Source organism: Vibrio sp. TH_r3 (assembly GCF_033101115.1).
GTDB lineage: Bacteria > Pseudomonadota > Gammaproteobacteria > Enterobacterales > Vibrionaceae > Vibrio.
In genome coordinates this window covers 1-57671 of record NZ_JAWMPW010000015.1, presented here as the reverse complement: position 1 = coordinate 57671, position 57671 = coordinate 1, and the positions used below count along the sequence as shown (strand labels likewise).

The window sequence follows — 57671 nt, the reverse complement described above, 5'->3', positions numbered from 1 at the left end:
CTAGAAGCACAAATGCACGGCGGAGGTCACGAGCGTGGTTTTCGTTCAGGGACGCTTCCTACACACCAAATCGTTGGTATGGGTGAAGCATTCCGTATTGCTAAGCTAGAAATGCAACAAGATTTTGACCATGCATTAGCGATGAGAGAGCGATTACTTAAAGCACTTGACGGTATGGATGCATTGACAATCAATGGCGATCTAGAACAACGTGTACCACATAACCTAAACATTAGTTTTGCCTTTGTTGAAGGTGAATCACTGTTAATGGCACTGAAAGATCTTGCTGTATCATCCGGTTCTGCTTGTACATCGGCCAGTTTAGAGCCTTCGTACGTATTACGCGCTCTTGGTCTGGACGATGAATTAGCACACAGTTCTGTACGTTTCTCTTTTGGTCGTTTTACTACCGAAGAAGAAATTGATTACGCGGCTGAACAAATTCGCGTAGCAGTAAGTAAATTACGAGACATGTCTCCTCTATGGGATATGTATAAAGAAGGGGTGGATTTGAGCTCAGTTGAGTGGGCCCATCACTAATCTCCATTAAATAGAGGATTCGAGGTAAAAATTATGGCTTATAGCGAAAAAGTAATCGATCATTATGAAAATCCACGTAACGTAGGTTCTTTCGATAAAGAAGATCCTAATGTTGGTAGTGGTATGGTAGGCGCACCAGCGTGTGGCGATGTGATGAAATTGCAAATTAAAGTAACGCCTGAAGGCATTATTGAAGATGCAAAATTTAAAACTTATGGTTGTGGCTCTGCGATAGCTTCTAGCTCATTAGTAACAGAGTGGGTTAAAGGCAAAAGCATTGACGAAGCCGCGGCTATTAAAAATTCAGAAATTGCCGAGGAATTAGAACTTCCCCCAGTAAAAGTTCACTGCTCTATTCTTGCTGAAGATGCTATTAAAGCAGCGGTTTCTGATTATAAGAAAAAGCACGACGCATAAGTAACATTAAGGATAACTCTTTATTTGACAGTAAAGAGTTTCTGTTAGAAATAAGGGAGGACGAGTCCTCCCCGAATTAAGAATGAAAATTTTAAGGTTTAAGTATGGCCATCTCCATGACAGAAGCGGCATCAAGCCGAGTAAAAGCATTTCTAGATAACCGAGGTAAAGGTATCGGGTTACGTCTCGGAGTGAAAACAACTGGCTGTTCAGGTATGGCATATGTATTGGAATTTGTTGACCAGTTGAATGAAGAAGACAGCGTATTTGAGATGAATGACGTCAAAATTATCATTGATCCCAAAAGCTTAGTTTATTTAGATGGTACTGAATTAGATTTTGTCAAAGAAGGCCTTAACGAAGGTTTTCAATTTAACAACCCGAATGTCAAAGATGAATGTGGTTGTGGTGAAAGTTTTACCGTGTAATTATTCTTACTAAGACATACCTTCCTAAGTATATGGAACCTAATTCAATGAATCATTTTGAACTATTCGGGCTACCAATCCAATATGATCTGGATGGTAGCCTTCTTTCTTCTCAATTTAGAGATCTTCAACGTCAGTTTCATCCAGACAAATTTGCCAATGGCTCCGAAAGAGATAAACTTTTGGCAGTGCAAAAAGCGGCGCAAATTAATGATGCCTATCAAATACTCAAACAACCCATTGCTCGGGCTGAATACATATTATTGTTGAATGGTATTGATATAAAAGACGAGCAAACAACACTGCAAGATCTTGACTTTTTGATGGAGCAAATGCAACTCCGTGAAGAACTTGAAGAAATAACGTCAGAAGACGCTTTATTTGACTTCGATAGCAAGGTCAGCAAAATGTACAAAAAAAACTTACTCGATGTTAAAAAAGAATTGGATGACTCTCTATGGGAACAAGCTACCGATCGAGTTCGTAAACTGAAATTTATAGCCAAACTTAAGAATGAAATTGAGCGTGTCGAAGACAAGTTACTTGGTTAACGACTCGTTCAAATAAGGAAAGCTCCATGTTATTGCAAATTGCGGAACCAGGACAAAGTCCAGCGCCACATGAAAGTAAGCTTGCCGTCGGTATTGATTTAGGGACCACTAATTCACTTGTTGCTTCAGTTCGAAGTGGCAATGCTGCTCCATTACCAGATGAAAATGGCAATAATATTTTGCCATCAGTGGTTTATTATCATGGCCAAGGACATCAAGTTGGCAGCGAAGCGAGAAAGAATGCGCAAACTGATCCCACCAATACGATTATTTCGATTAAACGTCTTATTGGTCGTTCATTAGATGATATACAACAACGCTACCCGTCATTACCATATGACTTCCAAGCAAGTGATAACGGTTTGCCACAGATTAAAACCGAGGCTGGTGTTAAAAATCCAATTCAAGTATCTGCTGATATTTTGCAAGCCTTAAAAGCCAGAGCAGAACAAAGCTTAGGTGGTGAATTGGAAGGTGTTGTGATTACGGTCCCTGCTTATTTTGATGATGCTCAACGTGCAGGAACAAAAGATGCAGCTCAATTAGCTGGGATGAATGTATTAAGGTTATTAAATGAACCTACTGCGGCCGCCATTGCTTACGGGTTAGACTCTGAACAGGAAGGGGTTATTGCGGTTTATGATCTCGGTGGCGGTACCTTTGATATCTCTATTTTACGTTTATCTAAAGGTGTTTTTGAAGTGCTGGCTACCGGTGGCGATTCTGCCTTAGGTGGTGATGATTTTGACCATTTAGTCGCTGATTACTTGCAACAATCACTTGGATTAGAATCGCCATTATCAGCTGAACAGAATCGAACCTTACTTGATGCTGCGACAGAAGCAAAAATTGCCTTATCCGAGGTTGAATCTGTCGAATTGACCGTTTTCAATCAACAATGCCGGTTAACTCGAGAAAAATTTAACTCTCTAATACAACCGCTTGTTAAAAAAACTTTACTCTCTTGTCGCCGAGCACTCAAAGATGCTCAAGTAGACCAAGATGAAGTGCTACAAGTGGTTATGGTTGGAGGGTCTACTCGTACTTTATTCGTCCGAGAAATGGTAGGTGAGTTTTTTGCTCGCCCCCCCCTCACCAGCATTAATCCGGATGAAGTTGTGGCCATTGGTGCAGCGATTCAAGCCGATATTTTAGTTGGCAATAAACCTGATTCAGAAATGTTGTTACTGGACGTAATTCCTCTTTCGTTAGGTATAGAAACGATGGGGGGATTAGTTGAAAAAATCATTTCACGTAATACCACAATTCCGGTAGCAAAAGCTCAAGAGTTTACCACTTTTAAAGATGGCCAAACGGGCATGATTGTTCATGTTACACAAGGCGAACGCGAATTGATTGATGACTGCCGCTCTTTAGCTAAGTTTTCTCTGAAAGGTATTCCACCGATGGCCGCTGGTGCTGCTCACATTCGAGTTACTTATCAAGTCGACGCTGATGGTTTGTTATCCGTTACTGCAATGGAAAAGAGCACCGGAGTACAAGCAGAAATACAGGTTAAGCCATCTTACGGGTTAAGCGATGATGAAATTGCTAACATGTTGCGAGATTCTATGACGCATGCTCGCGATGATATGCAAGCGAGATCATTAGCAGAGCAAAAGGTTGAAGCCGACCGAGTAATAGAAGGTTTAGTTGCAGCGATGCAAGCTGATGGTGACGAACTTTTAACCGATGAAGAAAGTAAAGCACTAATCAAAGCTATTGAAGCTCTAATTGAGCTTCGAAATGGTGATAATGCAGATGCAATTGAGCAAGGCATCAAGGATACAGATAAAGCAAGTCAGGACTTTGCATCTCGTCGAATGGACATCTCAATTCGTCGAGCATTAGCTGGCCAGTCTGTTGAAAATCTCTAACCCTAGACGGTTGTATTGTTTTAAAAGTAGGAAAATTTATGCCTAAGATAGTTGTGTTACCACATAAAGACCTTTGCCCTGATGGCGCGGTACTTGAAGCAAACCCTGGAGACAGTGTTTTAGACGTCGCTCTAAAAAATGGCATTGCTATTGAGCATGCTTGTGAAAAATCTTGCGCTTGTACAACGTGTCATATTGTTATTCGTGAAGGCTTTGATTCGCTTGAAGAGAGTGATGAACTGGAAGATGATATGCTTGATAAAGCTTGGGGATTAGAACCTGAGTCACGCTTAGGTTGTCAAGCTAAAATGGCAGATGAAGATTTAGTGGTTGAGATACCTAAATATACTCTTAATCATGCTTCAGAAGATCATTAGATTCTCTAATATTGCAACCAGAAGGACATTGTTATGAAATGGACAGACTCCCGTGATATTGCTATAGAGCTTTGCGATTTATATCCTGATGTAGACCCCAAAACAGTACGTTTTACAGATTTACATCAGTGGATAACGAATTTAGAAGAGTTTGATGATGAACCACTGCGATCAAATGAAAAGATCTTAGAAGCCGTGATTTTATGCTGGATGGATGAGATGGATTAATCGTATCATTTATAATTATTTGATTATTTATGGTAAATTTACTATCTGTAAGCATTTTATTATTGATAGTTACCACATATGAAATTTTCATTAATAGAAGGGCTTTGCCCTTCTATTTCGTTTTTAATAGTGTCAAATTCACTTTGATTTGTTGCCGTTTAATTATTCGTTAGCAGTCTTTTACGAATTGCTAAAGTAGAGAAGACTTGTCATAGTCGTTCAAAAATCTAGTCGTAATTGTTTAGAAGTCATGACAAATTTAGATAAAGTGCAAGCAATCAAGGTAATGCAGCAAAAATTTAAACAAAGCTGCAATTAAGAAAAGCTAGGAGAAATTATGTCTACCCAGATGCAAGTTCAGATATCAAAGCAACAAGCGGCTGCCCAATGGGGTGAAAAAGCGCTTGTATCATATAATGAAAATAGCGCATTTATTCATCTTGATGGTTCGCATGATGTAGGGGTTATTCAAAAAGCAGCAAGAAAGCTTGAAGGTAATGGTATTAAATCAGTTGTCTTGGCCGGTGAAGGTTGGGGATTAGAAGAAATTTGGTCTTTTTATCAAGGGTTTCGTTCTGCAAAAAATAAAGCTGACATCGAATGGCAAGCACTAGAGCAACAAGCCGAAAATGAACTAGCGGCTCGAATCAAAACCACTGATTGGGTGCGAGATATTATTAACAAACCAGCAGAAGAGGTTGCCCCAAGACAACTCGCTTCTATGGCGGGTGAATTTATCAAATCTTTAGCGCCCGAACATGTCACCTACCGTATTGTAAAAGATAAAGATCTACTTACAGAAGGGTGGACTGGTATTTTTGCTGTTGGTCGAGGGTCAGAAAGAACATCGGCAATGTTGCAACTTGATTACAACCCAACAGGTGATGATAATGCGCCAGTATTTGCTTGCTTAGTTGGTAAAGGTATTACGTTTGACTCTGGAGGCTATAGTTTAAAACCCTCTAACTTTATGACGTCAATGAAAGCCGATATGGGGGGAGCAGGTACCATTACTGGTGGATTAGGCTTAGCAATGCTTCGTGGTTTAAACAAACGCGTTAAGTTAATTCTCTGTTGTGCTGAAAATATGGTTTCCGGTCGAGCATTAAAATTAGGCGATGTTATTACTTATAAAAACGGTACAACCGTTGAGATAATGAATACCGATGCCGAAGGTCGTTTAGTTTTGGCCGATGGTCTTATTTATGCTAGCGAGCAGCAACCAGAAGTGATTATTGATTGTGCTACATTGACTGGTGCAGCAAAGAATGCACTTGGTAATGATTTCCATGCACTATTGTCATTTGATGATGAGTTAGCTGAAAAAGCGCTAATAAGTGCCAAGCAAGAAAAAGAAGGCTTATGGCCATTACCTTTAGCTGATTTCCATAGAACGATGTTGCCGTCTAATTTTGCCGACCTATCCAATATTAGCAGTGGTGATTATTCTCCTGGAGCAAGTACAGCGGCTGCATTTTTATCTTATTTTGTGAAAGATCACAAAAAAGGATGGTTGCACTTTGATTGCGCAGGCACATACCGTAAAACTGCTAGTGACAAATGGTCTGCAGGTGCAACCGGTATGGGGGTTCGTACTCTTGCTGGATTGCTTGTTGAACAAAGCAACTAAAATAGTAAGTAATTCACAATAGCACGTACTTTTGAATAGTAAGTAGCTATGAAGAGTACGTAACTATAAATAGCAAGTAACATGAAATAAGCATGGATAATAAGGTAACTTATTATACTCAATATAATGTTATCCAATAATCCACATTGCCCCTTTAAAATAATGAGCAATGTAATATAGAAATAAAGGAATTTTTATGGCTCTAGAAAGAACATTCTCCATTGTTAAGCCTGATGCAGTGAAGCGTAATTTAATTGGTGAAATTTATAATCGTATCGAAAAAGCGGGATTAAACATCATTGCAGCCAAAATGCTCCATTTAACCGATGAACAAGCAAGTGGCTTTTACGCGGAACATGAAGGGAAAGAATTCTTTTCTGGTTTAAAAGAATTCATGACTTCTGGCCCAGTAATGGTTCAAGTGTTAGAAGGTGAAAATGCCATAGAGCGTTATAGGGAACTCATGGGAACAACTAACCCAGAAAATGCGGCCTGTGGAACTTTGCGTAACGATTATGCGTTAAGTATGCGTTTCAACTCTGTTCATGGTTCAGATAGCCCTACATCCGCGGCTCGTGAAATTGAATTTTTCTTTCCAGAATCGGAAATTTGCCCTCGCAGTGAGCCATAGGGTATCACTTGTAATTCAAATTTAACTCGAAGTATTAAGAGGTATTGACTGTTCTGTATACTGACAATCAATACCTTACTTATCTAGTCACTATCTTCCCTTGTTGTACCTGATTAAACGCTGTACAATTCGCGCCCTTATTTATTTTGTTTACTCCCTATCTTGTTGAGAGGTCACATGACTACTGCAAAAGTCAATTTAATGGATTTTGATCGTAAAGGACTGCGTCGATATTTTGTCGAAGAACTTGGCGAAAAAGCCTTCAGAGCAGAGCAGGTGATGAAATGGATCTACCATTTTGGCATCGATGACTTTGAACAAATGAACAATATAAATAAAAAGTTACGTGAAAAACTACAGCGCGTAGCAGAAGTTCGAGCACCTGAAGTTGCTGAAGCGCAACACTCTTCTGATGGCACAATAAAATGGGCCATGCGAGTTGGGGATCAAGATGTAGAAACCGTTTATATCCCAGAGGATGACCGTGCAACATTGTGTGTATCCTCACAAGTCGGTTGTGCACTCGATTGTAAATTTTGCTCAACTGCGCAGCAAGGTTTTAATCGTAATTTAAAAGTATCTGAAATTATTGGTCAGATATGGAGAGCCGCTCGAGAAGTCGGTCTGCAAAAAGATACGGGACGGCGTCCAATAACCAATGTGGTTATGATGGGAATGGGTGAGCCGTTATTGAATATGAAAAACTTAATACCAGCGTTGGAAATAATGTTGGATGATTTAGGTTTTGGTCTTTCTAAGCGTCGAGTGACAGTCTCTACCTCTGGCGTTGTTTCTGGTCTGGATCAAATGACAGGTGTAATAGATGTTGCTTTGGCTATCTCCTTGCACGCGCCAACCGACGAATTGCGAAGTCAAATAATGCCAATTAATGATCGTTGGAGCATTGAAGACTTACTTGCTTCTGTTCATCGTTATATCGCCTCGTCGAATGCCAATAGAGGTAAGGTAACCATCGAATATGTTTTGTTAGATCATGTTAATGACGACATGCAACATGCAAGACAACTCGCAGAATTAATGAAAGGTACGCCATGTAAGATTAATTTGATTCCATTTAACCCTTATCCTGGTTCACCATATAAAAAACCAAGTAACTCACGTATTGACCGTTTCCAAAAAACGTTAATGGAGTATGAACATACAGTTACAGTACGTAAGACTCGCGGTGATGACATTGACGCAGCATGTGGTCAGTTAGTTGGTGATGTGATAGATAGAACAAAAAGAACAAAACTAGCTCAGTTAGGGGAACCAATCTCGGTAAAATCAATCTGATAGCAGTATAAGCTTTAAATCGGATATGACCCGAGGTGTTTTAAGGGGAATATCCATTGATTAATTGGATAGTAGTAACTTTTCTTGCCTGCATAGTGATGGGGTGTGTTACAGTTAGTGAGCATGATTCACTTAGCACGTTTGATAATATCAAGGCAGCAGATGCCAGAATTGCTCTTGGATTGAATTATTTACAGGCGAATAATAGGCTTAAGGCAAGAGAAAATCTTGAGTTAGCGATTAAGTTTGCACCAAATTATTATCGTTCATTAAATTCAATTGCTTATTATTATCAATTGGTTGGTGAAAACGAACTAGCCGATAAAGCTTATAATCATGCAATGTGGGAGTCTCCAAATAACGGTGAATTGCTCAATAATTACGGTGCATTCTTATGTCGTCTTGGTCAATATGTACAAGCCGATAAGTTTTTTAACCGAGCAATTGAGCAACCATTAAACTATCAAATTGTGGATAGTTTAGAAAATGCAGCGATATGTTCACTTAAAAGTGGTAATAAAACAGACGCTGAATTTTATTTCAAACGTTGTTTGGATTATGACCCAGCGCGTTATTTTTCTTTGATTCAATTGTCAAAACTGTTGGTAGAAAGAGAAGAATACGATGAAGCTCGGGTCCGACTAGTTGAATTTCACGAGAAGTTTGGTTTTCAATCAAGTAGCTTACACCTGCTTATCAAGATCGAGAATAAAGTAGGCAATAAAGAACAAGCACAACAGTATGCTTTAGCACTTGAGTTAAGTTATCCGAACTCTACAAAATTAGATTAAATATTACTGATGACTACTGAAAAAGATCTCAATGTAACTGAAGAGTTAACAGAAAAGCCTCAGGCTATACAAGCCGGTGACATGCTGCGTTCTAAGCGTGAAAAATTGGGCATATCGCAAGAAGAAATTGCCGACCGTTTACGTTTAAGATTATCAATTATACAAAGTATTGATAACAACAATTACGAATTCGACCAAGTAGCAACTTTTACCCGAGGTTACCTACGCTCTTATGCCAAAGCAGTTCAATTAGATGAAAAAGAGGTTCTTGCCTCACTAAATGATTTGAAAGAAGCTCAACATTCTGAGCAAAAAATGCAAAGCTTTTCTCGTCAAACAAAAAAAGCCAAACATGATAGCCGTATCATGAAATTAACGTGGATTATTTTTGTTATTATTGTTGGGATTTCATCGGTTTGGTGGTACCAGAATCAACAGGATACTTTGACAGAAATGTCGCAAAGTGATAGCACAGATAATGCAGAGCTTATCGTAGAGGAAAATACACCTACTTTAGACCTCAACAGCAATACTAACGAACCCGCTTCACCAGATCGCTCTCAATTTGAATCAATAACGCCTGCACTTGACGCTGATAATACCCATATGCAAGACGATTCCGTCGTACCTACTCAAGATCAAAGTTCACTCGAAACAGAGCAATCAGATATAAACATAGCCGATAGCCAGCAAGTGAATTCAGTCGAAACTGACATGGTCACTACAGAAGAGGTTTCTGAACCAGTAGAAAACAATGACAATGCGTTATTTTTATCATTTTCATCTGATTGCTGGGTCGAAATAAAAGACGTCGCTGGTAAAACTCTTGCTACAGGCGTGAAAAAAGCAGGAAGTACGATCAATTTAGCAGGACAAGCGCCTTACAAAATTATTTTAGGTGCGCCAGAAGGCGTATCGATGACATTTGAAAATGAACCCGTCGACCTTTCTGAGTATAATACCGGTCGAGTAGCAAAATTCACTTTACCTAGAAGCTAATATGCAACACGAATCTCCTATTAAACGTCGCTCATCGACAAGAATATACGTGGGCAATGTCCCAATTGGTGACGGTGCACCTATTGCTGTACAGTCGATGACAAACACCCGCACAACCGATATCGAGGCAACTGTCGCTCAGATTAATGCACTAAAAACAGTCGGTGCTGATATTGTTCGAGTCTCTGTACCAACAATGGATGCGGCTGAAGCGTTTAGACAAATAAAACAGCAAGTCTCAATCCCTCTCGTCGCCGACATTCATTTTGACTATCGGATTGCCCTTAAAGTCGCTGAATACGGTGTCGATTGTTTACGTATCAATCCCGGCAATATAGGCAATGAAAATCGAATCCGTTCAGTGGTGGATTGTGCACGAGATAAAAATATCCCAATTCGTATCGGTGTGAATGGCGGTTCGCTTGAAAAAGATATTCAAGAGAAATACCGAGAACCAACACCAGAAGCATTAGTCGAATCGGCAATGCGTCACGTTGATATTCTCGATAGGCTCAATTTTGATCAGTTTAAAGTAAGTGTAAAAGCATCGGATGTTTTTTTAGCGGTCGATTCATATCGTTTGTTAGCGAAAAAAATTGATCAGCCATTACATCTCGGCATTACAGAAGCTGGCGGAGCCAGAGCTGGATCGGTGAAATCTGCAGTTGGATTAGGTTTACTACTTTCAGAAGGCATTGGTGACACGTTACGCATATCGCTAGCGGCCGATCCAATAGAAGAAATCAAAGTTGGTTTCGATATTCTTAAATCTTTGCGAATTCGTTCCAGAGGAATCAACTTTATTGCTTGTCCTACATGCTCTAGGCAAGAGTTTGACGTTATAGCAACGGTTAATGCTCTTGAACAAAGATTAGAAGATGTGACCACCGCAATGGATGTTTCTCTTATCGGTTGTGTGGTAAATGGACCGGGTGAAGCTGAAGTGTCTCATTTAGGTTTGGCTGGTGGCTCAAGAAAAAGTGCTTTCTATGAAGATGGCAAACGAACTAAAGAGCGTATAGATAATAATGATCTTATCGATAATTTAGAAGCGAAGATCCGTGCTAAAGCCTCTATATTGGACACAGATAAGCGCATTGATGTACAACATATTGATAGCAATTAATCTCAACGATTTACGGTAATAAACAGTGGCTAAAACAATTCAAGCAATTAGAGGCATGAACGACTGCCTCCCAACTGACTCTCCACTTTGGCAAAAAGTGGAAGGGACAGTGAAACAAGTTATCAGCGCGTACGGTTATAACGAAGTAAGAATGCCTATCGTTGAGCAAACACATCTGTTTAGCCGAGCGATTGGTGAAGTAACCGATGTGGTCGAAAAAGAGATGTATACCTTCGAAGACAGAAATGGAGATAGTTTAACCTTACGTCCAGAAGGGACCGCTGGTTGTGTGAGAGCCGGTATTGAAAATGGATTGCTATATAACCAAGAGCAACGCCTTTGGTATATGGGACCTATGTTCAGGCATGAACGTCCACAGAAAGGTCGCTATCGTCAATTTCATCAAGTAGGCGTTGAAGTATTTGGTCTCAACGGGCCAGACGTGGATGCCGAATTGATCATGATGACCGCACGTCTCTGGCGAGAGTTAGGGATTGCAGAACATGTTAGATTGGAATTGAATTCAATTGGTTCTCTTGATGCTAGAGCGAATTATCGAGATGCATTGGTTGCTTACCTACAACAACACGAAGATGTATTGGATGCAGATTGTAAGCGTCGTATGTACACCAACCCATTGCGTGTTTTAGATACAAAAAATCCAGAAGTACAAGCTATATTAGGTGATGCACCTAAACTATCTGCATTCTTAGATGATGATTCTGTGCAACATTTTTCTGGCTTATGTGAACTTCTCGATGCTGCGGGAATCGAATACCAAGTTAATGAACGTTTAGTTCGAGGTTTAGATTATTATAACCGCACCGTGTTTGAATGGGTGACGGAGAGCTTAGGTTCTCAAGGGACAGTTTGTGGTGGGGGGCGATACGATGGTCTAGTTGAACAATTAGGCGGAAAACCGACACCTGCAGTGGGCTTTGCGATGGGGTTAGAGCGTCTTGTTTTGCTTATTGATACGTTAAAGTTGACTGATGTTCGCCGTAGTGTCGACGTTTACCTAGTAACCGCAGGTGAAGGTACTATGGTGGCTGGAATAAATTTAGCTGAACAGTTACGAGAAATTGTCCCTGGTTTACGTATTATGACTCACTTCGGTGGGGGTAATTTTAAGAAACAGTTTAAGCGTGCAGACAAAGTTGGTGCAGCTATTGCGTTGGTTCTAGGTGAAAATGAAGTTGCAGAAAATACCGTAGTGGTAAAAAATCTCTCGGGTGGAGAGCAAGTCACCGTTTCCCAGTCAGATGTCGCGTCTCAACTAAAAGATTTGGTTTAAGAGGATAAAAAGTGGAATTGTACGATAGTGAAGAAGATCAAGTTCTAGCCATTAAAGACTGGTGGAAGGAGAACGGAAAAGCCGTTATTTTAGGCGGCGTTTTAGGCCTTGGCGGATTGTTTGGCTGGCGTTTTTATCAAGACTCAGTTATTGAAGCAAAAGAAGCAGTATCCAATGATTATGCTCAAGTGATTGAGCGTTTATCAACTGAAGGTGTTGCTGTAAAACAGCAAGCTGAGCAATTCATTCAATCGAATGCCGATACAGAATATGCCGTTTTAGCTGCGTTGCAATTGGCCAAAGTACAAGTTGATGCTGGTGAGTTCGAGCAAGCATTACAGCAGTTACAGTGGGCGAAAGCGAATACAAAAGACAACGTTATCGCACCTCTAATTAACTTCCGAATTGCTCGTATTCAGGCACAAAATGAACAATTTGATGATGCGATTTCTACATTGGATTCGTTAGATTCTAATGCATGGGCAGGAAGAGTAGCCGAATTAAAAGGAGATATTCTCCTTCGTAAAGGTGATAAAGAAGGTGCTTATAGTGCGTATACGCAAGCGCAACAGGCCAGTGATGCTAGTCAAGATATTCAATTTAAATTGGATGATCTTGCCAAATAAGGGCTGAAGCTATGAAGAAAATGCTTAGCCGAGTCGTCTTCAGTTCACTTATTCTTGCTGGTCTTGCTGCATGTTCTAGTGAAGAAGATACCGTCATAATGGCACCGGTTCCAGTCATTACTAGCCAGTTTGTGCCGACTTCAGATTGGTCGGCTAGTATTGGCAGTGGCGCAGGGCAATTTTTCTCTAAACTGCAACCTGTGTTTGCTTACGATAAGGTTTTCGTTGCAAGCCGTGATGGTGAAGTCAAAGCTCTTGACCCACAAACTGGCGACACGATTTGGAAAATCGATCTTGAAAATGATGTCATTGCTCGTTTGTCTGGTGGATTAACCGCTTCTTATGGTCAGCTTTTTATTGGTTCAGAGAACGGTGAAGTTATTGCACTCGATGAAGAAACGGGTGAAGTAAAATGGCGCCGAGAAGTTGTTGGGGAAGTACTCTCGAAACCAACCACAGAAGATAATATGGTTCTTGTTCATACCAGTCGAGGTATGTTGGATGCTTTAGATGCTGAAACTGGTAAACAGGTTTGGACTATTAGTACCGAAGTTCCGAACCTAACGCTAAGAGGGAGTAGCTCTCCATCAACGGTTTCTGGAGGGGTATTCTGGGGAACTGCAAATGGTCGTTTGGCTGCTGCTATAGTTGCTAATGGGCAGCTTATTTGGCAGCAACCTATTGGAATTCCGAAAGGCGCAACCGAGATAGATAGGTTAGTCGATGTTGATTCGTCACCTATCATCCTTGGCGGTATGTTATATACCGTTGGATTTAATGGTCAGCTTGTTGCTATTGATTTACGTTCGGGATCCGCCACTTGGAAGAGAAACTATTCGTCATCTTTAGATATGGCTACCGATGGACTTCGTCTGTTTTTAGTGACTGAAAATGATCATATTGCCGCAGTGGATGCTCGTAGTGGCACGGAAATCTGGACTAATAAGCTATTGGAAAACCGATTGCTGACTGCACCAGCGATAATTGATGGGTATTTGGTTTTTGGTGACTCTGAAGGTTATTTACATTGGTTAGATCCTGATTCAGGTGAGTTTATTTCGCAGCAATTGGTTGATGATAGTGGTTTTGCGGTTGGCCCTATTGAGGTTGAAGATGGTTATTTGATTACTACCCGAGACGGTAAAGTAAGCAAGTTAAAGATCGACTAGTTCTTAACTCAATTTATAAAAAGTGTGATAGAATTCACAGTCGGCTCCTGACTTTGCGGTTAGGAGCCGTTTTGTTGAAGTAAATAGTGTATTTAATGAAATAGTTGAATGTATTTCTATAAATACTTTTTGTTTTATTATGTGTAGTTATAGGTAAGTGATGAAATATTTACCTATAACTACATAATAAAATGTTTTTCTAGAGGTTGTTATGATTCCTGTTGTTGCTCTTGTTGGGCGTCCAAATGTAGGCAAGTCTACCTTGTTTAACCGATTAACACGTACACGAGATGCGCTTGTTGCCGACTTTCCTGGGCTTACTCGTGATAGAAAATATGGACAAGCTAAACTTGGAGAGCATGAATTCATTGTTATTGATACCGGCGGTATCGACGGCACTGAAGAAGGTGTTGAAACCAAAATGGCAGAACAATCTCTGGCGGCAATTGATGAAGCTGATGTAGTGCTATTCATGGTCGACGGTCGTGCAGGGCTAACGGTTTCAGACGAAGCTATTGCACATCATCTACGTAAAATAGAGAAACCAGCAATGCTGGTTGTAAACAAAGTGGATGGAGTTGATGCTGACGCTGCCAGTGCAGAATTTTGGCAACTTGGTATGGAGCATATGTATCAAATCGCTGCTTCGCATGGTCGAGGTGTAACGAGCTTAATCGAGCGCGCATTAAATCCTTTTGCCGAAGCACTGATAGAAACACAAAAAGGTGAAATAGAAGATTTAACAGACGTTGTTGATGGCGACGAAGATAAACTCGAATACACCGAAGAAGAAGCAGAACAAGAATTTAAGCGTTTACAAGATCAACCCATAAAATTAGCGATTATCGGTCGTCCTAATGTCGGTAAGTCTACCTTAACCAACCGAATTTTGGGTGAAGAGCGCGTTGTCGTTTATGATATGCCGGGTACGACTCGTGATTCTATTTACATTCCTATGAAGCGTGATGAGCGAGAGTACGTATTGATTGATACGGCTGGTGTTCGTCGTCGCAAACGTATTAATGAAACAGTAGAAAAATTTTCTGTCGTTAAAACATTAAAAGCAGTCGAAGATGCTAATGTTGTTTTACTAATTATAGACGCACGTGAAAATATATCCGATCAAGATTTGAGTTTACTCGGTTTTGCTCTTAATGCTGGGCGTTCTATTGTTATCGCAGTCAATAAATGGGATGGCCTTGACTCTGATATAAAAGAACATGTGAAGAAAGAGTTAGATCGCCGCTTGGGTTTTGTTGATTTTGCCCGTATTCACTTTATTTCGGCGTTGCATGGTACAGGTGTTGGTCACCTGTTTGAATCCGTTCAAGAAGCATATAAGTCAGCCACAACGCGAGTAGGCACATCGGTTTTAACTCGTGTTATGAAAATGGCAACGGATGATCACCAACCACCTTTAGTTCGTGGGCGTCGGGTTAAGTTAAAATATGCCCATGCTGGTGGCTACAACCCACCTATTGTCGTAATTCACGGCAACCAAGTTAAAGAGTTACCAGATTCTTACAAACGTTATTTAATGAATTACTACCGTCGTTCATTAGAGATCATGGGGACACCAATTCGTATCCAGTTCCAAAATAGTGATAACCCGTTTGAAGGCAAAACAAATAAAATGACATTGTCACAAGAGCGTAAAAGAAGTCGCGTTGTTGGAATGATGAAAAATAGAAAGAGATAAGAAAAAGCGCCCAAGTTAGGCGCTTTTTTATTATTAAATATACATTTTTATTACTAACTCTATGCGGAACAATGCAAAATGTTTTGTTTTATATTAAGTTACTGTTTAATGAATTTGGATTTAGCTTTGAAATCGATCTATTTTTTAAAGCTCTAAGATCTTAGCATTATCCCCGTGGAGGTAGAATATTAATCTGCATTAAATCCAAAAACAGGATATGTAACTTATGCTTTCGGGTTGTGTGTATATTTATGTTCTTAATTAGGTAGATCGCTGATCAAATTTGATTAAGCGGAAGATCTGATGATCATCTTTGGCCTGAGAGAGTGAAGTACCGGTACTGTTATTAGTAGAATTGGAGTAGACAAGATGACGTTTAAAAATTCATGTCCAACGTGTAATAGCGAATTACAATGGGATGCAGGATCTTATCAATGTACAGAATGCAATATTACCTATAGTAAACTCGCATTCTGCCCTACCTGTGAGGCTGAGTTGGAAAAATTACAAGCTTGTGGTTCAGTGAGTTACTTTTGTAATACCTGTAATGAAATGAAATCTAAGTCTGCGGTTCGAATTGAATTTCATCAGCAAAATTAGTTGCCATTATAAGACCGTTAAGTAAATTCGATATTTAATTAACGGTAGACGTAATAGTACCGTCAGCCACTTGAGTAATCATTTGATCACCTTTTTTAATCGCTGAAGTATGGTTGATTATTTTTCCTGATGCATCTTTACTAATTGAATACCCACGTTTAAGTGTAGCAAGAGGGCTAACCGTATCCAGTTTTTCGGCATAAAGAGCTAAATTATGCTTAGAGATCATCATCTTTTTATTAATGGCATCAATAAGTTTTTGCTCGGCTTGAGCTAACGAGTGGCGTTGCTTGTTCAACTGCATATCCGGAGAATTCAGTTGCAATCGATAATTTAAGTTATCAACCTGATATCGTTTAGCGCTAATTTGCTGCTGCGTTATTTTTATCAATCGAGATTCAAGATCATCTAATCGCTGACTCTGTAGCTGAAGATGGTAGCTAGGATGCTTTTTTTCTAGCTTATGTGTTAACTGTTGTAATTGGTATTGTCTTTTAGACAATGCTGTTTCCATTGTGTGTATTAGGCGATTAGTCCGAGATAAAATCGCCTGTTGTTTATGATTTTGATCTCTGCTAACTAATTCAGCCGCTGCGGAAGGTGTTGGCGCGCGAACATCTGCAACAAAGTCGGCAATGGTAACGTCCACTTCATGTCCCACCGCACTAATAATAGGAATGTTACTCGCCGCAATAGTTCGGGCTAGCACTTCGTGATTGAAGCACCAAAGATCTTCTAAAGAACCACCGCCACGACCGACTATCAGTACGTCACATTCCTCTCTCGAATTAGCTCGTCCTATTGCTTGGGCTATTTCAAACGCAGAAGACTCACCTTGAACCGTAGTAGGATAAATAATAATTGGTAAATTTGGGTCTCGACGTTTTAGCACATCAAGAATATCATAAAGCGCGGCACCGGTTTTAGAGGTAATGATGCCAACCGTTTTAGGGTTTTCCGGTAGCGGTTTTTTCAACGATTGTGCAAATAGACCTTCCGCCGCTAGCTGCATTTTCAATTTTTCAAATTCTTGCTGCAGTCGACCATCACCCTCAGGCTGCATACTATCAATTATTAGCTGATAATCGCCACGAGGCTCATAAAGTGACAGGCGAGCTTTAACTAATACTTGATTACCGTTGCAAGGCTTGAAGGTTACTCGACGATTATTGCCACGAAACATGGCGCATTTTACTTGTGCCCTAGAATCTTTAAGTGTTAAGTACCAGTGTCCCGAAACGGGTGCCGAAAAATTGGATATTTCACCAACTAACCAAACGATGCCCATTTCATTTTCCAGCAATAGCCGAACTTCTGCATTTAATCGGGAAACGGTAAAGATATTTTGGTTAGTTTGTAAAGGCAAAGTGATACCACAGAACGTGATTATGGAAATTAGCGCCAATATAATACATAGCAAGGGGGGTAATGCAAATAAAAAATAAAAAAATGTCTAGCGAAACGATTGCGTCCTGCGTATAATCCGTCTGCAATATCAATTTAGATACAAATTTGATTCATCCTTATTATGCGAAACGATAAGGGTGAATTTTTCGTTTTAACCTCGGTTTTTTAAACCATAGTTGAGAGATATTGCAATGCTACGAATAGCAAAAGAAGCACTTACCTTTGACGATGTATTACTCGTTCCTGCACATTCAACAGTTCTTCCTAATACAGCGGACCTTCGCACTAAGTTAACTAAAAATATTTCGCTGAATATTCCAATGCTATCGGCATCTATGGATACCGTTACTGAAGCTCGGCTTGCTATAGCCTTAGCCCAAGAGGGCGGTATCGGTTTCATCCACAAAAATATGTCTATTGAAGAGCAAGCTGAACAAGTTCGTTTGGTTAAAATCTTCGAAGCAGGTGTGGTTTCTCATCCTGTTACGGTAAAACCAACCAATACCATCGCTGACGTACTTGCTCTAACAGAAAAGAATGGCTTTGCAGGTTACCCTGTCGTAGCTGATAATAATGAATTAGTCGGTATTATTACTGGTCGAGATATTCGCTTTGTTACTGATTTGACCAAAACAGTTGATCAAGTAATGACTCCAAAAGCTCGTTTAGCCACAGTAAAAGAAGGCGCATCTCCTGAAGATGTTCAAGAGCAAATGCACAAAGCTCGAGTTGAAAAAGTATTAGTAGTAAATGATGCATTCCAGTTAACAGGAATGATTACCGCTAAAGATTTTCACAAAGCAGAACGCAAACCGAATGCTTGTAAAGATGATAAAGGTCGTTTACGTGTTGGTGCTGCGATTGGTGCTGGTGCCGGTAATGAAGAACGTGTTGCAGCATTAGTTGAAGCAGGTGTTGATGTACTACTTATTGATTCCTCACATGGCCATTCAGAAGGAGTACTTGAGCGTATTCGTGAAACTCGTGCAGCGTATCCTGACCTTGAAATTGTAGGCGGTAATGTTGCCACCGGTGCAGGTGCTAAAGCACTTATTGACGCTGGCGTTAGTGCGGTTAAAGTAGGAATTGGCCCTGGTTCAATTTGTACAACCCGTATTGTTACTGGTGTAGGGGTTCCTCAAGTTACCGCGATTTCTGATGCAGTTGAAGTCGCTGATCAATATGGTATTCCAGTGATTGCAGATGGTGGTATTCGTTTTTCTGGTGATATCTGTAAAGCGATTGTTGCTGGTGCATCTTGTGTTATGGTTGGGTCGATGTTCGCAGGAACAGAAGAAGCACCAGGCGAGATTATTCTTTATCAAGGTCGTTCGTATAAATCGTATCGTGGCATGGGCTCATTAGGGGCAATGTCACAAGGTTCATCTGACCGTTATTTCCAAACGGACAACGCTGCCGACAAATTGGTACCAGAAGGTATTGAAGGACGTATTGCTTATAAAGGCCGTTTAAAAGAGATTGTTCATCAGCAAATGGGTGGATTACGTTCAAGTATGGGCTTAACGGGGTCTGCAACCATTGAAGATATGCGTACCAAAGCCGAATTTGTTCGAATCTCAGGCGCAGGCATGAAAGAATCTCATGTCCATGATGTACAGATTACTAAAGAAGCACCAAATTACCGTTTAGGCTAATTTTTTGCTAAATGCTCAACAACAATATTGAATATCCATCGTATTGTTGTTGTTTAAAAATGACTTACCGATAAGTTATGACATTAACCTATTTTGAGAAGAGAAAATGACAAAAAACATTCATGATCAACGAATTTTGATCTTAGATTTTGGTTCTCAATATACACAGCTTATTGCTCGTCGTATTCGTGAAATTGGCGTTTACTGTGAGTTATGGAGCTGGGACGTAGATGAAGCGGATATCCGTGAGTTCGCTCCAAATGGTATTATTCTTTCTGGTGGTCCAGAAAGTGTAACAGAGGCAAACTCTCCAAGAGCGCCTCAGTATGTGTTTGAAGCTGGCGTGCCAGTATTTGGTGTTTGCTACGGCATGCAAACCATGTCCGAGCAGCTGGGCGGTAATGTTGCAGGTTCTGACGAGCGTGAGTTTGGTTACGCGCAAGTTAAAGTTATTGATGACTGTGAGTTATTCAAAAATATTGAAGATGCGATTGCGGAAGATGGCGCCCCGTTATTAGATGTATGGATGAGCCACGGTGATAAAGTTGTCGCTATTCCATCAGATTTTGCCAAAGTTGCAGAAACGGATACTTGCCCATTTGCTGCAATGGCAAATGAAGAGAAGAAATTCTACGGTGTTCAGTTTCATCCAGAAGTTACTCATACTCGTCAAGGGTTACGTATGTTAGAGAATTTTGTTCTTAACATATGTGGCTGTGAAAAACTTTGGACACCTCAATCTATTATTGATAATGCGGTTGCACAAATTAAAGAACAGGTCGGAGATGATGAAATCATCTTAGCATTGTCTGGAGGCGTTGATTCTTCTGTTGTTGCTATGTTGGTTCAGCGTGCTGTAGGCGATAAATTAACGTGTGTGTTTGTTGACAATGGTTTGTTACGCCTCAATGAAGGTCAGCAAGTTATGGAAATGTTTGGTGATCATTTCGGATTAAATATCATCAAAATTGAAGCAGAAGAACGTTTCCTTAGTGCGTTAGCTGGTGAAGTTGATCCTGAGAAAAAACGCAAAATTATCGGTCATGAATTTATCAATGTATTTGATGAAGAATCGAAGAAATTGAAAAACGCGAAATGGCTAGCGCAAGGGACTATTTACCCTGATGTTATTGAATCTGCCGCTTCTAAAACTGGCAAAGCGCATGTGATTAAATCGCACCATAATGTTGGTGGTCTTCCAGATGACATGGAAATGGGCCTAGTTGAACCATTACGAGAATTGTTTAAAGATGAAGTACGTAAAATTGGTTTAGAACTTGGTCTTCCTTACAACATGCTATACCGTCATCCTTTCCCTGGACCTGGTTTAGGTGTTCGTGTGCTTGGTGAAATTAAGAAAGAGTATTGCGATCTTCTACGTCGTGCCGATGCTATCTTTATTGAAGAACTTCATGAAGCCGATCTTTACAATAAAGTATCTCAAGCCTTTACCGTTTTCCTTCCTGTACGTTCTGTCGGTGTTATGGGTGATGGACGTAAATACGACTGGGTGGTTTCGCTTCGAGCGGTTGAAACAATCGACTTTATGACCGCGCATTGGGCACATTTACCTTACGATTTCTTAGGTAAAGTATCTAACCGCATCATTAATGAAGTGGATGGTATATCTCGTGTTGTTTATGACATATCAGGTAAACCGCCAGCAACGATAGAGTGGGAATAAACGCGTAATTATTTCTGTTTTACAGACGACTTTAAAGTCAGCATGAAAATGCTGGCTTTTTTTTATCAGAATAATTGACGTTATTGGTTTTTAAGTCGAATAACAGTTGAACCTGAACAATATTTCATCTAACATGCGCCGACTTCAACTATTTGTAATTTTTTAAACTATTTTTGATAAGGTTAAGACCACATGTCTACAAAATTAGCTAACCCAGCACCATTAGGTTTAATGGGCTTCGGTATGACAACTATTCTATTGAATATCCACAATGCAGGTTTTTTCCCAATTGATTCAATGATCCTTGCTATGGGTATTTTCTATGGTGGTCTTGGCCAAGTAATCGTTGGTATCATGTGCTTTAAACGAGGTGATACGTTTGGTACTACCGCGTTCACTTCTTATGGCCTATTTTGGCTTACGTTAGTTGGTTTGATTGTGATGCCTGAAATGGGTTTAACGGCTAGCCCTGAAGGATTTATGGGATGGTATCTAACATTATGGGCTATCTTCACTGGCTTTATGTTTGTTGGTTCACTTTGTTACCCTACAGCTAAGCAAGTGGTTTTCGGTTCGTTAACCATTCTATTTGCTCTACTTGCACTCCGTGATTTTACTGGCAGCCATTTTATTGGAACGATTGCTGGTTTCGAAGGCATTTTTGTTGGCGCTAGTGCTATCTACTTCGCTATGGCGCAAGTTCTTAATGCAGAGTTTGGTCGTGAAGTCATGCCGGTAGGAAAACCTGTAATCGGTAGAACTAAAGCAGAAGCACCTGTTGGTGAACAAGCGACAGCTTAATTCTCACATTAATAAATGTAATGTATTTAAAAAGCTTTAGTGACCAACTAAAGCCTTTTTTGTTGGTGTTAGTCTATCTCTCGCTTGGCTCAGAAATCTGATATAGCTTATGTTCGTCACATACTTCTTCACAGTTACAAACTTTTTCCACACCGACATTATTCAAACCGCCGCAACTTCCTTGTATCGTCTTTTTATTCAAAATAACGCCTATTGCCATCAACAAGATAACAATAAGAAATACACCAAAAGTAATAAATATAGTGGCCATTATCTCACCTAGCGTTTTTTGAGTGGAGAAAGTGATGAAATGGAGCCCATCAATGTCTCTTTCTTCTCATGTTGACCACAGCATCCACCAGAATGACCAGAACACTTTCCTTTTTTCAAGTGATTCTGGGATGGACGACCAGAAGAAGCGCTGGTTAACTCAATCATCGGGCTGTTAAGCGCCATTGATATCGATGTTTTTTGCGTTAGCTTAAAAACACGAATCCCTGATTTTAGTAATTTTCCTAGAGCTCGTTCTCCAATATTTCGTACAATAATCGCATCAGTCTGCATTTCTTTAAGTCGTGATATTGTTGCCTTCTTTTCATGGCAAGAACATCCTGCTTCTGCTGCAGGGTTGTCTATATTTTTGATAAATTGGCTTTGTTCATTTAAAAACACAAACTGTTTCGCTTTCATAAAGTGGTTAGCGACGCAATCTCTGCTGTGTGGAATGGCGTAGATCATTGTTCAGACTCCTTATCATCAAGAACAAGTGCATTACCTTCTATTAGACCAGAAGCAACTTTAAATCTTGCTCGATTAATGATGTTGCCAAAAGTCTGCCTTGAAACTCCCATTTGGTCTGCTGCTTCTTGTTGACTCATGTTTTCGTAGTCAGCTAGTCGTATCGCTTCAAACTCTTCAGCTAGTATTTCAACCTTTTTTAAGCTTTTAAGTGGTATGCCATTGGGTTTAAAGCAGCTGTGTGCTGGTCGCCCACAAATGCGTCGGCATTTTTTGGGTCTGGCCATAATGTCTCCTTAACTGAGTTTCATTGTCACTATACTTTAATTATTAGCATATGCCAATAATGTTATGGTTAAAGTTTTTGGCATATGCTATAAATAACGGAAGGAATTACCTTTAATTAGACAGCAATAATGAAGACAAAAAATGAAAATTATCAAACCAGAAAGTCATCGCCATTGCATTGTATGTAGTGAGTCGAATTTGAATCCAATGTCATTAAAAATGCAGTTTATTCGTCATGATAACACTCGGGTTTCAGCCAAAATAAAGCTGGGTGAGTCATACCAGGGATATGAAAACCAATTACATGGTGGAATTATTAGTACTTTAGTTGATGGCGCTATGACGCAATGTTTATTTGCGCAAAATATACAAGCTATGACGGCTGAATTAACGGTTAGATTTATTCGCCCTGTGCCTATAAATCAAACACTTCTGGTTGATGCTTCTATACTTTCTGAACGTAGAGGTATGCAAAAATTAGTGAGCCATATTTATTGTAACGGCAATGAACTTGTTCGGGCTAATGCCAAATTTCTAATCGTCAAAATGTAAAGTAATGTAAATAATTCTCATTGTAATATTAATTGTAAGCTAAAATTGTTAAAAAAATGATCCATCCGATGTTAATTAACGTACTACAGTTAAATAAGTCAATATTCCATAAAGGGAGACAAGTGAGTATGGATACATTAAATGCAGTAAAAAATGATCAGACTGTTTCAAGACCAATACCTCAAGAAGCGTTTGATTGGTATGACGAGTATGCACATGGCTTAATTGATCGTAGAGAGTTTATGTCACGTCTTGGAGGATTAGTGGCACTTGGCTTTACTATGACAGTATTAACCAGTGCTTTGTTACCTAACTATGCAAATGCAGAACAAATTTCTTTTAATGATCCCTTGATCACTGGTTCCTATGTTAACTTTTCTTCTCCTAAAGGACACGGCGATTGTCAAGGGTACCTTGTTGTACCTAAAGGGTTAGAAGGTACGGCTCCGGTAGTGCTGGTTGTACATGAAAATCGTGGCCTTAACCCATATATTGAAGATGTAGCACGAAGATTGGCAGCGAAAGGCTTTATTGCTTTTGCTCCAGATGGCCTTTATCCACTAGGCGGTTATCCGGGTAATGATGATGCCGGTCGGGTCATGCAAAAAAGTATGGATAAAAGAAAACTAGAAGAAGATTTTATTGCCGCAGCACAATTTTTGAAGTCGCATGAGCTTAGCTCGGGTAAATTAGGTGCGGTTGGTTTTTGTTATGGTGGATATGTCGTTAATATGTTGGCTGCGACCATTCCTGATCAACTCGATGCTGGCGTGCCATTTTATGGCACTCCCGCGGCAGACACTATTCAAGAGAACGTAAAAGGACCGTTATTACTGCAGTTTGCGGAACTCGACAAAAGAGTTAATGCTACTTGGCCGGAATATGAGAAAGTGTTGAAGGCCAATAAAGCTGATTATATGGCTCATATCTACACTGGAGCGAATCATGGTTTCCATAATGATTCCACTGGTCGATATGTAGAAAAAGAAGCGGAGCTCGCTTGGGAGAGAACGTTAGCATTCTTTAATGAACATCTAGCGTAACCGTTTTATTGCATTAGTAAGATAGATACTGTTTAAGCCATCATTTACGCTGATGGCTTGATTTTTATTAAAACTATATAAATTACAGAGGGTTAGCTATTTTATAAAGCCAGTGATATGTCAATCGCAACCTAAACGTTGTGCTGTTTTATTACTATCGACTAGCGTTTCTGGTAGCGCATATGGCAGCTTCTGTTTTAAATTACTCAACGTAGTTTTGGTCGAACAAAAATCGGTATCTTTAGGCGTATCTTGGGCCATAACGAACACTGCTGCCGCTCCTTCAGTTAAGTTTTTATTCGGTTTATAGACTATTTTATAGTAAGCAGACGGTACCTTATGAGGTTCATCGGCTGCTGGAAGAGTCATTGAGTCATCAGAATAAATAGGACCACTTATCACAAATAATGAATCGCGAAACTGCGCCTTTTCTCTCACTCTCGATTCTAGCTCTTGCCATGCATTTTGGTTTAGAAGGCTTGATTGCGGTGTTATATTACTCAGGTAATTCAAGGTATACCAATACTTATTACCCGTAAAGCTAGCCAATGGAACTTGATGCCCTCTATCGGTTTTTAATTGCTTATAAGCGTTTTTGTAATCTTTTTCCTCTAGTCTTTCCTCTTCGGATAACAAAGGTTGATTGCTCCAATTTCGATTGGTGTGTGTTCCAAAATTCTGCACATCAACTTCATAGGCGACCCAATCTGCAAATTTAGTCGTTGGGTTATGAGATAAAGCATACAGACGTTCAAATATCATACTGTTACCATCAATTTGAATTTCTGGGCAGCCCACCGGGCAGTGAGGACTTTCTATTTTTGTCATCGCATGAGCCTGAATGGCAAAAAAACTAAAAAGGGTTACAACGAGTGAAGTGGCGGTATTCATTATAAAAATTAATTACTGAGTTAGATTATATTCATTAGTTTAGTAGTTATTCGTACGGTATCAATCAAAATTTTTACGTAGATTAATGCCGATATAACGTGTTAGGTAATTCATTTAAATAGACAGAAGTTGTTGAATTGATGATGTTGGCTACAGTTATTACCTGTGTTTAAGTAGGTTGTTAACTCAATGTTGATTAGAAATGCTATGTTCATTAAAGAAGATGTTGATAAATTATGTGTTTTTTAAAACATTATGTTCGCAACGAAAACAGATAGGTAAGGTATGAAGAATGAATTTTGACTGGATAGAATGGTTTGGCTATTTAGCCTCTTTAGTTGTGTTAGTTTCGTTGACGATGACGTCGATTATCAAGCTCAGAGTCATCAATTTTATAGGCTGCGTCTTATTTGCACTATTTGCATATTTTATAGATTCTTATCCAACTATGTTTATGAACATAGGGATCGCTGGAATTAATGTTTATTTTTTATGGAAAATAAAAACAACCAAAGAACAATTTACCTTAATTAGTGCAGTGGTTAATTCGGAATATTTTGATTACTTTATTTCTACTTACAAGAATGAAATTGAGCAACAAGCATCATTAGAAAAACTAAAAATGGCAGATACTGCGTTTTATATGTTAAGAAATAACAATATTGCGGGTGTGCTAGTAGGAAATCTGAATACGGAAGGAGAATTGCTGGTTCTGGTTGATTATGTAACACCAGAGTATCGTGATTTTAAGTTGGCAGATTATTATTATCAATCGAACCCTGAAGTCATCAAAAATAGAGGGGTAAAAACTCTAAAAGCTCACGCAACTATAGCGAATCATGAAGAGTACTTACTTAAGGTTGGTTTTGAATTGATGGATGAACAAGAAAAAAGTTATATCAAGCATCTTTGATAAAAATAGTCACTTTAAAATTTAATTTATTAAGGGGATATTTATCAAATTATTGTTATGCTCAACAATAAATAACTTTTCTATTTAAGGGTAAATAGTACCTGTGATCACGATTGAAAAACTGAAATTAGAACATACAGAACAACTTGATGCACTTAGTGTTACCGAACAGCAAGTGAAGTTTGTTGGCCGCTTAGACGATATTCTAGCCAATGTTAATGGTTCGATTCACCCTCACGTGATCGTAGTTAAAGAAAGAGTAGTCGGTTTCTTTTTGATTGATACGGTTTACAGCGAACAATATCAGTTTGCTCAGCACGATAGTTTGGGCTTACGTGGTTATTTTATAGGACGAGACTTTCAAGCTATGGGATATGGAAGCGCTGCTATTTTAGCTTTAGGTCATTATCTCTTATCAACTTATCCAGATAAATCAAATATTTATTTAACAGTTAATTGTAAAAATATAAATGCCAAAAACTGCTACCTTAGAGGAGGCTTCATAGAACAAGAAGGCCTCTATTTAGAAGGGAATGCTGGGCCACAACATATTATGTGTTTAACGCTCTCCAAACATCAATTGTGAAATGACGCTGTTGCGTTAAATATTGTTCGTATCACTTTACCACCCTATCTATATTGAGAATTCGAAACAGATTAAGAGGCAAAAAAATGGGTTAGACAACGCCAACCCATAGACTGACAAAGGGGAGGTCTAATGTTGTGTGTCAGTCTCAAAATAAGGTTTATACACGTCAGAAAACGATTTCGGTTTGCTTTTATTGTTTGTGTTTATTAGCGAATCAGACGGGGCTTCTTGCGATTCGATCGCCTTAGCATGTTGTTTGGCCGAATGTTGAAAATGTGGATTGTTTTGCGCTTTAATTCGTGCTTGATTGACTCGATCGATGACATCCTTAAGCATAACCAGTACCTCACTTCCAAAGAAATTTAATACCTACTGACTTGTTATCAATACTTAGTGATCTATTACTTTTTATGTTCGATTCAATTTTAAACAATCAAACTAAAAAAGACAGGTCGCCTTTTTAGTTGATTGTTCTGACGTTGCTAGCTTTTCATTATACTCAACATGAGTTATGTGGTTAACAAAACTCATGTTGAGTATAACGATAGTGTTAATGAAACCATAGTACTAATAAAACCATAGTAATACTTAGCGGTTTCGTCAAGGTACAGTTACTTAATTCACCAGTATGCTGGTTATTGGTAGTCTTTCCTTATCTCACGGTATTTTCTTGAACACTAAGATCTCGTAAGGCACCTGAGATAAGTTCTTCAGCAACTTGTTTTGCTGTTTTATTATTACCGTCGTTTGTCTCACCGAACGTTGATAGACCAACATTGAATGTTATTTTCTCATCATTAATTGATAAATTGCTTTCAATCTCAGAGCACAGTCTTTCTGTTACTTTAGTCGCGTTTTGTTGGTTGCAGTTATATAACAGTAGAGCAAACTGGTTTTCTTCAAAGTGCGCAAGAATATCACTATCTCTTGATAACGACTTTATCGTATCAGCACCACTTTTTATTAAATGATGGGCTTGTGGCAAACCGTATTTTTCTCTTAATTCTGAGTAATGATCAATGCAAGCGATAACAAGAGATACAGGCATGCGCTGACGCATCGATATGCGTAATAATGATTCCATAACCTGAATGAATAACGGTTTGTTGTAAAGTTCGGTTAAAGGGTCGTATAGTCCTGAAACTTGAGTGTCGTTATTGTCTGCCGAAACCGCATCCTTTGTTTGTGTCATGGTCTTAATCCTTATATTCTTCACTGCTTATAATATTAGCGATAAAATCGGCTATGTAATCATCTGAATAGCAATTATTTGAAAATTATCACCAAATTCTCATGTTTAACTGATAATTAACTGTTTAAGTTGGTAATTATTTCTGTTGAGTCAACTATTAAAAGTATAAGATACGTCAACATCATTCATCGATTATGATTGATATAGCTAAATAATGATGATTGTTTATTGTAAGCAAGATCTTTACTATACCTTTGTTATAACTCAGTAAAACAGCTGCTAGTATAGTGGCATGACTAAAATAAGTATAAGCATTGAAAGTACTCCTATCACCTGAAGATAAATCAAGAATTTTAGTAAAAGAACTCGCATTGAGTGCTCTTCTTTATATCGAATTTCAGCAACTTGATGCTAAAGTTCGTCTGTCTTCGCAGAAAAAGAACGATTTACTACAAAGTTGGTTAAATAAGCAAAGCAAAAACAGTCGCTATAGACGATTAAAGAAAAAGTTAAAAACGCTGTTAAATCAGTTTAAAAAAAATCATGTTGATCTCGAGACTATTTTTACTGAACTCGCTAATTATCAAGCCGATTCTCAACCCACTCATCTTGAAGAGTATCTGCTTTTAATCAGAAGAATGGAGCGTAATTTAGGCTTAACCGTTATGCTTTCTACTGCACAAGAGCTGGATTTAGATTACAACGACATATTTATCGCGGTTTTATCTAACGATTTAAATAGCCACTTCTCGGATGCTGGTAGGTTTTTGTTACCTATTGAGTTTCTAGCCAAACTACCGAAGGCCAAGCGTTCATCGTTTTTAGAGGGCGCATTTAGTTCTCCGATATTCAATTATCAGATATTGTATGAAGATGATAAGTATATTCGTATTGAGTTTTACGTGAAGTAGTTCATTGTGACTAAATAGAGGCATGTCGGTGTAAAACCGACTGTTATTTGAAACATAGATTACTGTCTAAGAGACGAACTATTGCCGACACAACGGACTACCGCTGATGCTAATCCGTTGTGTCTAAAGTACAGAATTAACTTAACGTTAATGACTGAGTGTCGCTGGTCTTTAATGTAGTTATTTTTAGAACGCTCCATCATCATTTGTACATTGAAGCATAATCATCAATATAGTTTTCCCAAATTGGCGGAGTACCAATGATTTCTTGTACCGATTCTATGAATAATTTTACGATAGGTGTTTGATTTCTATGTGGGTATATTGCATGAATTTGCCCGTAAGTCTTAGGCATTCTATAGTGCGTTAGTAAGGGAATAAGGCCTAATTCTTTTATGTTCTTTTCCAAAGTAAATAATGGCACAACAGCATACCCAACCCCTGCTTGAGCAGCAGACAAAATTGCTCTAGCTTGATTTACTTTATACTTACCTTTCATCGTATAAGTATCCATGGTTTCACAACCAGGCGACTGGCAAAAATCAATTTTATTGCGTGTAACTTCGCCATTATTATAAATAATCGCGGGAAGTTGCATTAGTTCTTCTGGCGTTTGCGGTTCGCCATATTTTTCAATAAAAGCTTGAGAAGCCAAAATAGCGATAGGATTGTTGGCGATTTTTTTAGCGATGAGGTTTGAATCAGATAAAACTCCTACTCGAAAAGCAATATCGTATTGTTCGCCAATTATATCCGAACGTCGGTCGTCTAAATGAAGACTGATATGAACATCTGGATATTTCTTCATAAAGTTATTAACCGCTTGGGTTAAATATAGATAGCCAAATGGTGTAGGCCCGGTAATCTTTATTTGTCCCTTAGGTTGTGAATGATATGATTCAGCAATTCGCTGTGTATCAGCAAGTAAATTTCGTACCGATTCAGCTTGCTTAAGAATTTCTGCTCCTGCATCGGTTAACGAAAGAGAACGAGTGGAACGGTTGAGTAATCGAATTCCCAAATCATCTTCCAATACCTTGATTTGTTTCGATAAAACGGAGCGATCTAGGTTGCGTAAATCTGCTGCTTTGGCAAAAGAACCATGATTTACAACATCTAAAAATAAATCTAACCGAGTTGCCATATCCATAAATAGGACCCTGCGCAATGAATATTGTGCGCTTATGATACCTTTGTTTGGTTTAATAGCATCGAACAAATTTGGAAATTTTTATAGTTAGAAAACTAAGGTAGTGTTTTAGCTTAATAATAAGTTGCCAGTCAGATAGCCGTACAGTAATTAATTGGTTTTTTTAATCGGTTTGCTCGTTGATAAAACATAAACCACGCAGTAGAACCTGCCAATATGTTAGCTACAAATACTGCCCACAATACGTTTTCTAAACTACCCATAGATACACCAATAAATGTTGCTGGAATATAAAATACAAATAAACGTAATGAAGACAAGATAAGGGCTTTTTTAGGTTCACATAATGCATTAAATACCGACACGATAAGCATGCAGAGTCCAAGTGGCCCGTAACTTAAAGGAACAAAAATTAAAGCGTAAGATAGAGAGTCACTTAAACGAGTATCAGTGGTTAGTAGATTAGCTATATAAGGTGCGAAAATCGCTAATGTTATGGCGATGATAAGGTGATAAATAACCACAATACTCGCAGCATTAAAGACCAATTGTGTCACTTTTTCGATTTTTGTTTCACCAATATATCGGCCAACTAAAGGCGGCACAGACATAGTTAAAGAGAGCGAAAGTACCAGAACAAACATCTCAATACGAGAGAACAAAGTCCAAAATGCAACACTGCTTGCGCCTAATTGGGCGATTAAGTAAGTCACCGTCATCGCACTAATCGAAGGTAGAATTTGATTAGCAACGGTCGGAATGGCCATATTAATTAAACTACGGAAATAATCGATACTGGTACGATCCAATAAAGAAAAACAGAACCAACCTTTCTTTTTTACTTTCATAATCATGATAAAAATACAGATAATATAGGAGGCGGAAGAGGCGAGTGCCGCGCCTTTTATTCCCATATCAAAAGTAAACATTAAAAGTGGGTCAAGTATTAGGTTTATCAAACTAGCCAGAACAAGAAAATACCCAGGGGCTTTGGTTTCACCATTCGCTCGGTAAATTGCAGAGATAAAATACATTAGTGCTCCAAGCACAACACTAATTAACCAAACTGACCAGTATTGGTTAAGTAATTCATTAATTACATTACCGTTATCTAAAGAGTGATTGCTAATAGTGTCGTTATCGAAATTATCGAACAACGAGTGAAAAAATGGACGTTTTATCCATAATAATATGCTTAGTAGCGATAAAACTACACCACCACTGAGAATCGCAATAGTCGCGGTTTTAGTGGCTGATGGTTTATTCTTTGAGCCAACTGCCTGAGAGATAATACTTGTCGCAGCAACCCCAATACCTACCTGTATACCAATAAATAAAGTGTGAAATGGTATAGTTATACCTTGTGCCGTCAGTGCATCAATACCCAGTCGTCCAATAAAAATACTATCAACAAGTTGAACTAGCATGAGTGATAGTACGCCCAAAGTTAGTGGTAGCGTATGAGCAATAATTTTTCGTAACATGCAGGTATTCTCGGTGGTGATATAGGCTTAGAGCGACTAGATAATGAATGGTAAGGCTTTTAAACTCAATCGGCTAGCACAATGTCAGCATTTCACTGTTGCTACAAAATCAACAATAGAAGGTAATAATTAAATGACTTTATGCCATCATTAAAAGTTGGCTAAACAGCATGTCAGAAAAAATTTCATTTTATTGGTGCTAAATATTCCATAATGAATGGCAAATTCTTGTGATGTCCATCACGAAAAAATAGGTAATAATGGCTTCGTCGAGTGAGAACAGGGGCGTATCCCAATAATTAAACACTCATATTTAATCAAGAATTTAAAGGTAGAATAAAATGAAAAAATTAACAGTTTTAGCGACAACTTTATTAATGAGTGCAACCGCATTTGCTGGTGTTCAAACCATCTACAGTGAAAGAAATATCGCAACAGAAGGCTTCGATTCTAAAGCCGCTGCTTATGAAGCAGGTTTTGATTATGTAGAAACATTAGAATCAGCGAGCAATTCAGAGCTTCGTTTCAAATTATCACCTATTGGCGATAATTTTGTATCTAACATCACATTAGGTGATACGGTTGTGACTATTGAAGAATTCTCTGAAGCACGTGGTGAAACTTCTTATCGCGCTATCGTTAATGTTGGCTATCAGTTTGAAGCTCAAGATAACCGCAACGATTAATATTTCACAAGCACTGGTTTTGAACAAGCACTGTCTTTGAACAAGCATTGTTTTTGAAAAATACTGTCTTTGAAAAGCCAATAGATTTATTTAGTCTATTGGCTTTTTTGTCATTCTATATTCGGTTATGTACAAAGCTTATTATGGTGTTGGTAAAACCGGTTACAGTATGCTAGCTTGAAGCGATAGATGAGTTTTTAGAGACCATATTTTGATTAGATTTTTAACATTATTGTTTATATTTTCAGTTGGTTATCCATTTCCTGCAGTTCAAGCCGCTGATGAAATAAAGATTGGGGCTATTTTTGCTAAGACAGGAGAAGCTGCAGAAGAAAACTTGGTGCTTTTTCAGGCAGTACGGTTTGCTGTTGATGAGATAAACAATAAAGGAGGAATACTTGGCAAAAAAGTCCGACTCCTAGAATACGATAATCATAGTACTGCTATACAAAGTTTATTAGCAGCAAAACAAGCAGTTAAAGATAATGTTGTTGCTGTTATTGGCGCTTCGTGGAGTACTCACTCATTAGCTATCGCTCCGTACTTACAAAAAATGCAAGTGCCGATGATCTCACCAGATTCTACCAATCCGAAGCTAACTAAAATAGGTGACTATATTTTTCGAGCTTGTGTGTCCGATACTTGGCAAGGAAAAATACTAGCGAACTTTGCAGCGAATCATTTAAACAGCCAACGTGCTGTTATTTTACAGAACATAAAAAGCGATTATAGTATTGGTCTTGCTGAAGTTTTCCAAAATGACTTCCAAAAAATGGGAGGAGAAGTGGTCGCAATATATAACTACAAAACTCAACAAACAGATTTAACAACAGAGTTAGAGCGAGTGAAAGATTTAAAGCCTGATTTGTTATTTATTCCTGGCTATGGTGAAAGTGGTTATATAGTTAAACAGGCTCGTAAAATGGGAATAAAAGCTAAGATGATGGGTGGAGATACTTGGTCTTATAAAGAGTTTATCGCTTACGGAGGACAAGATTTAGAAGAAGGTTATTATTCATCTCATTGGAATAAAAATCTAGAAACAAAAGAAGCGCAAGATTTTGTAGAACGTTACAGCATTAATTATGAAATTACCGATTATGTTGCCGGTGGGTACGATGCAGCAATGATATTATTTGCTGCAATTAAACGTGCCAATTCTTTAGATCGTAAAGCAATACGTGATGAACTTGCAGCAACAACAGATTATAAAGGAGTTACTGGCGATATTACATTTGATCAGAATGGAGACGCTATAAAGCAGATGTTAATGATTAAAATAACCGATGGTAAAACCAACATAGTCGCTACGATAAAACCAGATCAAGGCTAAACTATTCCTTATGAATAATGACAGGAGTATACGGTATAGAATCAATATCACAATAATTGTAACGTTAGTTGTGGTGGCGATTGTGTTTGGAAGCATACTCATTCTGTATGAAAATGTGCGGCGTAATATAGTCATTAAAGATATTCAAACCTCTCTACAAGAACTGACTACACAACATAGTGCATCCATCGGCAATGAAATTTTTTCTAATCAAACTCTTGCTATTCAGGATTCATTAACATCAATAATAGACTCGGAGAATATTAATATTCTCGCTATTAGTGTTTATGATGATTCTGGACAGTTTCTCGTTAGTTCCGATAACCAATTCCGCCAAGATCTCGATGATAAAACATTGTTGACGCTCTCTTCCACCACGATGATGGAGCTCGGTAAAAGCAATAAACGCAGTATTCTACGTTTCGACAGCTCAATTATTGCTTATGGAGAACGAGTTGGCTTTTGGAACATAGAGTACTCTATCGCGCAAATTCAAAAACAAACGAATAATATTATTCTTATTTTTTTCGCTTCAATTCTCTCTTTATCGATCATTCTTTTATGGTTAATTAATAGCATATTAGTTCGCTTTGTTATGAGTCCTATTCAACAACTGCAAAATACAATGCAACTAAGTAAAGAAGAAGAGGTGAGCTCTAGTTTTGAAGCGAAAGAGAAACGAATAGATAAAATGCTTAATTCTTTCCAAAAACTTCCTTTCAATATGAGGCCTTCCGACGCAAGTAAAAACGAGATACATTCACTCGCTTATTCTTTTCAACAGATGTTGTTTGCGTTGAAAAGCTCTTATATCGGTATTCGTAGCGACAGTCTTACTGGGTTGGCGAATCGAATTAGATTGGATGACGTGATAGAGAGAGAAATTAACATGGAACAGAGGTATCTGTATTCATTTTCTATCCTACTGATTGATATTGATTATTTCAAAGAGATCAATGATAACTATGGGCATTTAATCGGAGACGATGTTCTTAAATCTTTGGCTATTTTGTTTAGGAACTCTTTTCGTAAGTCAGATGTAATTGGTCGATGGGGAGGAGAAGAATTTTTAGTACTGTTGCCCAGACAAAATTGTGAGCAGGCTGCCCTTGTTGCGGAGAACTTTCGTAAGATAGTACAAGAATTTCCTTTTTTAGAATCACACTCAATCACGGTAAGTTTTGGTGTTGCCCAATATAAGCACGGAGAAAAAGCCAGCGATCTCATAAAAAGAGCTGACGATGCTTTATATAAAGCTAAAGCATTGGGTCGCAATAGAGTAGAAGTGAGTTGATGTCCCATTTTATTTATATGTTTAATAAATAGTATCCCTTATTTATATCAATGATATGAACTATTTATTTTAAATATAATTTTTATTATATTTAATTAATAGTTTCTTAAATTTTCCTTAGATTGGTTTTGTTTTTTTTATAGGTGTTTTGATACTTAATTTTTGAGACGCATATTGTGATTTTAACTTTATATTTATTATTATTCTATGTTTTGCTCACACTTATCGATAACCGATGTGGAGTTAGAATTTAAGTTATAAGATACTCTTCGTCATTGTTTGGTACGTCGGTTTACAGGGGAGTACAAAGATGAGTCTATATCTTAAATGGCATTCATATCCATTACTTTCCCTTTTAGCATGGTACAACGTTGATCATCAACTTTCCTTTTTTCTTTCATCAGAATAACACTCCAAAAATATTCATATTAAATTGTCATTTCTTAATTAATATTTAAATTAAACTATGCTCAAGTTCTATTTTTAGAGTCGTTGGTTTTTATTTTATTAAGTAATAACTAAAAAATAAATCATTTAAAATTATTAGCATTGTTATTTTTAACAGTGTCTGACTGCTAATGCCAAAATTAATTAAAGGTACTATTATGAGTAATATAAAACATTTACCAGAGCCATTCCGTATTCGTGTTGTTGAGCCTATTGTTTTAAAAACATTAGAAGAGCGCCAACAAGCTATTAAAGTATCTGGAATGAACCCATTCGCATTGAGATCGGAAGATGTATTTATTGATTTATTAACCGATTCCGGTACTGGGGCTATAACTAACACAATGCTGTCTGCTGGAATGTTAGGTGATGAAGCTTACGCTGGTTCAAAATCTTATTATAAATTATCAGCAGCAGTTGAAGATATTTTTGATTATCAACACACTATACCGACTCACCAAGGTCGTGGTGCTGAGCAGTTAATTATCCCAACTCTTATTGAAAAACGTAAACGTGAAAAAGGAATGACAGATCCCGTTTCTATATCAAATTGGCACTTTGATACAACTCAGGGTCATACACAAATTAATGGTGCAACACCTATAAATGTTGTGGTTGATGAATGTATGGATACGGGGACTTATCATCCGTTCAAAGGTAATTTTGATATCGATAAGCTAGTTACAACTATTGAACAAAAAGGACCAGAAAACGTTTATACCATCATATCGACAATCACAAATAACTCTGCAGGTGGGCAACCTGTTTCAATGGCAAACCTGAAATCAGTTTATGAAGTGGCACAACGTTTTGATATTCCTGTCATTATGGATTCAGCTCGCTTTTGCGAAAATGCGTACTTTATTCAACAGCGTGAAAAAGGTTATCAAGATAAATCTATCGCTGAAATTATTAAAGAGATGTACCAGTACGCTGATATGTTAGCAATGTCAGCTAAGAAAGATGCAATGGTTCGAATTGGTGGCTTGCTGTGCGTTAAAGATGACACTTATCTGGCCGAATTTACTGAGTGTCGATCTCGTTGTGTTCCTATGGAAGGGTTCCCTACTTATGGAGGCTTATCTGGTCAAGCTATCGAAGAATTAGCCAGAGGTTTATATGATGGTCAAGATCAAGATTATCTGGCTTACCGCATCAGCCAAATTGCTTATCTAGCAAATGAATTAGAAAAAATAGGAGTGCCTTGCCAAACTGCAGGAGGCCATGCTGTATTCGTTGATGCGGGTCGTTTATTACCTCATATCCCTGGAGAACAGTTCCCCGCTCATGCTCTGGCTTGTAAGTTATACGAGCTTGGCGGAATTCGCGCAGTAGAAATTGGGTCACTACTACTGGGTCGAGACGCCAGTGGAAAACAAATTGAAGCGCCAATGGAATTATTACGTTTGACTATCCCGCGTATGACGATAACTAAATCTCATTGTGATTATATTGTTGATGCCTTTAAAGATGTGCTTGAGAACACCCATACAGTGAAAGGTTTATATCTCACTTATGAACCAGCAGTATTGCGTCACTTTACAGCGCGTTTAGAAGAAGTGAAATAAATTCGACTAGTTTGGGAAGCTTATGCTTCCCTTTTTTTATTTTCTAGGACTTTATCCATGAAAAAACAACCATCTTTAATTGGCGGCTCTTGCATTATTGCAAGTGTCTGCGTAGGTGCTGGTATGCTAGGTTTACCTAGTGCTGGTGTTGGAGCTTGGACTAACTGGAGGATATTCGTCATTGTATTAACGATGATATTAATGACACTGTCTGGTTGGATGCTGTTAGAAACGTTTAAAAAATACGATTTTAAAGTTTCATTTGATACGGTAACAAAAGATTTATTGGGGGAAAAAGTTAATGTTGTTAATAATATCGCTGTATATTTCGTCGGTGGTATTTTGTTGTATGCTTACATCACGACTTCAGGTTTAATTCTTCAAGATGTATTAGGTCTTAATAGTCAGTTAGCCTCTGTTCTATTTGTGCTCGTTTTTTCGGTTATTGTTTGGCATTCAACTCGAGCGGTCGACCGAATATCAATCATATTGATTTTTTTCATGGCTCTGAGTTTCATTTTTGGTGTTTCCGGATTAGCTTCCAAGGTTGATTTGAGCGTATTGTTTGATTCAGCTAATACAGATGGAAGCTATAGTACTTATTCTCTTGGTATGTTTTCTGTTGCTCTCACCTCTTTTGGTTACCATCACTCAGTTTCTTCCATGCGAGATTACTATGGATGTGAACGCAAAGCGAGTAAAGCTCTAATGTTCGGAGTTTTAATCGCTTTAGCTTTGTATATTCTTTGGATTGTGTCTATCTACGGCAATTTACCTCGTGATCAATTTGGACCTGTTATTGAAAAAGGGGGAGATGTTGATGCGTTATTAGCTGCTTTAGGAACGGTTATTGACTCTGATCGAGTATCCAACGCTATTAGTGCATTTTCAATGGCCGCTATTCTTTCCTCATTTATCGGTGTCGGTCTGGGGCTTTTTGACTTTCTTGCTGACTTCTTTAAATTTGAAAATAGCCGTCAGGGAAGAGCTAAGTCTTGGGCCGTTACTTTCATTCCTCCCCTTGTTCTTTCACTATTATTTCCGTTCGGTTTTGTTATAGCTATTGGCTACGCTGGCGCAGTCGCGACCATTTGGACATGTATTATTCCAGCATTATTAATTCGTCAAGTAAGAAATAAACATAAAAGTGATGGAGTACCAGAAGAAGGGTTTAAAGCACCGGGTGGAAATGTGTTGATTTATGTTCTGATTGGATTCGGTCTCTTTACTGCAACATGCCACTGTTTATCTATGATGGGCTATCTGCCAACATTTAATGGTTAATTAAACGAGGAAAAAACATAATGACAGTTCTTAATACTAAATATGCTCCAGCCGCTATTGGACCTTATGTACAAGGTGTCGACTTAGGGAATATTGTGATGACGTCTGGTCAGTTACCTATTAATCCAGAAACTAAAGCAATGGCTGACGGAATTGAAAAGCAAACGTTACAATCCTTAAATAATGCACTAGCGATTATTACAGAAGCAGGCTTGGATATACATAACATTGTAAAAACAACCGTATTTGTAAAAGATATGAATGATTTTCCAGTAATCAACGCAGCTTACCAATCATTTTTTGAACAAAAAGGGGCAGCTTATCCTGCTCGTTCATGTGTTGAGGTCGCTCGTCTTCCTTTAGATGCTGGTATAGAAATAGAAGTTATTGCCTTACGATAAGTCTGACTTGATTCTGCGATCAAACAATACTCAGCAAAAGTAAAAGTAAAATAACAACGGTAAGGCGATAACTCTTCAATAACAAAGGACATACTATGTAAGTGGTATGTCTTTTTTTCGCCAACAGTGTAGGTTAAATAAAATACGCTTGAATGGAATAGGGTGTGTTATTGCTTAATGTCACTGCAATTTAACTCGACTAAGTAAAACGAATGGTCTCAGAGAATGAATAATTGTTTTTTCCTTGGCGTTTTATCCCATACATGGCTTGATCAGCTAGGTTCACGAGTTCTTGAGGTTCTACTCCATGCTCTGGATACAGGGCTATACCAATGCTAACACCAATAGTTATTTCTTGATCGGCTAGTTTGTGCGGTTCTGTTACCACTTCAATTAACTTATTCGCTATGGCTATAACACAATTTTTATCTGAAATATTAGTCAATAAAAGCCAGAATTCGTCGCCACCAATGCGAGATACGGTATCCGCTTCGCGTACGCAAGTACGAAGTCGGTTTGCGGTCTCTTTTAGTACCTTATCGCCTATCTCATGTCCATGAATATCATTAATGGCTTTAAAATCGTCGAGATCAACAAATAGAACCGCCATTTTAGTCTCGTTTCTTTTGGCATACGCCAAGGCATGTTTTAAGCGATCCATCGAAAGTCTTCGTGTTGGTAAGCCAGTAAGAGTGTCATGATTTGCCATATGTAGAATACGTTGTTCCGCATTTTTCAGCGCGGTAATATCTTCCTTCATTCCAACAAAGTGAGTTATTTTGCCATTTTTTCTTTTTACTGGCGCTATCGACGCTATTTCCCAAAATAACTCACCATTCTTTTTACGGTTATGAAATTCTCCTCGCCAAGTATTACCTGCAGAAAGCTCTTTCCAAAGCGTAGCGTATTCTTCTGCAGGAATTTCACCTGAGTTTAAAATACGAGGGTTTTTACCAATAATCTCTTGCGGTAAATAGCCAGTTTTCTCTGTAAAAGCGGGATTAACATATCTAATGGTGCCATTTGTATCGGTAATAATAATCGATGAAGCGGATTGATTAACAGCAAGCGAAGCGATTTGTAATTTCGATTGTAAAGTGGAATGAGTTAATAAGATTAGTGTTATAGCGCTGCCGCCAAGAATGAATATGCTACCTAAAAAGACCAATGAGGAAGAGATACTGGTCTGCATGAAATCGTATTCGAAAGGGGTGAGTAATGCTAATACTCCTCGTGATCCATGAAATAAACCAAATAAACCAAAAACGGCTGCGACCGTTGTTCCTGCTTGTCGCCAAGGTGCATTTTTATCACTTAATAATGTACTAACAATAGTGAAGCAAATTATTACGAACATAGTGGAAATAACCGCTATTCTAATATTTATATTCTGATCTATATAATTGAAATAATAGAAAAACAGGGCAGAAATAACCGGTAAAGAATAATCAAGAAAGAGTAAGGGAGGTCGATTAGTAAAAATACGAATGCCACGTAATATAAGCAAAAAGCCGATAACATACACAGAGTTAGCGATAACGATGGAAATGAAATCGAAAATAATGCCTCGCCCTGAGATTAATACACTGGCTACAGCAACACAGGACATTCCTAACGCCCAAAATCCAGCACCATTGGGTTGAGACTGTGAACGCCACAGAGAAATTAGAGCCACAGCAGAACCAATTGAGACAAGTGTTGTTACAACAAGTAGAGTACGAATATCTAACTCAAACATTTTAGAACCATTCTAATTATCTTCACTGGAGCGTTTTCTGATTTTAGTTGTTATAGCATACATTAGATTGATTTAACTTCAATCTTGCAGTAAGTAATCATGGCGAGGAAGAAGCGCTCGTTCAACATCTAGTGGTGGTTGGTAATAGATTTATTATATATTTTAGTCGATTTTGATTTTTTATTTATGATGCAGGCTAATTCCATATCTGATTGTAATGGTTTCAATACAAAATTCAGTGTTGTGAGGATTTGGAAGTGTTAATTATATAAAGAATAGTAGCGGAGTTTAGCTTAAGACTGTTCACGGCTCTATGATGATAAAACTAAAGTAAAAACAAACTACGTAGAAAATGACAATCGCTCACTTTATACGTAGTTATTTGCTATGAATAATTAAAAAACCACACCGACGGTTAATATTAAATTGGCAAACCGACGTTGTTCCCCTGCGGCGATAACTAACATGGTATCATCCGATTTGGCCATGTCATAAAATTCATATCTTTCTAGATGATTGATCTCAATGTCATCAGGTAAGATTGCTTTATACTCTGGGATAACCGTATTATCAAAATCTTCTGGATAAATCATCATAGTTGCGGCTTCAACATTGATTTGTGACAACACTAAATCTAATATTGTTGGGCTATCGACCAGTCCTTTTGTTAAGTTTAAATAAACAATGTTGGCATTGTCTGGAGAATTAGTAACAAAAGAGTAGTTGCTGTCAGCTATAAGTATCTTAGTTTTATGACCACATCTAGATAAATGATATAATAGCTCGGGATGAATAACTTTTGATTTTATCATAATATTTCTCTTTGTATTTTATATCGAATATATACCTTGTTCTTATAAGGTAATATGTATTCAATTTTTAATTAGGGTTATTAAATATCTAATAGTGATGTGGGAACATGTTATTTCGTTTAGGCATGAGTTAAATAGACTCACCTTATATACCCAAACCTGCAGATAGATGGTTAAGCTAGCAAGACCTCATTATATAGCGGACTATATAATGAGGTTTGAGAGAGCGACCAACATTACTGCACGTTAAATGGGTATGTTGTAAGCGTGTTTTTACATTCTGTAAACACCACCATTAACGTCGATAGTCGCACCAGACACAAAGCCATTGTATTCACTAGCTAAATAAGTGATTACATGAGCAACATCTTCAGATGTACCTGCTCTGCCTAGAGGAATACCTTTCACTGTTTCATTAGCTGATTCTTCAGTGGTATGAGTATTATGGAATCTTGTGCCTAAAATTAACCCTGGAGCAACTGCGTTAACTCGAATTCCATGCTCACCCAGTTCAGCAGCTAAAGAACGAGTCCAAGTCAATACCGCTCCTTTAGTCATTGAATACACGAGAGAACCAGAATGCCCACCACAACGTCCAGCTAAAGATGCAAGGTTTACAATACTGGCACCATCACTTGCCTCTTTTAAATAAGGAAGAGCCGCTTGGGTTACATTTAACATAGTAGTCATATTGACATCTATTACCGTATTCCAGAACTTTTGATCAATTTCAGCTAACCATTTTCTTGCGATAATGCCGCCAACATTATTGACTAGAATATCGATGCCACCTAAAAATTCAGCGGCTTCATTAATGCACTTGGTTGTTTCTTCCGCATTCGTTAAATCGGCGTAACCAATAGTGGCTTTCTGACCTTTTGACTCAGCTAATTTCATTAGCTCTTTCGGACCTTCATCACCCATAAAGTAATGAATATAGATATCACATCCAGCCTCGATTAAGTCTTTAGCAGTCGCAAAACCAATACCTTGTTCTGCACCGGTAATAAATACTTTTTTTCTTACTAATGAACCCATTATTCTCTCCTAATGATGGTAATTATTTTTCTTGTAATTTGTCTAATGTTGGAACTAGATCCGGGTATTCTTTTCTGAATTTATCGTACACACCAGATACTTTTGCTTTGAAGGCAGAAACATCTACATCAACAATTTCGCCACCTTGTTTAACAATATCTTGTTTGGCTTTTTCGATGTATGCATCCCAGTATTTATAGTGGACAGCAAGCGTTTCTTTCGCGATTTGACGGATGATTTTTTGATCTTCTTCTGATAAACCATTCCACACTTCGGTTGATACCACTAAAAGATCAGGGCTAATTGAGTGTTGATCTAATGCATAATATGGCGCAACTTCATAAAGACGTGTTGAATAGTATGTTGGGATATTATTTTCAGCACCATCAACCACACCTTGTTGTACTGCTGAATAAACTTCACCAGATGAAATTGGAACTGGGCTTGCGCCAAGTGCTTTCATAGTATCGATATCAATGGTTGAGCTTTGAACTCGGATTTTTAATCCCATTACATCTTCAGGTCCACTTACTTTCTCTTTGGTATAGAAACCACGAGAACCACTTACTAAGAAAGCAAGGCCGATAAAGCCATCTTTTTCAGAAGATTGTAGAATTTCGTCACCGACAGGGCCACCAAGGATCCTTCGTGCGTCTGCTTCACTATTGTACAAATAAGGCAAAGCGAGAGTTTTGTATTGAGGTGAAAATGCAGATGCTAAGCCGGTTCCTATTTTAGTAAACGCTAATGTTCCGTCTTGAGCCATTTGCAGCGTTGCTTCTTCTTTTCCTAGTGTTAAGTTTGGATACACTTTAACTTTTAGGCTAGTCCTTTCACTTACTTGATCGGCAAACCAAGTTAATGAATCGTGCACTGGGTGGTCGAGTGGCATTGCATGGCCAAGTTTTACTCTTTGAGCAGAGGCATTAAATGACACAGCAGTCATTAGTATCCCGGCGCACAATAAGTTTTTAGCATTAAATAACTTCATAAAGATTCCTTAATTAAATTTAAATTATCCTTGGTAACCAGCTAATCTTGGTAGCCACATCGTCAAACTAGGAAATGCGGTAACAAGTGTTAGTGCTAGGACGATTAGAACGTATAACGGTAATAATTTAGGAACTACTTGACCTATTTTTTGATTTGCAACACTACAGCCAACAAATAATGCTGTGCCGACAGGTGGAGTACAAATACCAATAGATAAATTAAATACCATCATGACGCCAAAATGGACCGGATCCATTCCTAAATGCACACCAATTGGTAATAAAATTGGTGTGAAAATTAATATTGCAGGAGACATATCCATAAAGGTTCCTACAATAAGAAATATAATGTTCATCAGAATTAATATAACAATTGGGTTGGTTGAAAAGTTCAATACAAATTCAGCGATAAATTGAGGGATGTCAGCATTAGACATAGCCCAAGACATTGCACTGGATGTTCCAATCATTAGTAAAACAATAGAAGTAATAATGATGCTATCGATAACGATTTTATTTAAATACTTAACTTTTAATTCTCGATAAATAAAACCAAGGATTAAGCTATAAACCACAGCAATTGCAGAGGCTTCTGTCGCGGTAAATACGCCACCAACAATACCACCCATAATAATCACAACCATAAATAGGCTTGGGATAGCATCAATAATAACTTTATAGGCAGGTTGGTCTAATTTTACTGTTTGTTGCGGTACTTTATATTTTTTACCAAAAAAAGTAACACCAAGCATAACGGCTAAACCAAACATTAATCCTGGAATATATCCACCCAAGAATAAATATTGCACAGAAGAGCTACTAACCAGTGCATATAAAATTAAAACGTTGGATGGCGGAATTAATACACCAGAAGGGCATGAGGCAATATTTACCGCAGCGGAAAAATCTTTTGGATATTTATGTTCATCTTGCAAATTACCCATCAAACCACCAACCGCAGCAGCTGATGCCGTGGCAGAACCTGACAGTGATCCAAACATCATATTAGCGATAACATTCACATGACATAACGCGCCTGGAAGTCTTCCACCAATTAGCATAGCAAAGTTAATCAGCCTTTTCGCTATACCACCTGAGTTCATCAAGTTACCGGCAAAGATGAAAAAGGGTAACGCTAACAACCCGAAATTATCTAGCCCACCAAGAAGTTGTTGTGAACTGAGGCTTGCTGCTTTGTCCAAAGGGAAATCGATAAAAATGGTCAGCAAAGAGGATAAACCGATACCAAATGCAATAGGCATTCCTATAACAAGAAATATAGCCAACGAACCAAATAAAACAACGACTGGTATTAAGCTGTAAACAATATCCGGCATTGTGTCAATATAGTTTTGTGTGAAGATTAAATCTAATAAAGTCATGATTAACCATCCGCCTTTTTATTATTAACGATAGTTCTAGTCAGTTTTGTAATGTCATAAACCGCATATAAATTGATAATAAAACCTGAAAGAGGTGCAACTAAGTAGACATACCCCATTTTCAATGAACTGCCGAATAGACTAATGCTTGGTGATATTTGATTGAATTCTAATGCTCGACTAGAAACATTTAATCCACCGTAAATAAAAACAATGCTAGAAAACAACATGACCATTAAATTAATAAAAATAGCCAACATTTCTTTTTGTTTTACTTTTGTGATTAATAATTCAATGGCTAAGTGTCTTTTTAATCCAAACGTATAAGCGCCACCTAGAACTCCAATCCAAATCATTAAGTATCTTGACAGTTCATCTGTAAAAGTGGATGGCGAATCAGTTAGGAATCGTGTAAATACCTGCCATACAACTGTTACGACTATCAGCCACATTAATATAGTTAGAAATCGAGCTAATATTTTTGTTATTATCTCAATTCCATATGAAAACAAATACATTGGTTACCCCTCAAGTATTTCAGTAAATAAGATAATCTCGTTCTCTCATTTATTTATCTGTTCATGCGTTCAAAATCACATTTATTTATTTTACGGGTAACATGTTACCCGTAACGTGGTATGATAAAAACCACAAGATGCCTAAAGTGAGATAAAGGTCATAAAATGAATAAATGGTTAAAAGGGAAAGTTTTTATTGTTATGGGGGTTTCAAGTACAGGTAAGTCATCGATTGGAAGCGCCTTAGCTCAAAAAATTGGCGCTAAGTTTATTGATGGTGACGACCTGCATCCGAGGGCGAATATTTTGAAAATGTCATCCGGCAATGCGTTAGATGATGAGGATAGAGATCCGTGGTTGGAAAGAATTCGTGACGCCGTATTTAGTATTGAATCTAAAAAAGAGGTGGGGGTCATTGTCTGTTCTGCTTTAAAGAGAAAATATCGCCATCAGATTTGCGAAGGGAATCGTCATGTGATCTTTTTACATCTTCACGGCGAGTTTGAGTTGATCAAACAACGGATGCAAGAAAGACAAGACCATTTTATGCCTATTTCTCTGCTTCAAACACAGTTCGATGCATTAGAGCTGCCCACTGCCGATGAAACTAACGTGTTTAAAATTGATATCGATGGTGATTTTGACACCGTAGTTCAGCGTTGTGTTGATCAAGTCGCCGCATGTGAACGTCGCTAATGTCTTTATGTATATAAGGTTAAAAGGAATTAAAGAGTCGCAGTATGAATAACATAGTATTAGAAGTTACCAACAACATTTTGCAAAGAAGTAAAACAACACGCCAAGATTACCTTAATAAAGTGGATTATTATCTCCAGCAAGGTAAATCAAGATCCCAGTTATCTTGTGGCAATTTAGCTCATACTGCTGCGGCTTGTGGTGGCACTCAAAGTTCACTACTTGACTTTACCACCATGAATATTGGCATTGTGACCGCTTATAATGACATGGTCAGTGCTCATCAACCTTATAAAGAGTATCCCGACACCATTAAAACCATCTTGTCGCAAGCAGGGCATAGCGCTCAAGTAGCCGGAGGTGTGCCTGCCATGTGTGATGGTGTTACTCAAGGCCAAGATGGTATGGATTTGTCTTTGTTTTCCAGAGATTTGATTGCTCAAGCCACGGCTATTGGTTTAAGTCATAACGCTTTTGATGGTTCATTATTACTCGGTATCTGCGATAAAATTGCACCGGGGCAGATTATTGGGGCGCTATCTTTTGGCCACTTGCCGACACTTTTTATTCCATCAGGCCCAATGTCGACTGGTATTTCTAACAATGAGAAAGTAAAAATTCGCCAACAACATGCTGCGGGAGAGTTGGGTGAAGACGCTTTACTCGAAATGGAATGCAATGCCTATCACTCACCGGGCACTTGCACCTTTTATGGCACGGCGAATACCAATCAGCTTGTGTTTGAAGCCATGGGACTCATGTTACCCGGTTCAGCTTTCGTTGCGACGGGTTCCGCGTTGAGATCCGCCTTAACTGAAATGGCGAGCTTACAAGTTGTCAAAATCGCCAATCGAACTTCAACAGAATTTCGTCCAATAAGTAAGGTGATGGATGAAAAATCGTTAGTGAATGGTTTGGTGGCGTTACTCGCCTCTGGAGGCAGTACCAATCACACTATTCATATGGTCGCTATCGCTAAAGCAGCCGGTTTTATTTTAAGTTGGGATGATTTTGATGCGCTTTCAGATGTGGTACCGCAACTTACCAAAATGTACCCAAATGGCCCTGCCGATATCAATGCTTTTGAAGCAGCAGGTGGTGTCCCAACCTTGATGAAGCGCTTACATGAATTAGACTTGCTTCACATGGATGCCACGCCAATTTACGGTAGCATGCAAGATTATTTGTGTCGCCCGTCTTTGATTGATGGCAAATTAACGTATTCGCCTGCCGAATCAAGTTTAGATAATCAAGTTATTGCTGCCAGTAATGAGGTTTTTTCTCATCAAGGTGGGTTGAAAGTGCTGGATGGTAATATTGGCCGTGGCGTAATAAAAGTCAGTGCGGTAGCCAAAGAAAATTACTATACACAAGCGCCGATTCGGGTGTTTTCATCTCAGCATGATGTAGAAAAAGCCTACCATGCTGGTGAGCTAAACAAAGATTTGATAGTGGTAGTTCGTCACAATGGCCCAGGTGCCAATGGCATGCCTGAATTGCATAAACTGATGCCAATTTTAGGCAATTTAATGCAAGCGGGTTACAAATCGGCATTAGTTACTGATGGCCGTTTATCTGGCGCATCTGGTAAAGTTCCTGCTGCCATTCATATGTCTCCAGAGTCAATTAAAGGAGGCCCTTTAGCTAAATTAGTTGATGGCGATATTATGACGCTTGATGCTAAAAATGGCACCATATCGGTAGAGGCGGATCTTGCTACAAGAGAAGCAGTAATATTCCCAGAGACTAATGAGCATATAGGCATGGGCAGGGAGTTATTCACTGTGTTTAGACAAAATGTGTCTAGCGCAGAAACAGGTGCGAGTATTTTATAGCTTTGCGTTGTGTGTGTGGGTGTGTGGATAAAGCCTAATTAACGGGTACCAATAGTATTAACAGACAGTTAGATTTAAAGGCCACCCGAAGGTGGCCCTTTCCAATGCATTAGTGGGCTGGCGGGAGTTGACTTGATGTGTCAATTTTCATGAATTCAGTAACTTATATCTATGTTATCAATATGGTGTTACATCAATTTCCTGCTTCAAAAGGAACTGACCCCGCGTCTACATATTTCTAATTCATTTAAAAAGATTGAGTTCTTATGACAATTCAATCTAAAACAAAAAAGCTGATACAGGATATTTTATACAGCCTCACCATCTATTAGTAGCGATTTTAACACATCGGGAGAAGACGGGAGCATTCCGACTTTTAAGCCAAATGGTTTGAATACCTTGTTGAGAATCTCTGTATTGTAGCTGCCCCGATCATTCTCTATATCTGAGAGTGTTTTTCTTGAGACATCGACAAGTCTTGCGAACACATCCTGTTTGAGTCCCAGTATATTAATGCGTAAACTTTTCAACGCTTGGCCTTGTGTTAGCTCTCCAAGTAATAAGTGTTTGATGATTTTGTTTGCCTCGGTTTTGCGTTCTGCTGCACTTACTGCTTTGGCGTTTTTTGAGGTTTTCGATCTAGTCGGAGTATTAAGTTGCGATCGTTCTTTAAGAGAATGAGTTGCATTCGTCTCAGTCTTGGGTTGATGTTGATTTCGGTTTGCTCTTAGACGAGCCACCGTATCTTGTACGGACTCTCTATTGCTTGGCTTATTCATAGTAGCCCCCATTTAGTGATTTTTTCTGATATATGATTAAGTCCAACGGCTGGCATCTCCAAGATTTGTTCTGGAACTCCTCGTAACGCTAGTCTCTGCTTTAAGTCAATGCATTTACTTGCAATAACCTCTAGCTCTTGTAATAACACTTCTTTTGGCACGAGATCAGATAAGGTGTCCGCTATTCCTACGAAGTCGTAAGTTCCGCCAACCTCTAGTGGGGCTTTCCATTTTGTTGTTCTTGGAATGCCTTCAGGATCAGCTTTCATTGGTGCGAAGTCGTAAACGGGAGCAAGCTTTATGACTCCATCACTTTTTAAGAATGAAATGTTTCTGCCATGGTTATCACTATTACCAAACAAGATGTTGAGTAGATCTCTCTTCACCCATTCAATGACGAAAGCTTGGGTATCAAACCTATACCCTTGGTGTTTAACCATATTGCTTTTAGTAATTTTTTCTATGAGAGTTCGGATTGTTGTTTCGTGATCAAGAGTGACCCCAACGCCTTTGTTCAAAATGGAATACACCGATTCCATGCCAAATCTCTCTATTTGTTGATCAATAATTTGAACATCAAATCGAGGAAGCCATAAGGAAGGGTAGTTTAATCCTTCCTCTAAGCGCATACCGTCGGTGGAGATCGTTTCAACTCCCATTTCAGTTAGCTCGTGGTAGAAGTAGAACTCAGCTCTTAGAATATTACAGTCGATGGTGCTTTTTGAGCCTCTAGGGTACTTTACTAAGTAATGTAAGTCGTGGTTGCTATTGTCATCTTGGTATGGATCAATCCATATTTTTTCGCTGCCAGATCCATGATCGAAACCACATCGGAGGATCAGTTTTGGCGCTTCACCTCCAGCCCCTGTTGCACCACCTGCGGCTGCCCCTCTTTGTTGTGCATAGTCGAGGAAATCACCTGCTCGATTTTTAACATCATCAGCAGAGAAGTACAGGTTGTCTGCTACTTCGTAGCGCTCAGGAAGAGAGTCTTTTATTCTTAAGTTACCAATAGGCGACATTGTGCCAAACTTGAGCAAAACATAGTCTTGTTCATCAGAACTAAGGTCTTCAATATCTAGATGTTTGACCCAGTATCGTCTACTAGCGCCACTAGGCATAATATCGTCCAGAAACTTTAACCATCCAGGTTTACCCATGTCATCAAAAAAGAATGAGACAGGATGGTTTAGTGAAACCGCGTGAAAGTCATCTTTATCGTGATGTTCTAGCGCATAGTCGCTGAGGTAGTTGAGTTCAGTCACTCGGAAATTATGTTGGCTACTTTTAGGGAATGAGATGATACCAATATCTATCCATTCACCTCTGATAAAAGCTTGTACGGTTAGTTCTTCCATCGACAACACCTCTACTTATCAATGAGTAAAACTTTACTCTTAAAGTCAGTTTTTTTCAAGTAATGAGTAAAATTTTACTCATTAATGTGTGAAGATACTCTTTGTGAGTAAATAATTACTCATAGACTGTAAGTCAAAATTGTTGATGAGCAGAATGGATGGTTTTAGCTATGAAAGCTACGATAGGGAGTGGGGGGTAATTGTTTGTTTCGTTAAGAAAATCAGTTTTTGGATCTTTAGGTGCTGCGCCTGAGCCTTCTTTTGCCGCTGGTAGGTAAGGTTTAGGTTCTTCACCAATCTTAACACCAAGTTGTAAGTCTGCTTCTCGTTGTTCGTGCAGTCGGTAGTGCGTCATTACCACATCTGATAAATCCACATCATCTTCAATAATATCAAGACGCAAAAGTGGGTGTAGATGCTTGGCGAAGATGCTGAGTTTTTCTAGTTCGTAATCCTCAAAATTGACGATCTGAGATGTAAACTCATAGTAGCGATAGAAAGAGATTAAATCCTTCTTAAACACTTCCAGAACATCTCGTGCTTCTTTGGCGTGTTTGACGCTGTTTTCTGCAAACTTAATCTTGTTGTCGTTCTTCTCTATTTTCGCTTTGGAAAGTTCAGCTTGTGCCGATTGAAGCACCTGAGTGGCTTCTTTATAGCGAACGGTGAAACGATCAACGGCAGGTTTGCATAGATTGGCAAGTTTGGCTTGGTTTGCTTGTTTGTTGTTATACGCATCAACAAACGCTTCTACTTCAAACCACTGGTAGATCCCAACTTGATTGAGCTTTTTCATTAGGTCATAAACAATGTTTGGATCAGATACGCCTGCCAGTTCAGCCGTTTGGAAGTAAACCTTAAACTCTGCCAAGATCTCTTCTGGGTTATTTATTTCGCCAGAAAACGCCACCATTGCATTAACGTTGTTATAGCCTTTATCTTGAACGTATATCACGTATGCGATTAAGCAGCTCATCAAAATATTGGCTGTTTTCTGGCCCTTTTAGGCGTTCATTATCCATCACAAAACCTTTGGTTAAATAGGTTTTGAGGGTGTTGGTCGCCCATTGGCGAAACTGTGTGCCTTGCTTAGAACGGATACGATAACCCACCGCTAAAATCGTATCCAGATTGTAATGCGCCACATCTCTAGATACTTGACGAGAACCTTCTTGGCGAACTATTCGGTAATTCCTAATGGTTGCATTTTGTTCAATTTCACCTTCTTTGTAGATATTACTGAGGTGTTCGTTAATCGTAGGAACTGTTTTTTGATAAAGTTCTGCAACCTGGTGTTGAGTGAGCCACAGGTTATCGGCTTCAAAACGACATTCAACTTGTGCATTACCTTCAGCACTTTGAAAGAGGATAAATTGCCCTTGGGGTGGGGGGAGTTCATTGCTCATTTTTTATCCCCCTGAACATCCCAATCACGAACATCAATCTTGCCTGTCACGGCTGCTGAGATAAGGGCAGTTTTGCGCTCTTTTATCAAATTGATCGTTGACTGTGACCTACTAATTAAAGTTGAAAACACCTTCTCTTTATTATCCAAATAATCAGCAATTTTTTGTTGCCCTTGTAGAGAAGGGGTTGTTGTTAGTCGTATCTTGGGATATGGGAAATCAGCACTTATGAGAAAAAAATTGCGTTGATTATACCACTAGATATGCAATTAGGTGATTTTACAACCGTAACTTTTGTGATTTGAGAAGTATTAGTATGGCACTACAAGGAGTGCGCTGACGAAAGTAAAAGGTATGAAATCTGTTGAGTTAGAGGAAATTATTTGTGGTCATTATGTGACTCACCTATGTGGCTCACCTGAATAATTAACCCCTAAATGGTGGAAATGCTTTGAAAGGAGATACAAAAAAGGCTTGTAAATCATTGATTCACAAGCCTTTTTCTTTCCAATTGGTGGAGCTGGCGGGAGTTGAACCCGCGTCCGGAAATCATTCATCATTGGTACTACATGCTTAGTCGATCTTTACATTCACCAACTACCTGCGAACCGACACGCTAGTAATTGACTATCCTGAATTATTATTCGCCCTTTTTCTCTCAGGAGGGAAAATCCGGGCTAGCTAGTTTGGGTTTGATCCCTTGTTATTCCCCGTCTTACAAGCGGAAGCTAGGGCAAGAGAGCTCTCAGCAGGTTATTAAGCTGCTAGTGCGTAGTTTTCGTCGTTTGCGACTATTTTTTTGCGGCTTTTTACGTGGCAAACCGCCCCACGGCATGCACCTCAGACTTCAGCATTCCCGTCGAATCCTGGATCAGCCCCAAGTGGTTAACGTGCATAGTAACAGAATAGTACTCACTGTCTAGCCATTGCACGTTCAAGTGGTTAAGATTAACGCAATTTACTCTTCATTATACGAGCTTTATCGCGAGCCCAATCTTTTTCTTTAATATCAGTGCGTTTATCATGAAGTTTTTTACCTTTCGCTACACCAACTTTAATTTTGACCCATGAACGTGACCAATAAAGTGCAAGTGCGGCGAGTGTCATACCTTCGCGATTGATTCGCCCGTACAAGTTATCCAGTTCTCTTCTTGATAACAGAAGCTTACGGACACGTGTAGGGTTAGCAACAATATGAGTTGATGCTTGATTTAAAGGAGTAATCGTCATTCCGCTGATAAAGGCTTCACCATCGCGCATAAACACATAACTTTCTGCGATGTTAACTTTACCTTGGCGAAGTGATTTTACTTCCCAACCTTGAAGTTCCAAGCCTGCTTCTACTTCATCATCGATAAAGTACTCGTGGCGAACTTTCTTATTTTGAGCAATTGTATTGCTCGTAGTTTTGGATTTTGAATTTTTCTTTGCCATAATGGCGACATTATACGGATTGCCCCTCTGTTGGGGAAATCTTATTTTTAGTTTTCGTGTTGATAAATAATAAAAAACCTTGTTAATTAGCAAGGAATGGATGTGACGAGAGATTTTATGCCACAAGTTAGACGCTCAGCACTGGTCTCATTTAGTGCAAAGCAAATGTATGATCTAGTTAATGATGTAAGTCGTTATCCCGAATTTTTGCCAGGTTGTTCTGGTTCTAAAGTTTTGGAACAAACTCAAGATGCAATGAAAGCGTCGGTGGATGTGTCTAAAGCTGGTATCAGCAAAAGTTTTACTACCATCAATAATTTGACTGAGAACGCGGTGATCTTAATGGAGTTAGTTGATGGGCCTTTTAAGTCACTCAAAGGTGGATGGTACTTTACAACTCTTGATGAAAGCGCTTGTAAGATTGAACTTAAGCTGGATTTTGAGTTTTCTAGTAAAATGGTAGAAATAGCGTTTGGACGGATCTTTAATGAGTTAACGAATAATATGGTTAATGCGTTTACTCAACGAGCCAAGCAGGTTTACTAATTAAGGGGGTTTAGCGTGATTCAAGTAGAAGTTGTGTACGCACTGCCAAATGAACAACGCGTGTTAACTCAGTTAGTGGATAAAAACCTTACAGTTGAAGAGATTATTAAGCATTCTGGAATATTAGATATGTATCCTGAAATTGATCTCAAAAAGAACAAAGTAGGGGTGTTTAGCCGTAATGTTAAATTGGATGTAACGGTTAGAGATAAAGATCGTATAGAAATTTATCGACCATTACTTGCTGATCCTAAAGAAATACGACGTAAAAGAGCAGAGCAGGCAAAAGCGAAAGGTAGTGCTGATCCGGTTACAGGTGGAAAGCCCAATGAAAGGCGTAAGAACAGCGATTAATACAAAGTTAATCGCGATTTAGTTGATTCGATTATCCTCACTTTAATGGGGATAATCGTAGTAGCTCGCTTGTTACTAATTTAAACCTTCAAAGAAGTTCTCTCCAGAAGGAAAATCACCTTCCAAGCTTAACAGTGTTCCTGTATCACTAAATTTTATGAATAGATTTTTCTGAATTGGATCGTTATGACCTTCTTTGTGGTGATATATATAATACCAAGTATTTGGGTAGCCATTCTCAACTAACATGGGGGAGCCAAGTACATAGCGAACTTGTTCTTTAGTCATGCCGAATTTTAATTTATCTACAGAATCTTGTTCAACATAGTTACCTTGATTGATATCAATACGGTAGACCAGTTTTTCTGCCAGCGAACAGCCGGTGAGTAATGTTAAGGCTAGAGGGACAGCGGCTAACCATTTGTTAAATTGCATAGTTGGATATTCTTTATTAATAAATGTATTCACTAAAACTCGCCAGATAATAAACAAGGTTGGCTGAGAAGTAAAAGAGGTATTACCTCAAGTTGAATATATGACCACGAATTTCACTATTGGTTGCAAAATATTCGCTGCAAAAAATTAACGGTAAAAATAGTAACAATAAACAACACGCTATTTTTTCTTCCGCTAAGCCGCGAGTAATTCTTTTGCATTGGCCATTGTCGATTCGGTTATTGTACTTCCACCTAGTAATCGGGCTAATTCAGAGATTCTTTGCTCTGTATTTAAAACATGCATTTGTGTTTCTGTTTTACCCGCTTTAGTTTGTTTAGCAACAAATAATTGCTGATGCCCACATCCTGCCACTTGTGGTAAATGGGTAACGCACAATACTTGGGTTGATTCGCCTAATTTACGTAACATTTTGCCGACAACCGCAGCGGTAGGACCACTAATACCGACATCAACCTCATCAAAAATTAGGCTAGGGGTATCCACTTTTTGAGCGGTGATAACTTGAATTGCTAGTGATATTCTTGATAACTCACCGCCAGAGGCTACTTTTGCGATAGGCTGCAAAGGTTGGCCAGGGTTGGTGGACACTAAAAAGCTCACAAAGTCGATGCCTAGTGGGGAAGTACGATTATGGTCTTGCTCAATGGCGATGCAAAATTTGGCTTTTTCCATGCTCAATTCGTGCATGCTTTGGCTAATTAGTTTATTCAGTTCTTTGGCGTAACGGCTTCTTGATTTACTTAGTTTTTCTGCGCTAGTGATGAAGGTGCTATGTTTTTTGTCAACCTCTAAGGCTAAGGTGTCGAGTTTTTCATCGGAGCAATCTAGATCTTGTATTTGTTGCAACAAATCTTGGTGATGAGCGTATAAATCATCGGCTATCACATTATGCTTTCTAGAGAGGGACATGATGCTCGAAAAGCGTTCTTCTACATACGCCATTCTCTCTGGGTCCATTTCAATTTTGTCTAAATAGTGGCGCAGTTCACTACTGGCTTCTTCTATTTGGATCATCGCTTCGTTTAACATAGGTGCGACGGAAGATAATGTTTTATCCAGTTCGGTTAATTCAATAACGGATTGATTCGCAGACTGTAATAGCTGTAAGGCATTGACTTCTTCACCTTCAAATAACGATAAAATAGCCGATTGGCAATTTGTTGCTAACTGGCCACTATTGGCTAACCGTTTGTATTCTTGTTCTAATTCTGTAAATTCATTTTCCGTTAGAGAAAGCTCATTTAACTCTTTGATCTGATATTCTAAAAGTTGTTTCCTTGCTTGGTTTTCTTCGCTATTTCTTTTCAGATCATCTAAGGCATTCTTGGCTTGACGCCATTGTTGATAATGAACACGAGATTTATTGATCAATTCAGAATGCCCTGCATACTGGTCTAGCATAGATAATTGATAGTCGCTTTTCATTAATTGGTGGTGAGCATGCTGGCCATGAATATTGATTAAATGTTGGCCAAGAGATTTTAATTGAGATAAGGGGACAGGGCTGCCGTTAATAAAAGCTCGTGAACGTCCATCTTTGGTAATGACACGGCGTAAAATACATTCATTGCCATCGAGCAGTTCATTATCTTGCAACCAGCGCGTAGCGTGAATGTTATTGTCGAGTTGAAAAGCGGCGCTGACTTCTGTTTTATCTTCCCCTTGACGAAGCATACCGGTATCTGCTCGTTCACCTAAACATAAACCAAGTGCGTCAATAGCTATAGACTTACCTGCACCTGTTTCACCTGTAATGGTCGTCATCCCAGCTGAAAGTTCTAGCTGAAGAGATTTAACAATCGCAAAATTATTTACACTTATGTGAGCTAGCATTTTAGTCACCCTGTACAATTAAAAGATACTGTATAGAAAAACAGTATATACTGTTTTTCTATACAGTAAAGTGGTCGGGGTGATTTTTTTATGAGCAGTTTTCTAGCATGATTACCTTTTATGTAGGTAAATTGCTCAGTTGAATTAGAAAAGCTTGCTTGACCAACCTAATTTATTTCTTAGCACATGGTAATAGCTGTAATCTTCTGGGTGTATTAATCGAAGTTTGTTATTGCTTTGAAAAATATGCACTTCATCACCAGGAGAAACGGGTAATGAAACTTGTCCATCGCAACTTATTTCTTGAGTTCCTCGATTGTCAGGTGAAACCACCAGTTTAACTCGACTGTTACCGTCTACGACGACAGGTCGACTTGATAACGTGTGCGGAAACATCGGAACAATTGAAATGGCGTTCAAACTGGGCGATAAAATAGGGCCTCCGCCAGAAAGCGAGTAAGCAGTTGATCCTGTTGGTGTCGATACTATTAGCCCATCTGAGCGTTGTGAAAAAGCGAATTTGTCATCAATATAGACTTCAAATTCTATCATGTGAGCTATTTTTCCTGGATGCAAGACCACTTCGTTGAGTGCAGAGTTATTGCTGCGGCATTGATCATGTCGAATGACTTCTGCTTCAAGTAAAAAGCGATCTTCTTCGAGATATTCTCCAGTTAGGACTTTCTCTAAGGCTATTTCAAATTCTTCTGGGTTGAGATCGGTTAGAAACCCCAAGTTTCCTCGGTTAACACCGATAACGGATATATCAAAACGCGACAATAATCTCGCAGCACCAAGCATGTTGCCGTCGCCGCCAACGACAATAGCGAGGTCTGCTTTAGAGCCAATATCAACTAGACTAGTAAAATATTTTGCATCGATATTATCAAGAATCCCTTGTAGTCGATCATCTATAACGGTGTCATAGCCCTTTGACGTTAGCCATTGAAACATTTCGTTATGAGTTTGTATGGCTTTCTTGTTTCTTGGTTTTCCGATTATACCTATGGTTTTAAAAGGCTTTTTCATGCAGATAATCCAATTATAGATGAAAGGAAGCGTTTAACGCTTGAATCATTAATATCAATCCCCATAATAAAGGCAACTAAATCCAATACGCGAGTTTTTTATTTAAGTTTGAGCGTTTGTGCTGCTTAAATATTATAATTTGTGTTAAAAACTGAATTCCGTAGTCAGGAGATATCATGAGTAAAGAAGAGAATAAGATTAACGAAGAAGAACTGAGCCAGGAAGCAATGGATCAAGATAACCAAGAAAGTGAAGTTGAAGTGGATGCAGTTGGTTCTGAAGGTGATATCGATTGGAATGAAGAAGAGGCCATTGATATAGAAGAGTCCAAAATTGCGCAACTTGAAGCCGCTTTGCTACAAAGTGAAAAGCGAGTAAAAGAGCAACAAGAATCAGTACTTCGCGCAAAAGCGGAAGTTGAAAATATGCGTCGCCGTTCTGAGCAAGAAATTGATAAAGCACGTAAATACGCTTTAAATAAATTCGCTGAAGAACTGTTACCTGTTATTGATAACTTAGAACGCGCTATTCAAGCCGCAGATTCTGAAAATGAGACGATTAAACCTTTACTTGAAGGGGTAGAACTGACGCATAAAACCTTTACCGATAGCGTTGCTAAATTTGGTTTAAAAGAAATTAATCCAGAAGGTGAAGCGTTTAATCCTGATTTCCACCAAGCAATGTCTATTCAAGAAAGCGCCGATCATGAACCTAATACGGTAATGTTTGTGATGCAAAAAGGCTATGAATTGAATGGTCGAGTGATTCGTCCAGCAATGGTTATGGTGTCTAAATAAAAATAATGGGTGATGGACTTATTAATTAGTCGAGTAATAAGTCACGCTTAATAATAAAAGGACTGCCTGTGGCAG

The 57671-nt window shown here is 38.6% G+C and carries 60 protein-coding genes and 1 other RNA gene (1 of these 61 running past the window's edge); 37 read left to right on the top strand and 24 right to left on the bottom strand.

What is annotated here, in order from left to right; genetic code table 11:
• From R3X26_RS12925 to R3X26_RS12840, 18 genes are all read left to right on the top strand, one after another.
• Positions 1-540: the 3' portion of an IscS subfamily cysteine desulfurase gene (locus R3X26_RS12925; RefSeq protein ID WP_317717742.1), read on the top strand. Its footprint begins 675 nt before the window's first position; 540 of the gene's 1215 nt are visible here — the last part of the coding sequence; its start codon lies beyond the left edge, outside the window; it ends in the stop codon at positions 538-540.
• Positions 541-573: 33 nt separating this feature from the next.
• Positions 574-957: a Fe-S cluster assembly scaffold IscU gene (iscU, locus tag R3X26_RS12920; protein WP_317717741.1), complete on the top strand. Its 384-nt coding sequence runs from the start codon at positions 574-576 to the stop codon at positions 955-957.
• A 104-nt stretch (positions 958-1061) separates the two neighbouring features.
• A complete protein-coding gene (gene iscA, locus R3X26_RS12915; RefSeq protein WP_317717740.1) occupies positions 1062-1385 on the top strand; it encodes an iron-sulfur cluster assembly protein IscA in 324 nt (107 codons plus the stop codon).
• A 47-nt stretch (positions 1386-1432) separates the two neighbouring features.
• Complete coding sequence (gene hscB, locus R3X26_RS12910) at positions 1433-1936, top strand: co-chaperone HscB (RefSeq protein ID WP_317717739.1); 504 nt, start codon at positions 1433-1435, stop codon at positions 1934-1936.
• A gap of 26 nt (positions 1937-1962) precedes the next feature.
• Positions 1963-3813, top strand: coding sequence for a Fe-S protein assembly chaperone HscA (gene hscA, locus R3X26_RS12905; protein WP_317717738.1), 1851 nt, complete (start codon positions 1963-1965; stop codon positions 3811-3813).
• Between the two features lie 38 nt (positions 3814-3851).
• Positions 3852-4190 carry an ISC system 2Fe-2S type ferredoxin gene (fdx, locus tag R3X26_RS12900; RefSeq protein ID WP_317717737.1) on the top strand — a complete coding sequence of 113 codons (339 nt, stop codon included), beginning with the start codon at positions 3852-3854 and terminating at the stop codon, positions 4188-4190.
• Positions 4191-4223: 33 nt separating this feature from the next.
• A complete protein-coding gene (gene iscX / locus R3X26_RS12895) occupies positions 4224-4418 on the top strand; it encodes a Fe-S cluster assembly protein IscX (RefSeq protein ID WP_317717736.1) in 195 nt (64 codons plus the stop codon).
• A gap of 337 nt (positions 4419-4755) precedes the next feature.
• The gene (pepB, locus tag R3X26_RS12890) at positions 4756-6048 is read left to right on the top strand and encodes an aminopeptidase PepB (protein ID WP_317717735.1); all 1293 of its coding nucleotides are present in this window, start codon (positions 4756-4758) and stop codon (positions 6046-6048) included.
• A 196-nt stretch (positions 6049-6244) separates the two neighbouring features.
• Positions 6245-6679 (top strand): nucleoside-diphosphate kinase, encoded by a 435-nt coding sequence (gene ndk, locus R3X26_RS12885; RefSeq protein WP_317717734.1) that lies wholly within the window; start codon positions 6245-6247, stop codon positions 6677-6679.
• Between the two features lie 177 nt (positions 6680-6856).
• On the top strand, positions 6857-7975 hold the full coding sequence (locus tag R3X26_RS12880; RefSeq protein ID WP_317717733.1) for a bifunctional tRNA (adenosine(37)-C2)-methyltransferase TrmG/ribosomal RNA large subunit methyltransferase RlmN: 1119 nt from the start codon (positions 6857-6859) through the stop codon (positions 7973-7975).
• A 56-nt stretch (positions 7976-8031) separates the two neighbouring features.
• Positions 8032-8766, top strand: a complete 735-nt coding sequence (gene pilW, locus R3X26_RS12875) for a type IV pilus biogenesis/stability protein PilW (protein WP_317717732.1) — start codon at positions 8032-8034, stop codon at positions 8764-8766.
• Between the two features lie 9 nt (positions 8767-8775).
• Positions 8776-9765, top strand: a complete 990-nt coding sequence (gene rodZ, locus R3X26_RS12870; RefSeq protein ID WP_317717731.1) for a cytoskeleton protein RodZ — start codon at positions 8776-8778, stop codon at positions 9763-9765.
• A gap of 1 nt (position 9766) precedes the next feature.
• Positions 9767-10891, top strand: coding sequence for a flavodoxin-dependent (E)-4-hydroxy-3-methylbut-2-enyl-diphosphate synthase (gene ispG, locus R3X26_RS12865; RefSeq protein ID WP_317717730.1), 1125 nt, complete (start codon positions 9767-9769; stop codon positions 10889-10891).
• A 25-nt stretch (positions 10892-10916) separates the two neighbouring features.
• The gene (gene hisS, locus R3X26_RS12860) at positions 10917-12185 is read left to right on the top strand and encodes a histidine--tRNA ligase (RefSeq protein WP_317717729.1); all 1269 of its coding nucleotides are present in this window, start codon (positions 10917-10919) and stop codon (positions 12183-12185) included.
• A gap of 11 nt (positions 12186-12196) precedes the next feature.
• Entirely contained in the window at positions 12197-12811 is a 615-nt protein-coding gene (locus R3X26_RS12855; RefSeq protein ID WP_317717728.1) for a YfgM family protein, read from the top strand.
• Positions 12812-12822: 11 nt separating this feature from the next.
• Entirely contained in the window at positions 12823-13980 is a 1158-nt protein-coding gene (gene bamB, locus R3X26_RS12850; RefSeq protein ID WP_317717727.1) for an outer membrane protein assembly factor BamB, read from the top strand.
• A 211-nt stretch (positions 13981-14191) separates the two neighbouring features.
• Positions 14192-15679: a ribosome biogenesis GTPase Der gene (der, locus tag R3X26_RS12845; protein WP_317717726.1), complete on the top strand. Its 1488-nt coding sequence runs from the start codon at positions 14192-14194 to the stop codon at positions 15677-15679.
• Positions 15680-16048: 369 nt separating this feature from the next.
• Entirely contained in the window at positions 16049-16279 is a 231-nt protein-coding gene (locus tag R3X26_RS12840) for a zinc ribbon domain-containing protein (protein WP_317717725.1), read from the top strand.
• A 34-nt stretch (positions 16280-16313) separates the two neighbouring features.
• Here R3X26_RS12840 and xseA read toward each other — a convergent pair whose 3' ends face one another.
• Positions 16314-17645: an exodeoxyribonuclease VII large subunit gene (xseA, locus tag R3X26_RS12835; protein ID WP_317717724.1), complete on the bottom strand. Its 1332-nt coding sequence runs from the start codon at positions 17643-17645 to the stop codon at positions 16314-16316.
• Between the two features lie 232 nt (positions 17646-17877).
• Here xseA and guaB point away from each other — a divergent pair, with 232 nt between their 5' ends.
• The 3 genes from guaB (at position 17878) to R3X26_RS12820 (ending at position 21826) form a co-directional block, all read left to right on the top strand.
• Positions 17878-19341, top strand: a complete 1464-nt coding sequence (gene guaB / locus R3X26_RS12830) for an IMP dehydrogenase (RefSeq protein WP_317717723.1) — start codon at positions 17878-17880, stop codon at positions 19339-19341.
• Between the two features lie 106 nt (positions 19342-19447).
• Positions 19448-21025 carry a glutamine-hydrolyzing GMP synthase gene (gene guaA, locus R3X26_RS12825; protein ID WP_317717722.1) on the top strand — a complete coding sequence of 526 codons (1578 nt, stop codon included), beginning with the start codon at positions 19448-19450 and terminating at the stop codon, positions 21023-21025.
• 192 nt (positions 21026-21217) lie between these two features.
• Positions 21218-21826: an acetate uptake transporter gene (locus tag R3X26_RS12820; protein WP_317717721.1), complete on the top strand. Its 609-nt coding sequence runs from the start codon at positions 21218-21220 to the stop codon at positions 21824-21826.
• 73 nt (positions 21827-21899) lie between these two features.
• On the opposite strand, the gene nqrM is transcribed toward R3X26_RS12820, so the two are convergent.
• The 3 genes from nqrM to R3X26_RS12805 are packed head-to-tail and all read right to left on the bottom strand — an operon-like array spanning position 21900 to position 22851.
• The gene (gene nqrM / locus R3X26_RS12815) at positions 21900-22097 is read right to left on the bottom strand and encodes a (Na+)-NQR maturation NqrM (protein WP_317717720.1); all 198 of its coding nucleotides are present in this window, start codon (positions 22095-22097) and stop codon (positions 21900-21902) included.
• A gap of 8 nt (positions 22098-22105) precedes the next feature.
• Positions 22106-22564, bottom strand: a complete 459-nt coding sequence (locus R3X26_RS12810) for a NifB/NifX family molybdenum-iron cluster-binding protein (RefSeq protein ID WP_317717719.1) — start codon at positions 22562-22564, stop codon at positions 22106-22108.
• Positions 22561-22851, bottom strand: coding sequence for a DUF134 domain-containing protein (locus R3X26_RS12805; RefSeq protein WP_317717718.1), 291 nt, complete (start codon positions 22849-22851; stop codon positions 22561-22563). Before R3X26_RS12805 ends, R3X26_RS12810 begins: the two co-directional genes overlap by 4 nt.
• A 142-nt stretch (positions 22852-22993) precedes the next feature.
• Here R3X26_RS12805 and R3X26_RS12800 point away from each other — a divergent pair, with 142 nt between their 5' ends.
• Together R3X26_RS12800 and R3X26_RS12795 are read left to right on the top strand one after the other, a co-directional pair.
• Complete coding sequence (locus R3X26_RS12800; protein WP_317717717.1) at positions 22994-23404, top strand: PaaI family thioesterase; 411 nt, start codon at positions 22994-22996, stop codon at positions 23402-23404.
• A 128-nt stretch (positions 23405-23532) separates the two neighbouring features.
• Positions 23533-24447 carry a dienelactone hydrolase family protein gene (locus R3X26_RS12795; RefSeq protein ID WP_317717716.1) on the top strand — a complete coding sequence of 305 codons (915 nt, stop codon included), beginning with the start codon at positions 23533-23535 and terminating at the stop codon, positions 24445-24447.
• Between the two features lie 120 nt (positions 24448-24567).
• Here R3X26_RS12795 and R3X26_RS12790 read toward each other — a convergent pair whose 3' ends face one another.
• Positions 24568-25275, bottom strand: coding sequence for a DNA/RNA non-specific endonuclease (locus R3X26_RS12790; protein ID WP_317717715.1), 708 nt, complete (start codon positions 25273-25275; stop codon positions 24568-24570).
• 355 nt (positions 25276-25630) lie between these two features.
• On the opposite strand from R3X26_RS12790, the gene R3X26_RS12785 reads away from it, so the two are divergent.
• Complete coding sequence (locus R3X26_RS12785) at positions 25631-26251, top strand: hypothetical protein (RefSeq protein WP_317717714.1); 621 nt, start codon at positions 25631-25633, stop codon at positions 26249-26251.
• A 103-nt stretch (positions 26252-26354) separates the two neighbouring features.
• On the top strand, positions 26355-26837 hold the full coding sequence (locus R3X26_RS12780; protein ID WP_317717713.1) for a GNAT family protein: 483 nt from the start codon (positions 26355-26357) through the stop codon (positions 26835-26837).
• Positions 26838-26966: 129 nt separating this feature from the next.
• On the opposite strand, the gene R3X26_RS12775 is transcribed toward R3X26_RS12780, so the two are convergent.
• Together R3X26_RS12775 and R3X26_RS12770 are read right to left on the bottom strand one after the other, a co-directional pair.
• A complete protein-coding gene (locus R3X26_RS12775; RefSeq protein ID WP_317717712.1) occupies positions 26967-27176 on the bottom strand; it encodes a hypothetical protein in 210 nt (69 codons plus the stop codon).
• A 316-nt stretch (positions 27177-27492) separates the two neighbouring features.
• Positions 27493-28032 carry a GGDEF domain-containing protein gene (locus R3X26_RS12770; protein ID WP_317717711.1) on the bottom strand — a complete coding sequence of 180 codons (540 nt, stop codon included), beginning with the start codon at positions 28030-28032 and terminating at the stop codon, positions 27493-27495.
• Positions 28033-28346: 314 nt separating this feature from the next.
• On the opposite strand from R3X26_RS12770, the gene R3X26_RS12765 reads away from it, so the two are divergent.
• Positions 28347-28943, top strand: a complete 597-nt coding sequence (locus tag R3X26_RS12765) for a DUF2913 family protein (protein ID WP_317717710.1) — start codon at positions 28347-28349, stop codon at positions 28941-28943.
• 202 nt (positions 28944-29145) lie between these two features.
• Here R3X26_RS12765 and R3X26_RS12760 read toward each other — a convergent pair whose 3' ends face one another.
• Both R3X26_RS12760 and R3X26_RS12755 read right to left on the bottom strand, forming a co-directional pair.
• Positions 29146-30093, bottom strand: a complete 948-nt coding sequence (locus R3X26_RS12760) for a LysR family transcriptional regulator (RefSeq protein ID WP_317717709.1) — start codon at positions 30091-30093, stop codon at positions 29146-29148.
• A 131-nt stretch (positions 30094-30224) separates the two neighbouring features.
• Positions 30225-31577, bottom strand: coding sequence for an MATE family efflux transporter (locus tag R3X26_RS12755; protein ID WP_317717708.1), 1353 nt, complete (start codon positions 31575-31577; stop codon positions 30225-30227).
• 341 nt (positions 31578-31918) lie between these two features.
• Between R3X26_RS12755 and R3X26_RS12750 the strand changes: the two genes are divergently transcribed.
• The 6 genes from R3X26_RS12750 to R3X26_RS12725 all read left to right on the top strand — a co-directional run bounded on the left by R3X26_RS12750 (position 31919) and on the right by R3X26_RS12725 (position 38590).
• The gene (locus R3X26_RS12750) at positions 31919-32263 is read left to right on the top strand and encodes a DUF3316 domain-containing protein (protein ID WP_317717707.1); all 345 of its coding nucleotides are present in this window, start codon (positions 31919-31921) and stop codon (positions 32261-32263) included.
• 211 nt (positions 32264-32474) lie between these two features.
• On the top strand, positions 32475-33596 hold the full coding sequence (locus R3X26_RS12745; RefSeq protein ID WP_317717706.1) for an ABC transporter substrate-binding protein: 1122 nt from the start codon (positions 32475-32477) through the stop codon (positions 33594-33596).
• An 82-nt stretch (positions 33597-33678) separates the two neighbouring features.
• Positions 33679-34890 (top strand): GGDEF domain-containing protein, encoded by a 1212-nt coding sequence (locus R3X26_RS12740; protein WP_317717705.1) that lies wholly within the window; start codon positions 33679-33681, stop codon positions 34888-34890.
• A 605-nt stretch (positions 34891-35495) separates the two neighbouring features.
• Positions 35496-36905 carry a tryptophanase gene (locus R3X26_RS12735; RefSeq protein ID WP_317717704.1) on the top strand — a complete coding sequence of 470 codons (1410 nt, stop codon included), beginning with the start codon at positions 35496-35498 and terminating at the stop codon, positions 36903-36905.
• 57 nt (positions 36906-36962) lie between these two features.
• Positions 36963-38189 carry an aromatic amino acid transporter gene (locus R3X26_RS12730; RefSeq protein ID WP_317717703.1) on the top strand — a complete coding sequence of 409 codons (1227 nt, stop codon included), beginning with the start codon at positions 36963-36965 and terminating at the stop codon, positions 38187-38189.
• Between the two features lie 17 nt (positions 38190-38206).
• Positions 38207-38590, top strand: a complete 384-nt coding sequence (locus R3X26_RS12725; protein ID WP_317717784.1) for a Rid family detoxifying hydrolase — start codon at positions 38207-38209, stop codon at positions 38588-38590.
• A 199-nt stretch (positions 38591-38789) separates the two neighbouring features.
• On the opposite strand, the gene R3X26_RS12720 is transcribed toward R3X26_RS12725, so the two are convergent.
• From R3X26_RS12720 to R3X26_RS12695, 6 genes are all read right to left on the bottom strand, one after another.
• On the bottom strand, positions 38790-40328 hold the full coding sequence (locus tag R3X26_RS12720) for a diguanylate cyclase domain-containing protein (RefSeq protein ID WP_317717702.1): 1539 nt from the start codon (positions 40326-40328) through the stop codon (positions 38790-38792).
• Positions 40329-40723: 395 nt separating this feature from the next.
• The gene (locus tag R3X26_RS12715) at positions 40724-41140 is read right to left on the bottom strand and encodes an RbsD/FucU family protein (protein WP_317717701.1); all 417 of its coding nucleotides are present in this window, start codon (positions 41138-41140) and stop codon (positions 40724-40726) included.
• 273 nt (positions 41141-41413) lie between these two features.
• Positions 41414-42178, bottom strand: a complete 765-nt coding sequence (locus R3X26_RS12710) for an SDR family NAD(P)-dependent oxidoreductase (RefSeq protein WP_317717700.1) — start codon at positions 42176-42178, stop codon at positions 41414-41416.
• 22 nt (positions 42179-42200) lie between these two features.
• The gene (locus tag R3X26_RS12705; RefSeq protein ID WP_317717699.1) at positions 42201-43169 is read right to left on the bottom strand and encodes a TRAP transporter substrate-binding protein; all 969 of its coding nucleotides are present in this window, start codon (positions 43167-43169) and stop codon (positions 42201-42203) included.
• Between the two features lie 24 nt (positions 43170-43193).
• Positions 43194-44507, bottom strand: coding sequence for a TRAP transporter large permease (locus R3X26_RS12700; RefSeq protein ID WP_317717783.1), 1314 nt, complete (start codon positions 44505-44507; stop codon positions 43194-43196).
• A gap of 47 nt (positions 44508-44554) precedes the next feature.
• Complete coding sequence (locus tag R3X26_RS12695) at positions 44555-45004, bottom strand: TRAP transporter small permease (RefSeq protein ID WP_317717782.1); 450 nt, start codon at positions 45002-45004, stop codon at positions 44555-44557.
• 231 nt (positions 45005-45235) lie between these two features.
• On the opposite strand from R3X26_RS12695, the gene R3X26_RS12690 reads away from it, so the two are divergent.
• Together R3X26_RS12690 and edd are read left to right on the top strand one after the other, a co-directional pair.
• Positions 45236-45766: a gluconokinase gene (locus R3X26_RS12690; protein WP_317717698.1), complete on the top strand. Its 531-nt coding sequence runs from the start codon at positions 45236-45238 to the stop codon at positions 45764-45766.
• A 44-nt stretch (positions 45767-45810) separates the two neighbouring features.
• Positions 45811-47601 (top strand): phosphogluconate dehydratase, encoded by a 1791-nt coding sequence (gene edd / locus R3X26_RS12685; RefSeq protein ID WP_317717697.1) that lies wholly within the window; start codon positions 45811-45813, stop codon positions 47599-47601.
• Positions 47602-47909: 308 nt separating this feature from the next.
• On the opposite strand, the gene R3X26_RS12680 is transcribed toward edd, so the two are convergent.
• From R3X26_RS12680 to smpB, 6 genes are all read right to left on the bottom strand, one after another.
• The gene (locus tag R3X26_RS12680; RefSeq protein WP_317717696.1) at positions 47910-48392 is read right to left on the bottom strand and encodes a helix-turn-helix transcriptional regulator; all 483 of its coding nucleotides are present in this window, start codon (positions 48390-48392) and stop codon (positions 47910-47912) included.
• Positions 48377-49738 (bottom strand): type II toxin-antitoxin system HipA family toxin, encoded by a 1362-nt coding sequence (locus R3X26_RS12675; protein WP_317717695.1) that lies wholly within the window; start codon positions 49736-49738, stop codon positions 48377-48379. The genes R3X26_RS12680 and R3X26_RS12675 overlap by 16 nt, the downstream gene beginning before the upstream one ends.
• A 133-nt stretch (positions 49739-49871) precedes the next feature.
• Entirely contained in the window at positions 49872-50714 is an 843-nt protein-coding gene (locus tag R3X26_RS12670; protein ID WP_317717694.1) for a hypothetical protein, read from the bottom strand.
• Positions 50674-51144 (bottom strand): virulence RhuM family protein, encoded by a 471-nt coding sequence (locus R3X26_RS12665; protein WP_317717693.1) that lies wholly within the window; start codon positions 51142-51144, stop codon positions 50674-50676. The genes R3X26_RS12670 and R3X26_RS12665 overlap by 41 nt, the downstream gene beginning before the upstream one ends.
• 512 nt (positions 51145-51656) lie before the next feature.
• Positions 51657-52023: a transfer-messenger RNA gene (gene ssrA, locus R3X26_RS12660) on the bottom strand.
• A 69-nt stretch (positions 52024-52092) separates the two neighbouring features.
• Positions 52093-52578 (bottom strand): SsrA-binding protein SmpB, encoded by a 486-nt coding sequence (smpB, locus tag R3X26_RS12655; protein WP_317717691.1) that lies wholly within the window; start codon positions 52576-52578, stop codon positions 52093-52095.
• Between the two features lie 117 nt (positions 52579-52695).
• On the opposite strand from smpB, the gene R3X26_RS12650 reads away from it, so the two are divergent.
• A complete protein-coding gene (locus R3X26_RS12650) occupies positions 52696-53124 on the top strand; it encodes an SRPBCC family protein (protein WP_317717781.1) in 429 nt (142 codons plus the stop codon).
• Between the two features lie 15 nt (positions 53125-53139).
• A complete protein-coding gene (locus tag R3X26_RS12645; protein WP_317717690.1) occupies positions 53140-53478 on the top strand; it encodes an RnfH family protein in 339 nt (112 codons plus the stop codon).
• A 75-nt stretch (positions 53479-53553) separates the two neighbouring features.
• Here the strand turns inward: R3X26_RS12645 and bamE are convergent, their stop codons facing one another.
• From bamE to nadK, 3 genes are all read right to left on the bottom strand, one after another.
• Entirely contained in the window at positions 53554-53913 is a 360-nt protein-coding gene (gene bamE / locus R3X26_RS12640; RefSeq protein ID WP_317717689.1) for an outer membrane protein assembly factor BamE, read from the bottom strand.
• A gap of 195 nt (positions 53914-54108) precedes the next feature.
• On the bottom strand, positions 54109-55770 hold the full coding sequence (recN, locus tag R3X26_RS12635) for a DNA repair protein RecN (RefSeq protein ID WP_317717688.1): 1662 nt from the start codon (positions 55768-55770) through the stop codon (positions 54109-54111).
• Positions 55771-55914: 144 nt separating this feature from the next.
• Positions 55915-56799 carry an NAD(+) kinase gene (gene nadK / locus R3X26_RS12630; RefSeq protein WP_317717687.1) on the bottom strand — a complete coding sequence of 295 codons (885 nt, stop codon included), beginning with the start codon at positions 56797-56799 and terminating at the stop codon, positions 55915-55917.
• Positions 56800-56975: 176 nt separating this feature from the next.
• Between nadK and grpE the strand changes: the two genes are divergently transcribed.
• Positions 56976-57596, top strand: a complete 621-nt coding sequence (grpE, locus tag R3X26_RS12625; RefSeq protein WP_317717686.1) for a nucleotide exchange factor GrpE — start codon at positions 56976-56978, stop codon at positions 57594-57596.
• The last annotated feature ends 75 nt before the right edge of the window (positions 57597-57671 follow it).

Bases quoted from the DNA above. Each gene is read 5' to 3' on its own strand.
- iscU (WP_317717741.1), top strand. From the start codon at position 574: ATGGCTTATAGCGAAAAAGTAATCGATCATTATGAAAATCCACGTAAC.
- iscA (WP_317717740.1), top strand. From the start codon at position 1,062: ATGGCCATCTCCATGACAGAAGCGGCATCAAGCCGAGTAAAAGCATTT.
- hscB (WP_317717739.1), top strand. From the start codon at position 1,433: ATGAATCATTTTGAACTATTCGGGCTACCAATCCAATATGATCTGGAT.
- hscA (WP_317717738.1), top strand. From the start codon at position 1,963: ATGTTATTGCAAATTGCGGAACCAGGACAAAGTCCAGCGCCACATGAA.
- fdx (WP_317717737.1), top strand. From the start codon at position 3,852: ATGCCTAAGATAGTTGTGTTACCACATAAAGACCTTTGCCCTGATGGC.
- iscX (WP_317717736.1), top strand. From the start codon at position 4,224: ATGAAATGGACAGACTCCCGTGATATTGCTATAGAGCTTTGCGATTTA.
- pepB (WP_317717735.1), top strand. From the start codon at position 4,756: ATGTCTACCCAGATGCAAGTTCAGATATCAAAGCAACAAGCGGCTGCC.
- ndk (WP_317717734.1), top strand. From the start codon at position 6,245: ATGGCTCTAGAAAGAACATTCTCCATTGTTAAGCCTGATGCAGTGAAG.
- R3X26_RS12880 (WP_317717733.1), top strand. From the start codon at position 6,857: ATGACTACTGCAAAAGTCAATTTAATGGATTTTGATCGTAAAGGACTG.
- rodZ (WP_317717731.1), top strand. From the start codon at position 8,776: ATGACTACTGAAAAAGATCTCAATGTAACTGAAGAGTTAACAGAAAAG.
- ispG (WP_317717730.1), top strand. From the start codon at position 9,767: ATGCAACACGAATCTCCTATTAAACGTCGCTCATCGACAAGAATATAC.
- bamB (WP_317717727.1), top strand. From the start codon at position 12,823: ATGAAGAAAATGCTTAGCCGAGTCGTCTTCAGTTCACTTATTCTTGCT.
- der (WP_317717726.1), top strand. From the start codon at position 14,192: ATGATTCCTGTTGTTGCTCTTGTTGGGCGTCCAAATGTAGGCAAGTCT.
- R3X26_RS12840 (WP_317717725.1), top strand. From the start codon at position 16,049: ATGACGTTTAAAAATTCATGTCCAACGTGTAATAGCGAATTACAATGG.
- guaB (WP_317717723.1), top strand. From the start codon at position 17,878: ATGCTACGAATAGCAAAAGAAGCACTTACCTTTGACGATGTATTACTC.
- guaA (WP_317717722.1), top strand. From the start codon at position 19,448: ATGACAAAAAACATTCATGATCAACGAATTTTGATCTTAGATTTTGGT.
- R3X26_RS12820 (WP_317717721.1), top strand. From the start codon at position 21,218: ATGTCTACAAAATTAGCTAACCCAGCACCATTAGGTTTAATGGGCTTC.
- nqrM (WP_317717720.1), bottom strand. From the start codon at position 22,097: ATGGCCACTATATTTATTACTTTTGGTGTATTTCTTATTGTTATCTTG.
- R3X26_RS12810 (WP_317717719.1), bottom strand. From the start codon at position 22,564: ATGATCTACGCCATTCCACACAGCAGAGATTGCGTCGCTAACCACTTT.
- R3X26_RS12805 (WP_317717718.1), bottom strand. From the start codon at position 22,851: ATGGCCAGACCCAAAAAATGCCGACGCATTTGTGGGCGACCAGCACAC.
- R3X26_RS12800 (WP_317717717.1), top strand. From the start codon at position 22,994: ATGAAAATTATCAAACCAGAAAGTCATCGCCATTGCATTGTATGTAGT.
- R3X26_RS12795 (WP_317717716.1), top strand. From the start codon at position 23,533: ATGGATACATTAAATGCAGTAAAAAATGATCAGACTGTTTCAAGACCA.
- R3X26_RS12790 (WP_317717715.1), bottom strand. From the start codon at position 25,275: ATGACAAAAATAGAAAGTCCTCACTGCCCGGTGGGCTGCCCAGAAATT.
- R3X26_RS12785 (WP_317717714.1), top strand. From the start codon at position 25,631: ATGAATTTTGACTGGATAGAATGGTTTGGCTATTTAGCCTCTTTAGTT.
- R3X26_RS12775 (WP_317717712.1), bottom strand. From the start codon at position 27,176: ATGCTTAAGGATGTCATCGATCGAGTCAATCAAGCACGAATTAAAGCG.
- R3X26_RS12770 (WP_317717711.1), bottom strand. From the start codon at position 28,032: ATGACACAAACAAAGGATGCGGTTTCGGCAGACAATAACGACACTCAA.
- R3X26_RS12760 (WP_317717709.1), bottom strand. From the start codon at position 30,093: ATGGATATGGCAACTCGGTTAGATTTATTTTTAGATGTTGTAAATCAT.
- R3X26_RS12755 (WP_317717708.1), bottom strand. From the start codon at position 31,577: ATGTTACGAAAAATTATTGCTCATACGCTACCACTAACTTTGGGCGTA.
- R3X26_RS12750 (WP_317717707.1), top strand. From the start codon at position 31,919: ATGAAAAAATTAACAGTTTTAGCGACAACTTTATTAATGAGTGCAACC.
- R3X26_RS12735 (WP_317717704.1), top strand. From the start codon at position 35,496: ATGAGTAATATAAAACATTTACCAGAGCCATTCCGTATTCGTGTTGTT.
- R3X26_RS12730 (WP_317717703.1), top strand. From the start codon at position 36,963: ATGAAAAAACAACCATCTTTAATTGGCGGCTCTTGCATTATTGCAAGT.
- R3X26_RS12720 (WP_317717702.1), bottom strand. From the start codon at position 40,328: ATGTTTGAGTTAGATATTCGTACTCTACTTGTTGTAACAACACTTGTC.
- R3X26_RS12715 (WP_317717701.1), bottom strand. From the start codon at position 41,140: ATGATAAAATCAAAAGTTATTCATCCCGAGCTATTATATCATTTATCT.
- R3X26_RS12710 (WP_317717700.1), bottom strand. From the start codon at position 42,178: ATGGGTTCATTAGTAAGAAAAAAAGTATTTATTACCGGTGCAGAACAA.
- R3X26_RS12705 (WP_317717699.1), bottom strand. From the start codon at position 43,169: ATGAAGTTATTTAATGCTAAAAACTTATTGTGCGCCGGGATACTAATG.
- R3X26_RS12700 (WP_317717783.1), bottom strand. From the start codon at position 44,507: ATGCCGGATATTGTTTACAGCTTAATACCAGTCGTTGTTTTATTTGGT.
- R3X26_RS12695 (WP_317717782.1), bottom strand. From the start codon at position 45,004: ATGTGGCTGATAGTCGTAACAGTTGTATGGCAGGTATTTACACGATTC.
- R3X26_RS12690 (WP_317717698.1), top strand. From the start codon at position 45,236: ATGAATAAATGGTTAAAAGGGAAAGTTTTTATTGTTATGGGGGTTTCA.
- edd (WP_317717697.1), top strand. From the start codon at position 45,811: ATGAATAACATAGTATTAGAAGTTACCAACAACATTTTGCAAAGAAGT.
- R3X26_RS12680 (WP_317717696.1), bottom strand. From the start codon at position 48,392: ATGGGGGCTACTATGAATAAGCCAAGCAATAGAGAGTCCGTACAAGAT.
- R3X26_RS12675 (WP_317717695.1), bottom strand. From the start codon at position 49,738: ATGGAAGAACTAACCGTACAAGCTTTTATCAGAGGTGAATGGATAGAT.
- R3X26_RS12670 (WP_317717694.1), bottom strand. From the start codon at position 50,714: ATGAGCTGCTTAATCGCATACGTGATATACGTTCAAGATAAAGGCTAT.
- R3X26_RS12665 (WP_317717693.1), bottom strand. From the start codon at position 51,144: ATGAGCAATGAACTCCCCCCACCCCAAGGGCAATTTATCCTCTTTCAA.
- smpB (WP_317717691.1), bottom strand. From the start codon at position 52,578: ATGGCAAAGAAAAATTCAAAATCCAAAACTACGAGCAATACAATTGCT.
- R3X26_RS12650 (WP_317717781.1), top strand. From the start codon at position 52,696: ATGCCACAAGTTAGACGCTCAGCACTGGTCTCATTTAGTGCAAAGCAA.
- bamE (WP_317717689.1), bottom strand. From the start codon at position 53,913: ATGCAATTTAACAAATGGTTAGCCGCTGTCCCTCTAGCCTTAACATTA.
- recN (WP_317717688.1), bottom strand. From the start codon at position 55,770: ATGCTAGCTCACATAAGTGTAAATAATTTTGCGATTGTTAAATCTCTT.
- nadK (WP_317717687.1), bottom strand. From the start codon at position 56,799: ATGAAAAAGCCTTTTAAAACCATAGGTATAATCGGAAAACCAAGAAAC.
- grpE (WP_317717686.1), top strand. From the start codon at position 56,976: ATGAGTAAAGAAGAGAATAAGATTAACGAAGAAGAACTGAGCCAGGAA.